Origin of the sequence: Micromonospora sp. NPDC051925, from assembly GCF_044548625.1 — a bacterium.
GTDB lineage: Bacteria > Actinomycetota > Actinomycetes > Mycobacteriales > Micromonosporaceae > Micromonospora.
On the sequence record NZ_JBIUCH010000009.1, the window covers coordinates 168,014 to 225,220 of the forward strand.

Sequence of the window (57,207 nt, forward strand, 5' to 3'; positions counted from 1 at the left end):
GCCGAGCAGGGTGATCGAACCGTGCTCGCTGCGGCGGGCGATGGCCCGGCACTGCATCGGCGAGAGGTCCTGCGCCTCGTCGACGACCACGTGCCCGAAGCCGGCCGGCCGCTCGATCAGCCCGGCCGCCTCGTCGATCAGCACCGTGTCGGCGGCGGTCCACCGGGTCGCCTTCGGCGTCCGGCCCAGCTTCGTGCCGTGCAGCAGGGCCTGTTCCTCGCCGGTGAGCAGGCCGTCGGCGGCGGTGGCGAGGATGTCCGGATCGCCGAGCACCGTATGCACCAGTTCCTCCGGGGTGAGCGCCGGCCAGGCCGCGTCGAGGAAGGCGGTCACCGGGCGGGCCCTGCCCATCCGGCGCAGCCAGGCGTCGCCCGGCGACTCGGCCCGGCGGGCCTCGGCCTGGCGTTGCAGCAACCCGACCACCCGGGCCCGGACCCGCTCCCGCCCGGTGTCGTACGGCAGGCCCTCCCGGCGGGTCTCCTCGATCACCCGGTGCAGCGGGTCCAGGCCGATCCGCCAGCGGAACGAGCCGTCCGACACCATGATCGGTTCGGTGGGCCCGGTGATCAGGGCGTCCGCCGCGCGCCGCAGCACCTCGGCCATCCGGGGGTCGTGCTTGAGGGCGGCGACCGCCGGGTCGTCGACGGCCCGCACCGGCACCCGGGCCACCAGGTCCTCCACGGTGGCCTGGGCGACCTCGACCTCGCCGAGGGCCGGCAGTACCGCCGCGATGTACGACAGGAACGCCCGGTTCGGGCCGACGATCAGCACTCCGGCCCGGCGCAACCGCTCCCGGTGCAGATAGAGCAGGTACGCGGCCCGGTGCAGCCCGACGGCCGTCTTGCCGGTGCCCGGCGCACCCTGGACGCAGATCGAGTCGGCCAGGTCGGCCCGGACCAGTTCGTCCTGCTCGGGCTGGATGGTGGCGACGATGTCCCGCATCGGCCCGACCCGAGGACGTTCGATCTCGGCGGTGAGGATCCGGCTGGTCGTCCCCAGCTCTTCGCCCCGGTCCAGGTGCTCGTCCTCGAAACTGGTCAGCGTCCCGGCACTGAACCCGAACCGCCGTCGTACGGCGACGCCCCGCGGGTCGCGGGCGCTGGCCCGGTAGAACGAGCGGGACACCGGGGCCCGCCAGTCCAGCACCAGCGGCTCGCCCCGCTCGTCGGTGACGTGCCGCCGGCCGACGTGGTATTTCCGCCCGGCGTGCTCCGGGTCGGCGGGGCCGAAGTCGAGGCGGCCGAAGAAGAGCGCGGTGGTCGGGTCGTCGGCCAGCTCGGCGACCCGCCGGGCCAGGTGCCGGCCGAGCTGCTCGGCGGTGTACGCGTCCCCGGCGACCTTGTCACCGGTGGCGAAGAGCGACTGGGCGCGTTCCCGCATCCGCCGCAGGGCGAGCCGGGAGGTTTCCAGGTGGGCCCGCTCGGCGGCGAGTTCGTCGTCCAGGGACTGTTCCGGGGCGTGCAGGGTCATCCACGTACTCCTCGACACGGGAAAAACGCTGCCGCTCGCGTTTCCGACCCGGGGTCGGCGCGGGGACGTCCGCTGCGGTGCTACACACCTCGGCCGTCGGGCGGGGGACATGGCAGCCTACCCCCACCGGTCAGGGCGGCAACCGAATTACCACCCTGTCGGGGTCGCCGGCCTGCTGGTCGTGGTGGCGGCCTGCTGGTCGTGGTGGCGTTCGTGCCGGTGGTCACCCGCCCGGTCCGCCGGTCCCGCGCCGCCGTCGGCAGCGGTGCGGGGTTGGCCACTTCACCGGCCTCCCGGTGAGCCGGTGCGGACCGGCGGGGATACCGTCGGGTCATGGCTGAGCGCGTCGCACGTCCCCGGGTCGGGCACATCCAGTTCCTCAACTGCCTGCCGATCTACTGGGGGCTGATGCGCTCCGGCGCGCTGCTCGACGTCGACCTGCACAAGGACTCGCCGGACCGGCTCAGCGCCGCGTTGATCGCCGGCGACCTGGACATCGGCCCGATCTCCCAGGTGGAATACCTGCGGCACGCCGACGAGCTGCTGCTCCTGCCGGACCTGGCGGTGGGCAGCGACGGGCCGGTGCTCTCGGTCAACGTGGTCTCCACGAAGCCGCTCGCCGAGCTGGACGGTGGGCGGGTCGCCCTCGGCTCCACCTCGCGTACCGGGGTGCTGCTGGCCCAGCTCCTGCTCGGCGACCGGTACGGCGTCCGCCCGGAGTACTTCCGCTGCCCGCCCGACCTGACCCAGATGTTGCTGGAGGCCGACGCCGGGGTGCTGATCGGTGACGTGGCGCTGCGCGCCCTCTACGAGGCGCCCCGTCGGGGGTTGGCGGTGACCGATCTCGGTCAGGCGTGGCGGGAATGGACCGGGTTGCCGATGGTCTTCGCGGTCTGGGCGGTCCGCCGCGACTTCGCCGCCGCCCACCCCGGCCTGGTCAAGGAGGTGCACGAGGCGTTCCTGCGCTCCCGTGACCTGTGCCTGGCCGAGTTGGACCAGGTGGCCGAGGCGGCGGCCCGTTGGGAGCCGTTCGACGCGGCCACCCTGGCCACCTACTTCCGTACCCTCGACTTCTCGCTGGGCGAGCGGCAGGTCGCCGGCCTGCGGGAGTTCGCCCGGCGGGCGGCGGCGATCGACGAGGCCCCCGCCCTGCCCGCAGGCGGCCCCGCGTTCTTCGCCGGCTGACCGGCCTGGAGCGGGTCGAGCAGCGTCAACCGGGTCAGGTGTCGTCGCGGAGCAGCGCCTTGGTGATCTTCTGGCAGTTCTTCATGCCGTAGTCGTAGCCCAGGTTGATCGGGTAGCGGACCATCACGCCCATCGTCCAGGTGTCGCCGATGGCCAGGCAGTTGATGTGCATCTCCTGCTCGCGGGTCCGGTCGATCCAGCCGTTCTTGATGGCGATCTTCTTCTGCTCGGCGGCCGGGAACGCCTTGCGGATGCCGAAGTCACCGGAGCCCCGGACCAGCTTCATCTCGTTGAGCAGCCACTTGGTCCATTTCGGGCCGGCGGCCCGGCCGTCGGCGATGCAGTTGCCGAGCCGGGCGGCGTCCCGGGGGGAGAGGTTGGTGCGGCTCCAGCCACCGTCGGCTGCCACGCTGCTGTCGGTGAGCTTGCAGATCGAGATCAGCCGCTTGATCGATGCGGACCGGCCGACGCCGTTGTAGAACTGTTCGGCCCGGGTGTTGTCGCTGTCCCGGATGATTTGGGTGGCGTCGGCGAGCTTGGCGTCGCTCGGGGTCTGCCCGGCGTCGGCGGCCCGCCGTAAGTAGTCGGCGACGATCCACGACTTGATCAGCGAGGCGGTGGTGCTGGTCTCGTCCATGTTCTTCGAGCCGATGATCTCGTTGGTGCGTCGGTCCAGCACGCTCCAGGAGTACCAGCCCTTGATGTTGAGGTTCAGGTCCTTGGCCTCGAAGGGCAGCGGTGCCAGCGACGGCGTGGGGGACGGCGTCGGGCTGGGACGGCTGCGGCGGTCGGCCGCCGAATCGGTGGACCGGGCCGCCGTGGACGGATCGCCCCACTGCGAGGCGGCGCTGGACTCCAGCGGCGAACCGGGAAGTAACCGCAGCGAGACCAGCACCAGGCCGATCAGGATCGCGGCGACGGCGATCAGCTTGGCCGGCTGGTTGCCGTGCTGGCCCCGGCGGTCGCCCCGCCGGTTGCCCGCCATCAGAGCTTCCCGACGGGCTGCTGCGGCACCTTGAGCGCGGCGCCGGGCTGGGGGGTGACCAGTTGGGTGGCGACGCTGGAGCAGACCTTCGCGCCGTACGGCAGCCCTTGTTTGACCGGGTAGCGCATCATCACGGCGAGGCTCCACTTGTCGGTGACGGCGAGGCAACTGACGTGCCAGTTGCCGTCGTAGCTGAGTGGGGTCCAGCCGTTCTTGATGCTCACCGGACCCTGCGACTTGATCTCGGCGGGCAGGCCGTCGACGATGCCCCACTTGCCGCCGCCGGAGCGGTCCTGCTGCTGGGTCACGCTGCCCCGGACCTGGGCCATCTCGTTGAGCACCCACTTGGTCCACTTGGGGCCGGCGGCCTTGCCGTCGGCGATGCAGTCACCGAGCCGGACGGCGTCCCGGGGGGACATCCGGGTGAAGCTCCACCAGCCCTCGTAATCGGGGACGTTGCCGCGTTTGGTGTCGGTGAGGCCGCAGATCTTGATCGCCCGCTTGAGGACCGGGCTGGGCTGGCCACCGGCCGGTGGCTTGTACGATCCACCTGCCGCCACATAGAGCCAGTTGGCCGCGTCGTCGTTGCTGTCCCGGATGGCCAGGCTCGCGTACTTCAGCTTCTCCTCCGGCGGTTCCTTGTCGCCGAGTTGGCGCAGGTAGTCGGAGACGATCCAGGCCTTGAACATCGACTCGGTGGAGCTGGTGGAGGTCATGTTCTTCGAGCCCGAGATCTTGCCGGTCTTGCGGTCCATCAGTGCCCAGCCGAAGAACTGGCCCTTGAAGTCCACCGAGACCGGACCGGCGGCCAGGGTGGGGTCCGGCGGCTCGGTGGGCGCGGGGGCGGGCACCTTCTCCGCAGCCGCGCCGCCGCCGATGCCACCGGCGTCGTCGTCGCCGGCCAGCTCCGCGTACGCGGTCGGCACCAGCAGGCCGGTGCCGAGCAGTATCGCCAGGACGGCGAGCACCATGATCACGCGAGATCGCATGAGTGGGTGAACTCCAGTTGTCAGGGCCGGGGGACCGGCTGTTCCGAATGTGTCGGCTCGATCGCCGAGGCCGGGGGATGGTGGCCTCTGGGTGCGGTGATCGTCGGTCAGCCGATCGGTGGTGACCGGGGAAGTCTACGTCCGGACAGCCGACGCGCCAGAACCCGACGCTCGGCAACCTGCCGGTAAGTCGAGATAAAGGCACGATATGCGGCACTTAGTGGCATTCATCTTTGATCAGTGACTCAAGTCATAGCTGACGACCTGTCCCGGTATCGACCGAGAGCGTCCAGCCGGTAACGGAAGGGGTTCGGCAAATCCTGTTACACCCTCTGGTGCGGCTTGCAACGAGCTGTAACACTTGACGAATGTATGGCAACGACTTCGCCCCGGAGGAGGACGCGCCCGGCGGTGGCCTGCTCGGTCAGGTCGAGGCCGCCGAGGCGGCGCTGCGCGAGGCGGCGGCCCGCACCCGGGGAAACGCTCCGGCACCCGGCGAGGACCCGGCGGCGTACTTCGCCGACGTGATCGACGCCGACCAGAAGATCGAACCGCGCGACTGGATGCCCGACGCCTACCGTCGGACGCTGGTCCGGCAGATCGCCCAGCACGCGCACTCGGAGATCATCGGCATGCAGCCGGAGGGGAACTGGATCAGCCGGGCCCCCTCGCTCAAGCGCAAGGCCATCCTGCTGGCCAAGGTGCAGGACGAGGCGGGCCACGGCCTCTATCTCTACGCCGCCGCCGAGACCCTGGGCGTCAGCCGGGACGAGCTGGTCGAGCTGCTGCTCGACGGCCGGCAGAAGTACAGCTCGATCTTCAACTACCCCACCCTCACCTGGGCCGACGTGGGCGCGATCGGCTGGCTGGTGGACGGCGCGGCGATCGTCAACCAGGTCCCGCTCTGCCGCTGCTCCTACGGGCCGTACGCGCGGGCGATGATCCGGGTCTGCAAGGAGGAGTCGTTCCACCAGCGGCAGGGCTACGAGATCCTGCACACCCTGTCGCACGGCACCCCGGCGCAGAAGGCGATGGCGCAGGACGCGATCGACCGCTGGTGGTACCCGTCGCTGGCGATGTTCGGCCCGCCGGACGGTGACTCCACCCACTCCGCGCAGTCGATGGCCTGGAAGATCAAGCGGTTCTCCAACGACGAGCTGCGCCAGCGCTTCGTCGACATGTGCGTGCAGCAGGCGGAAATCCTCGGCCTCACCATCCCCGATCCCGAACTGCGCTGGAACGACGAGCGGCAGGCGTACGACTTCACCCAGCCGGACTACGACGAGCTGATGCGGGTGATCAAGGGCGAAGGCCCGTGCAACCGGCAGCGGATGGAGCACCGCCGCCGCGCCCACGCCGACGGCGCGTGGGTCCGCGAGGCCGCCACGGCGTACGCGGCGAAGCGGGCGGCGGAGCAGCGGGAGAAGGTGGCCGCGTGAGCGAGCGCAGCGAAGTGCCCCAGGCCCCGGCGACCTCGCCGCTCTGGGAGGTCTTCGTCCGGGCCCGACGCGGGCTGTCGCACACCCATGTCGGCAGCCTGCACGCCCCCGACGCCGAACTGGCCCTGCACAACGCCCGTGACCTCTACACCCGTCGGCAGGAGGGGGTCTCGATCTGGGTGGTGCCGGCCGGTGCGATCACCGCGTCCAGCCCCGACGAGAAGGACGCCTTCTTCGACCCGGCCGCCGACAAGGTCTACCGCCATCCCACCTTCTACGAGGTGCCGGACGGGGTGGCCCACCTGTGAACGGCCCGTTCGACTTCACCCTCGCCCTCGGTGACGACGCGCTGGTCGCCGCCCAGCGGCTCGGCGAGTGGGCCACCCACGCGCCCGAGATGGAGGAGGACATCGCGCTGGCCAACATCGCCCTCGACCAGCTCGGCGCGGCCCGCCTGCTGCTGTCGTACGCCGGTGAGCTGGAGGGCGCGGGCCGGGACGAGGACGCGCTGGCGTTCCTGCGGGACGACCGGGAGTTCCGCAACTGTCTCCTGGTAGAGCTGCCCAACGGCGACTTCGCGATGACCATGGTCAAGCTGCTGCTGCTCTCGGCCTACCAGGTGCCGCTCTACACCGCGCTGGCCGGGTGCGCCGACGAGCGGCTCGCCGCGATCGGCGCGAAGGCCCGCAAGGAGTCCGCCTACCACCTCGACCACTCCGCGCTGTGGGTGAAGCGGCTCGGCGACGGCACCGAGGAGTCGCACCGCCGTGCCCAGGCCGCGGTGGACCAGCTCTGGCCGTACCACCACGAGCTGTTCACGGCGGACCCGGAGGCACCGGTCGACCCGGCCACCCTGCGGGCCGACTTCGACGCCGTCGTCGCGCCGGTGCTGGCCGAGGCCACCCTGACCCGGCCGGCGACCGGCTGGACGCCGGGCGGCGGCCGGGACGGCGTACACACCGAGCAGCTGTCGTTCCTGCTGGCCGAGATGCAGGTGCTGCACCGTGCCCACCCGGGGGCGCAGTGGTGAGCGGGGCGGGCCGGTGACCGACCCCAGGGCGGCCGTGGCGGCGGTGGTGGACCCGGAGATCCGGGTGATCACCATCGACGAGCTGGGCATCCTGCGGGCGGTCGACGAGGACCGGGCCACCGGTCGGGTGGTCGTCACCATCACCCCCACCTACACCGGCTGCCCGGCGATGGACGTGATCCGCGCCGACATCCGCCGGGCGCTCGCCGCCGCCGGCCATCCCCAGGCCGAGGTCCGTACCGTCTTCAGTCCCGCCTGGAGCACCGACTGGATCTCCGCCGAGGGCCGGGCGAAGCTCGCCGCCGCCGGCATCGCCCCGCCGGCCCCGGTCGGCTCGGCAGGCGTCGTGCCGTTGACGTTGGCGGTTCGTTGCCCGCTCTGCGGGTCACCGGAGACCGGGCAGGTCAGCCGGTTCGGCTCCACCGCGTGCAAGGCGCTCTGGCGCTGCCGTTCCTGCTCCGAACCCTTCGACCACCTGAAGGCGCTGTGACTGTCACCATCACCCGCCCGGTCCGTCGCCGGCCGGCCTTCCACCCGCTCCCGGTCACCGCCGTGGACCGGCTCACCGACGACGCCGTGGCGATCACCTTCGCGGTGCCCGAGGAACTGCGGGCCACCTTCGCCTTCTCCGCCGGCCAGCACCTGACCGTGCGTCTCCCCGCCACAGCCGCCCCGACCGCAGCCGCCGCGGGCGGGGACGTGCGGCGGTCGTACTCGATCTGCTCTACGCCCGACGACCTGGCCCGGCACGGACGGTTGCGGATCGGGGTGCGGGAGATCCCCGGCGGCGCGTTCTCCAGCTACGCCTGCGGGGCGCTGCGGCACGGCGACACCGTCGACGTGCTGCCCCCGCTGGGGCACTTCACCACCGCGTTCGCGCCGGACCGGGTGCGGCACTACGGCGCGGTGGTCGCCGGTTCCGGCATCACCCCGGTGCTCGCGCTGGTCGCGACCGCCCTGGCCGTCGAACCCGCCAGCACCTTCACCCTGGTGTACGGCAACCGCACGGCGAACACGGTGATGTTCGCCGAGGAGTTGGCCGACCTGAAGGACCGCTACCCGACCCGGCTGCACCTGGTGCACGTGCTGTCCCGGGAGCCGGGCGAGTCGCCGTTGCTCTCCGGCCGGATCGACGCCGACCGGCTGGGCCGGCTGCTCGACACCATCGTGCCGGGTGAGGCGATCGAGGAGTGGTTCCTCTGCGGCCCGTACCAGCTGGTGCTGGACGCGAAGGCGGTGCTGACCGGCCGGGGTCGGCCGGAGTCGGCGGTGCACACCGAGCTGTTCCACGTCGACGCCCCGCCGGAGCCGGTGCACCGGGCCGACGCTCCGTCCGGCGGGGCCGAGGTGACGATCGTGCTGGACGGCCGGTCGTCGCGGTTCACCATGGGCCGGGACGAGCGGGTGCTGGACGCGGCGCTGCGGGTGCGCGGCGAGCTGCCGTACGCCTGCAAGGGCGGGGTCTGCTCGACCTGCAAGGCGAAGGTGGTGTCGGGCGAGGTCACGATGGCCCGCAACTACGCCCTGGAGCCGGACGAGGTGGCCGCCGGTTACGTGCTGACCTGCCAGTCCAGCCCGACCACCGACACCCTGACCGTCGACTACGACGGATAGCCGGACGGGATGCGCGTCGGCTGCCGGTAGCCGGGGCGTGGTCACCTGCTGCGGGGTTCGGCGTCACGGGCGTTGCGGGGGCGCCGGCTCGGCGGTCGCGGCGGTAGGGGCTGGCCTGGCGGGAGTGTGGGTGTGGGTGCCGGCCGGCCGGGTGGGGGCGCGGGCGGGGTACACCATGTCCGTTCGGGTGCTGTCGAGCTGATGACGTAAACGGATCAGCGGATCAGCGGGCGGGTGGGTCAGACGCGGAGGTGGGCGGTCCAGTAGGTGAGGTCGGAGTGGTGCTCGGTGAGGGCCACCCGCTCGCCACAGGCCTCCTCGATCAACCTGACCGCCTCGTCCAGGTGCGGCGGATTGCCGTCCCAGTCCTCGTCACGGAACAGGTGCAGCCCGACCTCGCCCCGGTCGTCGCCGAGGGCCTGCGCCGCGTCGGGTGACACCAGCACCACGGTGTAGCGGGCGGCCTCCCGCTCGGCCTCGCTGGGCGGCTCCGGCTCGTCCCGCCTGCGCCGCCGGAACCGCTCGACCACCGACGGGATCGGACCGGGCGAGTCATCCGGGTCGTACGGCCGCAGCCAGGCGGGCGAGGGGCGGACGGTGTTCGAGGCGGTCACTTCGACACTCCTTCATCTTCAAGGCGCAAGGCTTGGCTTGGATAGCAATTTGCGATTATGGTTACGTCGCTGAGGGTGAGCTGTCAATAGCGATCGGTGGGGAGTCCTGGTGGCGAAGCAGAGCGCGCCGACCGTGGTGGGCCGTGGGTTGGGTGGCGAGTTGCGGCAGGTGCGGCGGGCCAGACGCCTGACCGGCTCGGGGGTGGCGACCCAACTCGGCTGGCAGCCGTCGAAGCTCTCCCGGATCGAGACCGGCCAGCAGGGCATCCGGCTGGAAGAGATCGCCGCGCTGCTGGCCATCTACGGTGTCGTCGGCGAGGAGCGCAAACGGTTGCTCGACATGGCCAGACGCGGCCGGGAGCCGGGCTGGTGGGAGACGCACTCGGCCGGCCTGACCCCGTGGTCGCGTACCTTCATCCGGTTCGAGGCCGAGGCGACCCGGATAGTGGGCTGGCAGCCGTTGCTGGTGCCGGGCCTGCTCCAGTTGCCGGAGTACACCAGCGCCCTGATGAAGGCGTGTGGGGTGGCACCGGCGGACGCCCAGGCGCGGGTCGCAGCCAGGCTGGGCCGGCAGGCGATCCTGGCCCGGGACGAGCCACCGGAGCTGCGTCTGATCATCGACGAGATGGTGCTACGTCGGCCGCTCGGCAGTCGTCGCCTGATGGCCCGGCAGCTCCACCATCTGATCGAGATGGCCGATCGGCCGAACCTGACCCTTCAGGTGGTCCCGCTTGCGTGCGGCGGACACTCCGGGTTGGACGGATCGTTCGTCCTGTTCGACTTCGACCGGCTCCCGCCGGTGGTGCACCTGGAGCACAAGATCTCCAGCATCTTCCTGGAGAAGCCCGATCAGGTGGACGTGTTCCGTCGGGAAGCGGATACGCTGGCGAGGTCGGCGTTGAGCCCGGCCGAATCGATGAAGTTGATAGCCCAGGTCGCAGTGGAGCATGAGCGGGAGTGAGCCGCAGATGGTGATCGCAGAGTTGTCGGAGGCCACCTGGCGCAAGTCGACCCGCAGCGGCTCCGACACCGACTGTGTCGAGGTGGCCGCGGTGGCGCACGTGGTGGGGGTGCGGGATTCCAAGGATCGGCCCGGTCCGGTGCTGGCCTTCGACCGGTCGGCCTGGTCCGCTTTCGTCGCTGACTTGTCGACACGTCCCTCATCGTGGTGACCTTGAGGTCCATGCCTGAGTTGTCCGGTGTGACCTGGCGTAAGTCGACCCGCAGCGGCTCGGATACCAACTGCGTCGAGGTGGCCGAGTCGGTTCGGGTGGTCGGCGTACGGGATTCGAAGGATCCGGCGGGGCCGGTGTTGGCGTTTGGCCGTCGGTCCTGGGCTGCCTTCGTCGCCGGTCTGCCGGAGTTGCGGCAGGGGTGAGTACCGAGACTTCGCTCTGGGTGTCCCTGGCCAGACGTACTCGCAATGAGTTGTCCGGAAGCTCCGGACACAGGTAGCCTGGCTATTGCCGGGGGCAGTAGCCCCCTGGAAGTGGACCCGGCAGCCTTCCGGACGGTGGGTGGGCCGGGTCTCGCGTTTCTCGGGCCGGTCAGACCCGGTGTGATTCGGTGACCATGGCCCGCACCGCCGTGCGCCAGTGCCCTCCTCTCGCCCAACACCAGGCGAGTGCGTCAGGGATGGCCAGTAGGCACTCCTCGTGCGCTTTCAGATGGTCGTAGCGGAGTTGTCCGGCGATTCCGGCTCTGCGAACCTCCTCAAAGAGCAGCCGCTGATCGGCCTTGAGCGTCGAGTCGTCCCGCTCGATCACCAGACGCGCTGCACTGGTTTTCGCGGCGTATTCGACCAGCCCGGCGAGGCAGGCATCCCGGGCAGCTTCGTGGTCCTGTGGCCGACTGCATCGAACACGGTGGCCTGAACCCCGATGGTGGTGATCGCGGTGACGATCTGCCGCCGCCGGTCATCTCTTTCCTTGTGGAAGTGGATCCGGCGCTGGTGGGGGAGGACGAGGTTCCGCACTGTCCTGCGGGCGCGAGTCAGGTCGGAAGGCGGCACGACGGTGGCGACCAGTAGGAAGCCGCGTTCCTTGGTCTCGTCCACGAAGATGTGACCCCTCAACCCGGGTTCTCCTCTGCCGTGGCTGTCACCCGTCGTTTCCTGTATTGACGATTTGTCGGATGAGTTCAAGGCGGTCCTGGAGGCCCAGGGCGGCCAGGTTGCCACCTCCGAGCCCGTCAAGAACAGCACGTACGTCGCACTCCTGTGGTCGGAGAACGGCATCGATGACGCGAGCCCGCGGCCCGCCGTCGCGGCAGTAGATCCAGACCGTCTGGCTCTGTCGCGGTTCGGTGTTCTGATCCGGGTCCAAGCGTTCTGGCGGGAAGTAGCCGAGCCCGGTCGCCTGGAGCGCTTCTGCGATCTCCGCCAGCACCCAACGCCCCAACTTGCGGTAGCCGAGCTCCTCTCGTAACTCTCCGAGGCTGGCTTCCGTTAGTCCTCCGTCCGCTCGGCATCGGGCGGCAGTGCCGGGTGTCTGCTCCATCTCCCTCAACAATCGTCTCCGCACAGTCCGGCCATCATGTTGTGCATCGGCATCATATGTTGTCAAGGAGGAACGCATAAGTTGTCATGATCTTGACAATATGAGAGCGCCTTGGTCGAACGGAGTGCACCCCTGCGCACCCCCACGGGCAGCAAACCGCGTCCGGCGTACGCTCGGTGGCGTGACGAGGAGCCGGGAGATCGACGACATCCTGCAGCGGGGCGCGGACGGCGGGCGGATCACGCCCGAGGAGGCGCTGCTGCTCTACACCGAGGCGCCCTTCCACGCGTTGGGCGAGGCGGCGGACGCGGTGCGCCGGCGGCGGTACCCGGACAACATCGTCACCTACCTGATCGACCGCAACATCAACTACACGAACGTCTGCGTGACGGCGTGCAAGTTCTGCGCGTTCTACCGGGCCCCCAAGCACTCCGAGGGGTGGACCCACCCGACCGAGGAGATCCTGCGCCGCTGCGGCGAGGCGGTCGAGCTGGGCGCCACCCAGGTCATGCTCCAGGGCGGCCACCACCCGGACTACGGGGTGGAGTACTACGAGGAGCTGTTCTCCTCGGTCAAGACGGCGTACCCGCAGCTGGCCATCCACTCCATCGGGCCGAGCGAGATCCTGCACATGGCGAAGGTCTCGCAGGTGAGCCTGGACGAGGCCATCGCCCGGATCAAGACCGCCGGGCTGGACTCGATCGCCGGGGCCGGTGCCGAGATGCTGCCGGACCGGCCGCGCAAGGCGATCGCCCCGCTGAAGGAGTCCGGCGCGCGTTGGCTGGAGGTCATGGAGCTGGCCCACCGGCAGGGCCTGGAGTCCACGGCGACGATGATGATGGGCACCGGCGAGACCAACGCCGAGCGGATCGAGCACCTGCGGATGATCCGCGACGTGCAGGACCGTACCGGGGGTTTCCGGGCGTTCATCCCGTGGACGTACCAGCCGGAGAACAACCACCTGAAGGGCCGCACCCAGGCCACCACCCTGGAGTACCTGCGGCTGGTGGCGGTGGCCCGGCTCTTCTTCGAGACCGTGCCGCACCTCCAGGCGTCCTGGCTGACCACCGGTAAGGACGTCGGCCAGCTCGCCCTGCACATGGGGGTGGACGACCTTGGTTCGATCATGCTGGAGGAGAACGTCATCTCCTCGGCCGGTGCCCGGCACCGCTCCAACCTGCACGAGCTGATCGGCATGATCCGTTCGGCCGACCGGATTCCGGCCCAGCGGGACACCCTCTACCGCCGGCTGGCCGTGCACCACACCCCGGCCGACGACCCCACCGACGACCGGGTGGTCTCGCACTTCTCCTCGATCGCCATGCCCGGCGGCGGGGCCGGCCGTACGCTGCCGCTGGTCGAGGCCCGCTGAACCACCGGCCATGACCGGCGGCGGCCCTTCCGGTCTCGCCGGTCGTCGCGGCCCGCTGGACAGCCCATCCCCGTGGGGGCCTGCGGCACGACGCTGGCGGTGGCTCGGCCTGCTCCGCCGTCACGCTGGGTGATGCTTCGGGTGGCAAGGGTGACTGGCTGAACGGGTTCGGGTGTCGGCCCGGGGGATATTCGTGGTCGCCGTTCGGCGGAGCCGGCAGGGGATCAGCCATCACAAGACGCGGCAATCCGGGCAGGGCGTACCCGTCGGATGGATGCCCAGGTCGCGGTGCTTCGGCGCGGGGGGTGGCGAGGCGCGGCGGCGCCCGCTAACGTCCGCCCGGCGTACCCGTCATCACCCTTTGGGGGAGACCTTTCATGGTCGGCGACGGGTAGCCCGCGAGCTGAGGTGCGTCCTCCATCGGCCCGGGAGGGCCGTCTATATAAAACGGGGGCGGGATGGTCATCCATCCCGCCCCCGCTCCTCATCCGTTCGGACCCGTGTGGGGCGAAATCGCACGTCACGGCTGGCGTACCGGCGGCGAACTCGGATAACGTCCGCTCGGCCGCAACATCAGCCCCACCCTTCCCAGAAGTCCCTAACCCCCCGGGGGATCGATGACACTGCTCCACCGTTCGGCCCTGGCCCGCGTCGGTGCCGTGGCCCTGCTCGCCGTCGGTGGCCTGGCCACCGTGGCCGCCCCGGCGAACGCCGCCGACCAGGCGAAACTCGACCTCGTCCCGCTGAGCTCCCAGCTGGCGCTCGGGGTCAAGGAGGCCAAGGCCAAGCCGTTCAAGTTCTCCGTCCAGAACCTCCGTGGTTCGGTCGACGCCAAGGACGTGAAGGTCACCGTCGAGACCGCGGGCCTCAGGGAGAACAAGGTCGGGGTGCTCGTGCCGGACGGCTGTGCCGTCACCGGCACCGCCTTCACCTGCTCGCTGTCCGACCTGGGTGGCACCACCGACGACATCGCCGGCGGCACCACCGAGGAGTTCGGCATCCCGCTGTTCGGCACCGACACGCGCGGCAAGGGGGGCGTGCTGAAGGTGACGGTGAGCGCGTCCAACGCCACCTCGGACTCGGTCGACCACGACATCATGGTCGTCAAGCCCGGCTACGACCTGACCACCTGGGTGCAGGACGTCTACGCCGACGTGGTGGTCGACGGGGACGAGGCCGGCGAGAGCGGACTGACCGGCGTCAAGCCGGGCGGGACCGCCCCGCTGGACTGGGCGGTCTACAACGGCGGCAGCCGCCGGGCCACCGGCATCTTCTACGGGATCGCCCTGCCGGACGGTGCCAGCTTCGTCGACCTGCCGGAAAGCTGCGTCACGCAGGACCTGGGTGGCGTCGTGGCGTACTGCGAGGACGACGGCGCGGTGCTGCGGCCGGGCGAGTTCTACACCGCCGACGTACGGGTGAAGGTCGGCGCGGGCGTCACCGAGAAGGTGCTCACCCCGGGCGTCGTCTTCGCCGCCGGGCTGAACGGGGCCGTCGGCGAGCCGGAGGAGGAGCCGCAGGTCGCCAGCAAGGCGCAGCGGAAGACCTTCACCGAGACCGACGACGGCGACAACACCTCGCTGTTCGACGTGTTCGTCGACCTGACCACCGGTCCGAGCCCGACGCCGAGCCCGAGCCCGAGCCCGACCGGGGAGCCCAGCCCGTCCACCAGCGCCAGCCCCACGGTCAGCGCCAGCCCGACGACCGGTGGCGGCACCGGCGGTGGCGACGACGACGGCGGTCTGCCGGTGACCGGCGCGCAGGTCACCCTGATCGGTGGCATCGGTGCCGCCGTGCTGCTCGCGGGCGGGGCGCTGCTGATGCTCGCCCGTCGGCGTCGGCTCGTGCTGGTGACCCCGGGCGACGAGAAGCCGCAGAGCTGAACGACGGCGGGCGGTCGCACGACCGAACGGTAGGACGTACGGCGGGCGGGGTGGGCGACCACCCCGCCCGCCGCATGTAGCGACACCCAGCGCCGGGCGGGTGGGGCCAGGCTGGCAGAGTGGAGGGGTGAGTCGCATCCCGCAGGGCCAGCGCGCCGGCCTGGACAAGTCTCCGCACGAGGTCGCTGCGATGTTCGACGGGGTGGCCGCCCGTTACGACCTGACGAACACGGTCCTCTCCTTCGGGCAGGACCGGTCGTGGCGGCGGGCCACCCGGGCGGCGCTCGGGCTGCTCCCCGGCGAGCGGGTGCTGGACGTGGGGGCCGGCACCGGTGTGTCGACGCAGGAACTGGCCCGCTCCGGGGCGTACGCGGTGGGCGCGGATCTGTCGCAGGGCATGTTGCAGGCCGGCCGGCGGGTCCGGCCGGAGGTGCCGCTGTTGGCGGGGGACGCGCTGCGGCTCCCCTTCGCCGACGCCTCCTTCGACGCGGTGACGATCTCGTTCGCGCTGCGGAACGTCAACGACACCGACGCGGCGCTGCGGGAACTGGCCCGGGTGACCCGGCCGGGCGGCAGGCTGGTGGTCTGCGAGTTCAGCACCCCGGTGCACCCGACCTTCCGCACGGTCTACCTGTCGTACCTGATGCGCTCGTTGCCGGCGGTGGCCCGGACGGTCTCCAGCAACCCCGACGCGTACGTCTATCTGGCCGAGTCGATCCGGGCCTGGCCGGACCAGGCGGCGCTGGCGGCGCGGATCGGCGCGGCCGGTTGGGGCCGGGTGGCGTGGCGCAACCTGACCGGTGGGGTGGTGGCCCTGCACCGGGCCGTTCGCGGGTGACCGTGAGTGAATGGCAGTTTTCGGTAATATCCACTTTCGGTCCACTTTGCCCCGTAGGCTCCCCGGTATGACGGGAGTAGCGCCGAGCGACCCACCGGCCCCCACCGACGACCAGGCGGCCGACCTCATCGCCCAGCTCAGGGAGCTGGCCGGCGCGGACCCCGGCGATGTCCGCCAGGTGGTGGCCGAGGTGCTGGGCGCACTCGACCGGGCAGCCGGCGGAGCGCTGCGTGACCAACTGCCGGCGGCGATCCGGGCCGACACCGGGCTGGACGCCGCCCGGAACTGAGGCCGAACCGACCCCCGACCCGCATGTTTCCACGAAGTTAGGTACCCCTCACCCGGCAGCGGGGTAACCACGGTCATAGACTCCAACCCGATCGGCTTGTGAAGCATTTCACGAGCGTGCGGGAGGAGGCGCAGATGACTTCGGTGGAGAACGACGCCGACGTGATCGTGGTGGGCGCTGGTCCCGGTGGATCGGCGACGGCGTACCACCTGGCGCGGCACGGCGTACGTGTGCTGCTGCTGGAGAAGACCGAGTTCCCCCGCGAGAAGGTGTGCGGGGACGGGCTCACCCCCCGGGCGACCCGGCAGCTCATCCGGATGGGCGTGGACACCTCGCCCGAGGCCGGCTGGCTGCACAACAAGGGCCTGCGGGTGATCGGCGGCGGGGTACGCCTCGAACTGGACTGGCCCGACCTGGCCACCTTCCCCAACTACGGGCTGGTCCGCACCCGGCTGGACTTCGACGACCTGCTCGCCCGGCGGGCGGTCTCCGCCGGCGCGGAGCTGCGTACCAACGTCAACGTGCTGGGCCCGGTGCTCGACGGCGACGACCGGGTGGTCGGGGTGACCGCCGAGGTCGGCCCGGACAAGGAGCCGGCCAGCTTCCGCGCCCCGCTGGTGGTCGCCGCGGACGGCGTGTCCGGCCGGTTCCCGCTCGCCCTCGGCCTGACCAAGCGGGAGGACCGGCCGATCGGGGTGGCGGTCCGCCGTTACTACCGTTCGCCGGCCAAGCACGACGACGACTACCTGGAGTCCTGGCTGGAGCTGCGCAGCAAGGACAGCGACGCGCTGCTGCCCGGCTACGGCTGGATCTTCGGCCTCGGCGACGGCCGGGTCAACGTCGGCCTCGGCGTGCTCAACTCCTCCTCCGCGTTCGGCAAGACGAACTACCGGCGGCTGCTCACCGACTGGCTGGCCAACACCCCGCCGGACTGGGGGATGACCGACGAGACGAACGCCGACGGGCCGATCCTCGGCGCGGCGCTGCCGATGGGCTTCAACCGGGTGCCGCACTACACCCGGGGAGTGCTGCTGGTCGGCGACTCCGGCGGCATGGTCAACCCGTTCAACGGCGAGGGCATCGCGTACGCGATGGAGTCCGGTGAGCTGGCCGCGGAGGTCGCCGTGCAGGCGCTGGCCCGGCCGGCGGGCCCGGAGCGGGAGCGGGCGCTGATGGCGTACCCGCAGGAGCTGAAGGCCCGGTTCGGCGGCTACTACCGGCTCGGCGGGATCTTCGTCAAGCTGATCGGCCGTCCCGAGGTGATGCGGATGGCGACCAGGCACGGCATGCCGCACCCGATGCTGATGCGCTTCGTGCTCAAGCTGTTGGCCAACCTGACCGACCCGCGCGGCGGGGACGCGATGGACCGGGTCATCAACGCGATGACGAAGGCGGCCCCGGCCGTGTGACGCGACCGGGCCAGGGCCAACGACGGTCCCGGCACGGGCAGAGATCGACCCCCGCTGACGGCAGTCACGAGGGATGTGAATAGTGTGAATTTCGTCAAGCACCTGGGGCAGGGGAAGGACGAGCAGGAGAAAAGATGTCGCTCTCGCCTTACGCACCGATCATCGGGCTGTTCGCCCTCGCCGCGGCGTTCTCGTTGTTCTCCGTGGCCGCCGCCCGCTTCGCCGGTCCCCGGCGCTACAACAAGGCCAAGCTCGAGGCATACGAGTGTGGGATCGAGCCCAGCCCGCAGCCGGTGGGCGGCGGACGGTTCCCGATCAAGTTCTACCTGACGGCGATGCTCTTCATCGTCTTCGACATCGAGATCATCTTCCTCTACCCCTGGGCGGTCTCCTTCGACGCCCTGCCGATCTTCGGCTTCGTGGAGATGGTCCTGTTCATCGTCGCGGTCTTCGTCGCGTACGCCTATGTGTGGCGGCGCGGCGGCCTGGACTGGGACTGAGGGAGGAACGTCAGATGGGCATCGAGGAGAAACTCCCCGCCGGCGTCCTGCTCACCTCCGTGGAGAAGCTGGTCAACTGGTCGCGGAAGTCGTCCGTCTGGGGCGCCACCTTCGGCCTGGCCTGCTGCGCCATCGAGATGATGGCGGCCGGCGGCCCGCACTACGACATGGGCCGCTGGGGCATGGAGGTCTTCCGGGCCTCCCCACGCCAGGCCGACCTGATGATCGTGGCCGGCCGGGTGAGCCAGAAGATGGCCCCGGTGCTGCGCCAGATCTACGACCAGATGGCCGAGCCCCGCTGGGTGCTCTCCATGGGCGTCTGCGCCAGCAGCGGCGGCATGTTCAACAACTACGCCATCGTGCAGGGCGTCGACCACATCGTCCCGGTCGACATGTACCTGCCGGGCTGCCCGCCCCGCCCCGAGATGCTCATCGACGCGATCCTCAAGCTCCGCGAGAAGATCATGTACGAGCCGCTGGGCCCGAACGGCCGCAAGATGCACCAGGCCCGCCTGGAGCGCGGTGACGTGCCCGTGGTGCCGTACGGGTCGATGCCGTCGTCGTACCGCAACGACAAGGCCCGCCGCGCCGAGTGGACGAAGGCGGTCCGCGAGGGGCGCGAGGAGCAGCTGCGGATCGAGAACTGGATGAACGCCCAGAACCACCTCCAGTCGCAGAGGGGCCCGAAGTGACCAGCGATCGCACCAACGGCGGCGGGGTGCCGGTACCGGTCACCCCGGCCGGCGCGACCAGCGGTGCCCCCGCCGAACTCCCGCCGTCCAGCCCGGCCGGGCGGGGCATGTTCGGCATGCAGGGCACCGGCGACGTCTCCGGCTACGGTGGCCTGGTCCGTCGGCGCACCCCGATCGAGGAGGCCCCCCGGCCGTACGGGGGCTACTTCGACGAGGTGCGCGACGCGCTGGAGGAGGCGTACCCGCACTTCGGCGACGCGATCGAGAAGGTCGTCGTCGACCGGGGCGAGCTGACCCTGCACGTCCGCCCGGAGCGGATCGCCGAGGTCTGCCAGGTGATGCGGGACGACCTGGCGCTGCGCTTCGAGCTGTGCTCCTCGGTGTCCGGTGTGGACTACCTGGGCGCCGACGAGCGCCGGCTGCACGTCGTCTACCTGCTCACCTCGATGACCTACCGGCGTCGGGTGCGGCTGGAGGCGGCCGTCTCCGTCGAGGACCCGCACCTGCCGAGCGTCACCGCCGTCTACCCGACGGCCGACTGGCAGGAGCGCGAGGCGTACGACATGTTCGGCGTCGTCTTCGACGGCCACCCCAACCTGACCCGGATCCTGATGCCGGACGACTGGGAGGGCCACCCGCAGCGCAAGGACTACCCGCTCGGCGGCGTCCCCGTCGAGTACAAGGGCGCGGAGATCCCGCCGCCGGACCGTAGGAGGTCGTACCAGTGACCACGTCCAACTACGCGACCGAGCGGGAGACCACCGAGGGTCGGGTCTTCACCGTCACCGGTGGGGACTGGGACCAGGTCGTCTCCGGCACCGACCCGATCAACGACGAGCGGATCGTCGTGAACATGGGTCCGCAGCACCCGTCGACGCACGGGGTGCTGCGGCTGATCCTGGAGCTGGAGGGCGAGACGGTCCGCGAGGCCCGCTCGGTCGTCGGCTACCTGCACACCGGCATCGAGAAGAACCTCGAATACCGCAACTGGGTGCAGGGCTCGACCTTCGTGACCCGGATGGACTACCTCGCCCCGATCTTCAACGAGACGGCGTACAGCCTCGCGGTGGAGAAGCTGCTCGGCATCACCGACGACATCACCGAGCGGGCCAACACCATCCGGGTCCTGATGATGGAGCTGAACCGGATCTCCTCGCACCTGGTCTGGCTGGCCACCACCGGCATGGAGCTGGGCGCGATCTCGATCATGCTGTACGGCTTCCGTGAGCGGGAGTACATCCTCGACATCTTCGAGACCATCACCGGCCTGCGGATGAACCACGCGTACGTCCGACCGGGCGGGGTCGCGCAGGACGTGCCGGACGCGGCGATCGCCAAGATCCGCGACTTCCTCAAGATGATGCCGAAGAAGCTCAAGGAGTACGAGGACCTGCTCTCCGGCCAGCCGATCTGGACCGAGCGTACCCAGGGCGTCGCGGTGCTCGACGTGACCGCCTGCCTCGCCCTCGGCGTCACCGGCCCGGTGCTGCGCTCCGCCGGTCTCGCCTGGGACCTGCGCAAGACCATGCCGTACTGCGGCTACGAGACGTACGAGTTCGACGTGCCGACCCACCCGGACGGCGACGTCTGGGGCCGCTACCTGGTCCGGCTCGCCGAGATCCGGGAGTCGCTCAAACTGGTCGAGCAGGCGCTGGACCGGTTGAAGCCGGGCCCGGTGATGGTGGCCGACCGCAAGATCGCCTGGCCGGCGCAGTTGGCCATCGGCGTGGACGGCATGGGCAACTCGTTGGAGCACGTCGCCAAGATCATGGGTCAGTCGATGGAGTCGCTGATCCACCACTTCAAGCTCGTCACCGAGGGCTTCCGGGTGCCGCCGGGCCAGGTGTACGTCGGCATCGAGTCGCCCCGGGGCGAGCTGGGCGTGCATGCGGTCTCCGACGGTGGCACCCGGCCCTACCGGGTGCACTACCGGGAGCCGAGCTTCGTCAACCTCCAGGCCCTTCCGGCGATGGCCGAGGGCGGCCTGATCGCCGACGTGATCGCCGGCGGCGCCTCGCTGGACCCCGTGATGGGTGGATGTGACCGGTGAGCGCGAGGAGTGAGCTTGCGAGCCCCAGTCGCCCGCGCGAGGAGAGAGCGGAGCGAGCCCCGCAGTCGAGGGCCGAGGGACGCCCAGTCGCGAACGGAAGGCGACTCTGATGACCGTTTTCACTGAAGAGACCCGGATCCGGGCGCGGGAGATCATCGCCCGGTACCCGGCCGACCGGTCCCGCTCGGCGCTGCTCCCGCTGCTGCACCTGGTGCAGGCCGAGGAGGGCTACGTCTCCCCGGCCGGGGTGGCGTTCTGCGCCGAGGTGCTGGGGCTGAACAAGGCCCAGGTCGGCGCGGTGGCCACCTTCTACACCATGTACAAGCGCCGGCCCACCGGTGACTACCTGGTCAGCGTCTGCACCAACACGATGTGCAACGTGCTCGGCGGCCAGGAGGTCTACGACACCCTGGTCGAGCACCTGGGTGTCGGGCACGACGAGACCACCGCCGACGGGAAGATCACCCTGGAGCACGCCGAGTGCCTGGCGGCCTGCGACTACGGCCCGGTGATGACCGTCAACTACGACTTCTTCGACGGCGTCGACCCGCAGGGCGCGGTCGGCGTGGTGGACGAGCTGCGCGCCGGGGGCCGGCCGATGCCGACCCGGGGTGCCCGGCTCTGCACGCTGAAGGAGATGGCGGTGCAGCTCGCCGGGTTCGCCGACGACCGCGACGGCGCGGTCGCCGACGGCGGACCGGGTGAGGCCACCCTGCGTGGCCTGCGCCTGGCCGAGCAGCACGGCATCTCGGCACCGGGCTTCGACCCGAAGACCCCGATCCGCAGCAAGGCCGAGGCCGACCGGGCCGCCGCCGAGGCGAAGGCGAAGGCCGAGGCCGCCAAGGCCGCCGCGCCGGCTGTCCCGGCAGCCAAGCCGGAGCAGGCCAGCGGCAGCACCGCGCCGGACGTCAGGGCGCCGGACGCCAAGTCGCCGCAGGTGCGTACCGCCGAGACCCGGCAGCCGGATGCGACGACCGCCGTGCCGGACGCCCCCGGCACGAAGGTCCCGACCGACGGTCCGCCGCCGGTACCTCGCGACGCGCAGGCGGCGCAGGCGGCCGGCGTGGCCGCGAACGCTCCCGCCGGTGACGGCAAGCCCGCCGGCGACGAGGCCGGGGCGCAGCAGCGCAACCTCAAGGAAGCCGAGGCGGGAACGGGCGCTGCCGGCGCGGGCTCCGCCGTTGCGAGCGAGACGGGGGCCCAGAAGTGAGCACTCCCCGGCCGGAGACCCTGGCCAAGCTGACCCCGGTGCTGACCAAGCGCTGGCTGTCCCCGGACGCCTGGCGGATCGGCACCTACGAGAAGCTCGACGGCTACGCCGCCCTGCGCAAGGCCCTCAAGGCCCACCCGGACGACCTGATCCAGCTGATCAAGGACTCCGGGCTGCGCGGTCGGGGTGGCGCGGGCTTCCCCACCGGCCTGAAGTGGGGCTTCATCCCACAGGGCGACGGCAAGCCGCACTACCTGGTGGTCAACGCCGACGAGGGCGAGCCGGGCACCTGCAAGGACCTGCCGCTGATGACCCACGACCCGCACGCGCTGGTCGAGGGCGTGATCATCGCCTCGTACGCGATCCGGGCGAACCGCGCCTACATCTACATCCGCGGCGAGGCCGTGCACGCCGCCCGGCGGCTGCGCAACGCGGTGGCCGAGGCGCAGGCCAAGGGCTACCTCGGGCGCAACATCCTCGGCACCGGGTTCGACCTGGAGCTGGTGGTGCACTCGGGTGCCGGGGCGTACATCTGCGGCGAGGAGACGGCGCTGCTGGACTCGCTGGAGGGGTTCCGGGGTCAGCCCCGGCTCCGCCCGCCGTTCCCGGCCACCCACGGCCTGTACGCCAGCCCGACGGTGGTGAACAACGTCGGCACCATCGCCAGCGTGCCGTACATCGTGCTGGGCGGCGCGGACTGGTGGAAGACCATGGGCACCGAGAAGTCGTCCGGCCCGATGATCTACTCGCTCTCCGGTCGGATCGTCAACCCGGGCCAGTTCGAGTGCGGGCTGGGCGTCACCCTGCGCGAGCTGATCGAGCTGGCGGGCGGCATGCAGCCCGGTCACCAGCTGCGGTTCTGGACCCCGGGCGGCTCGTCCACCCCGCTGCTCACCGCCGAGCACCTGGACGTGCCGCTGGACTTCGAGGGGGTGGCGGCGGCCGGTTCGATCCTGGGCACCACGGCCACCCAGATCTTCTCCGACCAGGACTGCCCGGTCTACGCGACCTACCGGTGGCTGGAGTTCTACCACCACGAGTCGTGCGGCAAGTGCACCCCGTGCCGCGAGGGCAACTACTGGATGGTCCGGGTCTACCGGCGCATCCTCGCCGGCCAGGGCACCCACGAGGACCTGGACACCCTGCTCGACACCTGCGACAACATCCTCGGCCGCTCGTTCTGCGGTCTGGGTGACGGTGCGACCAGCTCGGTGACCTCGTCGTTGCAGTACTTCAAGCAGGACTACCTCGACTACATCGAGGGGCGTACCGCGCCGAAGCTCTCCGACAAGCAGCTGGTTGGAGCCCACTGATGACTGACGTGGCGAAGGCCGCCGAGACCGTAACGCTCACCATCGACGGTGTCGAGGTCACCGCCCCCAAGGGGGCGCTGCTGATCCGGGTCGCCGAGCAGTTGGGCACCGAGATCCCCCGGTTCTGCGACCACCCGCTGCTGGCCCCGGCCGGCGCCTGCCGGCAGTGCCTGGTCGAGGTGGAGGGGCAGCGCAAGCCGGTCGCCTCCTGCACCCAGACCGTCGCCGAGGGCATGGTGGTCCGCACCCAGCTCAGCTCCCCGGTCGCCAAGAAGGCGCAGGAGGGGGTGATGGAGCTGCTGCTGCTCAACCACCCGCTCGACTGCCCGATGTGCGACAAGGGTGGTGAGTGCCCGCTGCAGAACCAGGCGATGTCCACCGGCCGCACCGACTCCCGCTTCCACGAGCACAAGCGGGAGTACGTCAAGCCGATGGAGATCAGCACCCAGGTGCTGCTCGACCGGGAGCGCTGCGTGCTCTGCCAGCGCTGTACCCGGTTCTCCGAGGAGATCGCCGGCGACAAGTTCATCGACCTGATGGGCCGCTCGTCCGCCGAAGAGATCAACATCTACCGGGACGACGCGTACGGCGCGGAGGGCGACGAGGGCGACGTCCCGTTCAACTCGTACTTCTCCGGCAACACCGTGCAGATCTGCCCGGTCGGGGCGCTCACCGGGGCGCAGTACCGGTTCCGGGCCCGCCCGTTCGACCTGGTCTCCAGCCCGAGCGTCTGCGAGCACTGCTCGGCCGGCTGCGCGCAGCGCACCGACTGGCGGCGGGGCAAGGTGCTGCGCCGGCTCGCCGGGGACGACCCGCAGGTCAACGAGGAGTGGAACTGCGACAAGGGGCGGTGGGGCTTCCAGTACACCCGCGCCTTCGACCGGCTCACCACCCCGCTGGTCCGCGACGAGAAGTCCGGCGAGCTGCGCGAGGCGTCCTGGAGCGAGGCGCTGACCCGGGCCGCCGACGGCCTGCGGGCCGCCCGCGACGAGGGTCGCGGCACGGCGGTGCTGACCGGCGGCCGGCTGACCGTCGAGGACGCCTACGCGTACGCGAAGTTCGCCCGGGTCGCCCTGAACACCAACGACATCGACTTCCGGGCCCGGCCGGTCTCCCGCGAGGAGGCCGACTTCCTGGCCAGCACCGTCGCCGGGGTCACCGACGTGACCTACGCCGACGTGGAGAAGGCGTCCACGGTGGTGCTGGTCGGGCTGGAGCCGGAGGAGGAGTGCCCGATCCTCTTCCTGCGGCTGCGCAAGGCGTACCTGAAGAAGAAGTTGACCGTCTACGCGATCGCCCCGTTCGCCACCCGGGGCCTGGAGAAGCTCGGGGCCAAGCTGGCCCGGGTGGTGCCGGGTGAGGAGGCGAGCGTGCTCGCCGAGCACGACACGGTGGCCGAGGCGCTGAGCGCCGAGGGCGCGATCCTCTTCGTCGGTGAGCGGCTGGCCGGGGTGCCCGGTGGTCTCTCCGCCGCCGCGGACATCGCCCGGCGTACCGGCGCGAAGCTGGCCTGGGTGCCGCGCCGCGCGGGTGACCGGGGTGCGGTCGACGCGGGCTGCCTGCCCAACCTGCTGCCCGGCGGGCGTCCGGTGACCGAGCCGTCGGCCCGCGCCGAGCTGGGCGAGGCGTGGGACATCCCGGCCGGGGTGATCCCCAGCCAGGCCGGTCGGGACACCGACCAGATCCTGGCCGCCGCCGCGAACGGCCAGCTCGGTGCCCTGGTGGTGGCCGGCGTGGACCCGGCCGACCTGGCCGACCCGAGGCTGGCCGAGCAGGCCCTCGACGCGGTGCCCTTCCTGGTCAGCCTGGAGCTGCGCAACTCGGCGGTGGCCCGCCGGGCGGACGTCGTCCTCCCGGTCGCCCCGGTGGTCGAGAAGGCCGGCAGCTTCCTGGACTGGGAGGGCCGGCTGCGCACCTTCGAGGCGGTGCTGCACACCGCCGCGATGACCGACGGCCGGGTGCTGGACGCGATCGCCGCGCAGCTCGACGTCCGGCTCGGCACCGGCGACGTGTCGAGCGTCCGCCGGGAGTTGGGCGCGCTGCCGCCGACCCGGGCCGACCGGCCGGTCTCGCCGTCGGTCGCCCCGGCGACCGTGCCCCAGCCGGGCGCGGGCGAGGCGGTGCTGGCCACCTGGCACCAGCTGGTCGACCTGGGCAGTCTCACCGACGGCGACGAGCACCTCGCCGGCACCGCCCGCCCGCCGGTGGTCCGGCTGGGCAAGGGCACCGCCGAGGCGCTCGGCGTGGCCGACGGTGACCCGGTGACGGTGGGCACCGACCGGGGTGCGGTCACCCTGCCGGCGGCCATCACCGAGATGCCGGACGGCGTCGTCTGGTTGCCGACCAACTCGCCCGGTTCGACCGTCCGGCGCAGCCTCGGCACCGCGTCCGGCACGGTGGTACGGATCTCCGGAGGTGCACAGTGAACACCCTCCTGGCGCAGGACCCGACGCTTGCCGACTTCGGCCGGGACCCGTGGTGGCTGGTCCTCATCAAGATCGTCTTTGCGTTCGTCTTCGGTCTGCTCGCCACCCTGCTCGGCGTCTGGTTCGAGCGGCGGGTCGTCGGCTACATGCAGGTCCGGCCCGGCCCCAACCAGGTCGGCCCGTTCGGCCTGCTCCAGACCCTCGCCGACGGCCTGAAGATGGCCTTCAAGGAGGACATCCTCCCGAAGGCCGCCGACAAGGTGGTCTACTTCTTCGCGCCGGTCATCTCGGTGGTCTGCGCGGTCACCGCGCTGTCGGTGATCCCGTTCGGCCCGATGGTGAGCATCTTCGGCCACCAGACGCCGTTGCAGGTCACCGACGTGCCGGTGGCGGTGCTGGTGCTGCTCGCCTGCTCGTCGCTGGCCGTCTACGGCATCGTGCTCGGCGGCTGGGCCTCCGGCTCGACGTACCCGCTGCTCGGTGGGTTGCGCTCCAGCGCCCAGATGATCTCGTACGAGGTCGCGATGGGGCTGAGCATCGTCGCGGTGTTCATGACCGCCGGCACCATGTCCACCAGCGGGATCGTCGCCGCCCAGGGGGACGCCACCCGGCTCACCATCGCGGGCACCGAGATCCCGGCCCCGGGCTGGTACGCGATCCTGCTGCTGCCCAGCTTCATCATCTTCTTCATCGCCACCGTCGGTGAGACCAACCGGGCACCGTTCGACCTGCCCGAGGCGGAGTCGGAGCTGGTCGCCGGCTTCATGACCGAGTACAGCTCGCTGAAGTTCGCGCTCTTCATGCTCTCCGAGTACGTCGCCATGGTGACCATGTCCGCGGTCACCACGACGCTCTTCCTCGGCGGCTGGCGGGCACCCTGGCCGATCACGCTGTGGGCGGGCGCCAACTCCGGTTGGTGGCCGATGCTCTGGTTCTTCGGCAAGGTGCTGATCCTGGTCTTCGTCTTCGTCTGGCTCCGGGGCACCCTGCCCCGGCTGCGTTACGACCAGTTCATGCGCTTCGGCTGGAAGGTGCTGCTCCCGATCAACCTGGTCTGGATCCTGGTCCTGGCCGGGCTGCGCTCCATCGAGGACTGGCAGTCGCGGGACCGGCTGCTCGTCACCGCCATCGGCGCGGGCGTCCTGCTGCTCGTGACGCTGCTCTGGCCGAGCCGCAAGCCGACCCCGAAGCCGAACCCGCAGGAACAGGCCGACAGCCGGCCGTACGGCAGCTTCCCGCTGCCCCCGCTGGATCTACAGGTACCACCGAGCCCGCGCACCAAGCGCGTGGTCGCCGAGCGGGAGCCGGCCAACATCGCCACCGGCTCCGACTCCAGGGAGGTGTGACGTGGGCACGATCACCGGAACGTTCAAGGGTTTCGGAGTCACCTTCTCGCACATGTTCAGGAAGGTCGTCACCACCGACTATCCGTTCAAGCCGCCGGTCTCGGCGCCGCGCTACCACGGGCGGCACATCCTCAACCGGCACCCGGACGGCCTGGAGAAGTGCATCGGCTGCGAGCTGTGCGCCTGGGCCTGCCCGGCGGACGCGATCTACGTCGAGGGTGGCGACAACACCGACGAGCAGCGCTTCTCGCCGGGTGAGCGGTACGCCAGCACCTACCAGATCAACTACGCCCGGTGCATCTTCTGCGGGCTCTGCATCGAGGCCTGCCCGACCCGTTCGCTGACCATGAGCAACGAGTACGAGCTGGCCCGGGACAACCGGCAGGATCTGATCTTCACCAAGGAGCAGTTGCTCGCGCCGCTGCTCGAAGGCATGGAGCAGCCGCCGCACCCGATGCGGCTCGGTGACAGCGAGAAGGACTACTACGTCGGCGCGCTGACCAACCCGGGCACCTCGGCCGGTGCCGAGCAGTCCCCGATGGGCCCCGGGCGGTACCGGCTGGACGAGCACCCCGGGGTGACGTTCCCGGGTGCCGAGCAGGCGGCCCAGCGGGCCGGCGCGGCCGACGGTTCGGCAGCAGGCAAGGGAGCGGGAGCATGATCTCGTCCACGGTGCTCGCCGCGGCGGGCCAGGTTTCCGGGGGTGAGGAGGTCACCTTCTGGGTCCTCGCCCCGTTGGCGCTGATCGGCGCGCTCGGCATGGTCTGGGCCCGCAACGCCGTGCACTCGGCGCTCTTCCTGGTGCTCACCATGCTCTGCCTGGGCGTGTTCTACGTCCTGCAGGCCGGCCCGTTCATCGGCATGGTGCAGATCATCGTCTACACCGGCGCGATCATGATGCTGTTCCTCTTCGTGCTGATGCTGGTCGGCCGGGACGCGTCCGACTCGCTGATCGAGACGCTGCGTGGCCAGCGGGTCGCCGCGGTGGTGCTCGGGCTCGGCTTCGCCGGGCTGGTCGGCACCGGCCTGTACCGGGCGTTGAACGGGGTCACCGCAGTCGGCCTGGAGCAGGCCAACGCGGAGGGCAACGTGCAGGGCATCGCCCGGCTGCTCTTCACCAAGTACGTCTTCGCCTTCGAGCTGACCTCCGCGCTGCTGATCACGGCGGCGGTCGGCGCGATGGTGCTGGCGCACGTCGAGCGGCGCAAGGAAGACAAGATGGACCAGGTCGCCACCATGAAGGCCCGGTTCCGCCCCGGCAACTACCCCGGCCCGAAGCCCGGCCCGGGTGTCTTCGCCACCTCCTCCTCGGTGGCCACCCCGGCCCGCCTGCCCGACGGCCGGCTGACCGACCGCAGCACCCCGGCGATCCTGCCGCAGCGGGAGCTGACCGCCGAGGAAACCACCCTGAAGGGGACGGAACGGTGAGCGCGAGGAGTGCAGCGCAGCGGAGCCCCGCAGTCGCGAACGACAAGGTGGCTTCGGTGAGCGCGAGGAGTGCAGCGAAGCGGAGCCCCGCAGTCGCGAACGAGAAGGTGGTTCAGCGATGACCCCCGACTACTACCTGATCCTGGCTGTGGTGCTCTTCACCATCGGTGCGGTCGGCGTGCTCGTACGGCGCAACGCGATCGTGCTGTTCATGTGCGTCGAGCTGATGCTCAACGCGGCCAACCTGACGCTGGTCACCTTCAGCCGGATCAACGGTGACCTCAACGGACAGATCATGGCGTTCTTCGTGATGGTGGTGGCGGCGGCCGAGGTCGTGGTCGGGCTCGCGATCATCATGTCGATCTTCCGGACCCGGCGCTCGGCGAGCGTCGACGACGCCAACCTGCTGAAGTACTGAGGGGCCCTGCGGTGGATGAGATTCTGACGTACGCCCAGGCAGAGCCGGCGGGCACCGTCGCCTACGCGCCGGCTGACGGCCTGCTGAGCAGCGTCTGGCTGCTGGTGGCGATCCCCCTGGTCAGCGCGGCGATCCTGCTGCTGCTCGGCCGGCGGGCCGACCGCTGGGGGCACTGGCTGGGCGTGGCCGCGATCGGTGCCGCGTTCGTGCTGGGGCTCACCTCCTTCTTCCAGCTGCGCGGGCTGGAGAACAAGTCCGTCGAGCTGAGCCTCTGGGACTTCATCACGGTCGGCGACCTGAGGGTGGACTTCGGTCTGCTCTTCGACCCGCTGGCCGCGGTCTTCGTCCTGCTGATCACCGGGGTGGGCTTCCTGATCCACCTCTACGCGGTCGAGTACATGGCGCACGACGAGGGCCGGCGACGGTTCTTCGCGTACTTCAACCTCTTCGTCGCCGCGATGCTGCTGCTGGTGCTCGGCAACAACTACGTGATGCTCTACTTCGGCTGGGAGGGCGTCGGTCTGGCGTCGTACCTGCTGATCTCCTTCTGGTACGGACGGCCGAGCGCGGCCACCGCCGGCAAGAAGGCGTTCCTGATGAACCGGGTCGGCGACGCCGGCCTGGCGATCGGCATCTTCATCCTGTTCGCCACCCTCGGCACCACCCAGTACGACGAGGTCTTCAACGGCGTCGGCGGGCTGGCCAGCGGCACGGTGCTGGTGCTGGGCCTGCTGCTGCTGCTCGGGGCGGCCGGCAAGTCCGGTCAGTTCCCGCTCCAGGCGTGGCTGCCGGACGCGATGGAGGGCCCGACCCCGGTGTCGGCGCTGATCCACGCCGCCACCATGGTCACCGCGGGCGTCTACCTGATCGCCCGGTCCAACCCGATCTTCTCGGCCAACGAGACCCTCCAGCTGGTGGTGGTCAGCGTCGGCGCGCTGACCCTGCTGATGGGCTGCATCATCGGCGCGGCGAAGGACGACATCAAGCGGGTGCTGGCCTGGTCGACCGTCAGCCAGATCGGCTACATGTTCCTCGGCGTCGGCCTCGGCGGCGCGGCGTACGCGCTGGCCATCGTGCACCTGCTGGCGCACGGCTTCTTCAAGGCCAACATGTTCCTCGGTGCCGGCTCGGTCATGCACGGCATGAACGACCAGGTGGACATCCGGCGCTTCGGTGGGCTGTCGAAGTACATGAAGGTCACCTGGATCACCTTCATGATGGGCTGGCTCGCCATCATCGGCATGTTCCCGTTCTCCGGCTTCTTCTCCAAGGAGCCGATCATCGTGGCCGCGTTCGAGCGGGAGGGCTGGACGGCCTGGCTGTTCGGCGGGGCGGCACTGCTCGGCGCGGGGTTGACCGCGTTCTACATGACCCGGTTGTTCGTGTTGACCTTCCACGGCCCGAAGCGGTGGACCGAGGACATCGAGCACCCGCACGAGTCGCCGAAGCTGATGACCATCCCGCTGATCCTGCTGGCGGTCGGCTCGGTCGGCGCCGGTTTCCTGCTCTCCACCTCGGTGCCGGACTGGCTGACCGCCACCGCCGGCCTCGGTGGCGAGGAGGCGGAGCACGCCGCCGTCCTGCCGCACTGGCTGCTCACCGCGCTGTCGCTGGTGGTGACGGTGCTCGGTGCCGGACTGGCCTGGGCGCTGTTCCGCAACGGCACGGCCACCGCGCCGCAGCCGGCCGGGGTGCTGGTCACCGCCGCCCGGCGCAACCTCTACACGGACGCCTTCAACGAGGTGGTCTTCGAGAAGCCGGGCATCTTCCTCACCCGGGCGCTGGTCTTCCTCGACAACCGGGGCGTCGACGGGCTGGTCAACGGCCTGGCCGCCGGGGTCGGCGGCGGCTCGGGTCGACTCCGGCGGTTGCAGACCGGATTCGTCCGGTCGTACGCGACCTCGATCCTGACCGGCGCGCTGCTCGTGGTGGCGGCGTTCCTGGCAGTGCAGGCGGGGTGGCTGGCGTGATCGACCTCAGTGCGACCGCCCCCGCCGGCGGACCACGCATCCACGACGGAGGTAAGGCCGCATAATGTCCAACTTCCCGTTCCTCTCGGTGCTGACCGTGGCGCCGCTGGTCGGTGCCCTGGTCGTGGCCTTCCTGCCGCGCCGCCGGCCTGACCTGGCCAAGCAGGTGGCGTTCGGCTGGTCGCTGCTGGTGCTGGCGCTCTCGGTGGTCATGTGGGTCACCTTCCAGGCCGACGGTGACCGGCTCCAGTTCCGCGAGTCGTACCCGTGGATTCCCACCTGGGACGTCAACTTCACCTTCGCCGTCGACGGCATCGCGCTGGTCATGCTGATGCTGATCGCGGTGCTGGTGCCGCTGGTGATCCTGGCGTCGTGGCACGACGCCGACGCGTCGAAGCGGTCGGTGCCGGTCTACTTCGCCCTGCTGCTCGTCCTCGAGAGCACGATGATCGGCGTCTTCGCCGCCGCCGACGTCTTCCTGTTCTACGTGTTCTTCGAGGTCATGCTGGTGCCGATGTACTTCCTGATCGGCAGCTACGGCGGCCACCAGCGGCAGTACGCGGCGGTGAAGTTCTTCCTCTACTCGCTGGTCGGCGGCCTGTTCATGCTGGCCGCGGTGATCGGCCTGTGGGTGGTCGGCGGGAAGACCTTCGACTGGCAGACGCTGACCCAGGTGGACATCTCCACCGGCACCGAGCGCTGGCTGTTCCTCGGCTTCTTCCTCGCCTTCGCGATCAAGGCGCCGTTCTTCCCGTTCCACACCTGGCTACCGGACGCCGGTCAAGCCGCCCCGGCGGGGGCCGCCGCGCTGCTGGTCGGGGTGCTGGACAAGGTCGGCACCTTCGGCATCCTGCGCTACTGCCTGCCGCTGTTCCCCGAGGCGTCGAAGTGGTTCGCCCCGTGGGCGCTGGCGCTGGGGTTGATCGGCATCCTCTACGCCGCCTTGCTGGCCGTCGGTCAGTCCGACCTGAAGCGGCTGGTGTCGTACACCTCGATCGCGCACTTCGGGTTCATCGGGGTCGGCATCTTCGCCTTCACCACCCAGGCGGGCACCGGCGCGGTGCTCTACATGCTCAACCACGGGCTCGCCACCGGCCTGCTCTTCCTGGTCGTGGGGATGCTCATCGCCCGCCGGGGCTCGTCGCGGATCTCCGACTTCGGCGGCGCGGGCAAGCTGGTCCCGCTGCTGGCCGGGGTGCTCTTCTTCGCCGGTCTGGCCTCGCTGGCACTGCCCGGCACCGCGCCGTTCGTCTCCGAGTTCCTGGTGCTGATCGGTACCTTCACGGTGAACAAGCCGGTCGCGGTGATCGCCACCCTGGGCATCATCCTGGCCGCCGCGTACGTGCTGTGGATGGTGCAGCGCACCACCCAGGGCACGCTCAACCCGGAGCTGACCGAGGTCAAGGCCATGCACCGGGATCTCACCCTGCGTGAGAAGGCCGTGGTCGCCCCGCTGATCGCCCTGATCGTGCTGCTCGGCTTCTATCCCAAGCCGATCACCGATGTGATCAACCCCGCCGTCCAGGCGACCATGCAGGACGTCGGCAAGACCGATCCCGCTCCTGAGGTCGGCAGCGTCCAGGAGGCTGCGAAGTGAGCGCGAGGAGTGCCCGAGCGCAGCGAGTGAGCCCCGCAGTCGCGAACGAAAGGCGGCATCTGCAGTGACCGAACTCAAGTTGCCGTCGATCGACTACGCGGCGATCGCCCCGATCCTGATCATGCTGGGGGTCGCCCTGCTGGGCGTCCTGGTGGAGGCCTTCGTGCCGCGCCGCCGCCGGCACCTGGTGCAGCTGACGCTGGCCCTGCTGGCGGTGCTCGCCGCGTTGGTGATGGTGGTCCTCAACGCCGACGACCGGCTGGTCACCGCAGGCGGAGCGCTCGCCGTGGACGGCCCCACCCTCTTCCTCCAGGGCACCATCCTGGTGCTCGCCGCGATGGCGCTGCTGCTGATCGGCGAGCGTTCGGTGGAGCGCGGCGGGGCGTTCGTCGCCCAGGCCGCGGTGACCGCCGAGTCGGCCGACGACCGGCAGCAGGCCGAGGGGCGCAACGGGGCGACCGAGGTCTACCCGCTGACCACCTTCGCGATCGCCGGCATGCTGATCTTCGTGGCGGCGAACGACCTGCTGACCATGTTCATCGCGTTGGAGGTCTTCTCCCTGCCGCTCTACCTGCTCTGCGCGCTGGCCCGTCGCCGGCGGCTGCTGAGCCAGGAGGCGGCGATGAAGTACTTCCTGCTCGGGGCGTACGCCTCGGCGTTCTTCCTGTTCGGGGTGGCCCTGGTGTACGGCTTCACCGCCGGCATCCCGGGCCGGTCCGCCGGGGTCGACTTCGCCACCGTGCACGCCGCGGTGAGCGAGTCCCCGTCCAGCGAGGTGCTGCTCTTCGCCGGCATGGCGCTGATCGCCATCGGCCTGCTGTTCAAGGCCGCCGCCGCCCCGTTCCACGTCTGGACCCCGGACGTCTACCAGGGCGCACCGACCCCGGTCACCGGCTTCATGGCGGCCTGCACGAAGGTGGCCGCGTTCGGTGCCCTGCTGCGGGTCTTCCACGTGGCGTTCGACCAGGCCGCCTGGGACTTCACCCCGGTCCTCGGGGTGGTGGCGGTGCTCACCATGCTGGTCGGCGCGGTGCTGGCGGTCACCCAGACCGACATCAAGCGGCTGCTGGCGTACTCGTCGATCGCCAACGCCGGGTACCTGCTGGTCGGGGTGCTCGCCCCGACCGGTGCGGGCGTCTCCGGCACGATGTTCTACCTGGCCGCGTACGGCTTCTCGGTGCTCGCCGCGTTCGCCGTGGTGACCCTGGTCCGGGACGCCGACGGGGAGGCCACCCACCTGTCCCGCTGGGCCGGGCTGGGTCGCCGCTCGCCGTTCTACGCCGGGGTCTTCACCTTCATCCTGCTGGCCTTCGCCGGTATTCCGCTGACCAGCGGCTTCATGAGCAAGTTCGCGGTCTTCGGTCCGGCGTTGGAGAGCGGGCACGCCTGGCTGGTGGTGGCCGGTGTGCTGACCAGCATGGTGCTGGCCTTCCCGTACCTGCGGGTGGTGGTGATGATGTGGCTCTCCGAGCCCGGCGAGTCCACCCCGACCGTCGCGGTGCCGGGTGGGCTGACCGCCACCGCGCTGATGATCGGGGTGGCCGCCACGCTGATCCTCGGCGTGGTTCCGGCACCCCTGCTCGACCTGGCGACGGACGCCGCAGCATTCGTCAGGTGATCCGTTCTTCCGGGCCGTGGGGCCGGTGCGCTGGGGCGTGCCGGCCCCACCGCCGTATCCCCCGTCCGGAGCAGGTCGAACGGGTGTGGCATGGTTGATGGTGTGGTGATTCCGGCGGGGGAGCGTTCAGGTGCCGTCGGCTCCGGTGTTCGTCGGGGCCGGGCGGGCACGAGTCAGATCGGCGCGCTCGGCGTGCACTTGGCCGATCCACGGGTCGAGGCGTCCGTGCTGGGCCTGCTCGACGACGTCGAGGTGGAGCTGCGGGCCAGCGTGTCCAGCGCCGATCCGCTCGTCACCGAGGCCGCCCGGCACCTGGTCGAGGCGGGTGGCAAGCGGTTCCGTCCGCTGCTGGTGGCCCTGGGTGCGCAGTTCGGTGACCCGGCGGGCCCGCAGGTGGTGCCGGCCGCCGTGGTGATGGAGCTCACCCACCTGGCCACCCTCTACCACGACGACGTGATGGACGAGGCGGCCGTGCGGCGGGGCGCTCCGAGCGCCAACTCCCGCTGGACCAACTCGGTGGCCATCCTGGTCGGCGACTACCTCTTCGCGCGGGCCGCCGACATCGCCGCCGACCTGGGTCCGGTGGCGGTCCGACTCCAGGCGCGCACCTTCGCCCGGCTGGTGCACGGTCAGATCGCCGAGACGGTCGGTCCCCGCACGGAAGATCCGGTCGACCACTACCTGCGGGTGATCGCCGACAAGACGGGTTCGTTGATCGCCACCTCGGCCCGCTTCGGCGGCATGTTCGGTGGGGCGTCCGAGGCGTACACCGACGCCCTGGCCGGTTACGGCGAGACCATCGGGGTGGCCTTCCAGCTCTCCGACGACCTGCTCGACATCGCCTCCGAGTCGACACAGTCGGGCAAGACACCCGGCACCGACCTGCGGGAGGGGGTGCCGACCCTGCCGGTGCTCTACGCGCTGGCCGGCGACGACTCCGACGCGGCCTCGGTACGGCTGCGGGAGATCCTGGCCACCGGCCCGCTGGTCGACGACGCGCTGCACGCCGAGGCGCTCGGCCTGCTCCGCGAGTCCCCCGCGCTCAAGCGGGCCCGGGAGACCGTCCGCAGCTACGCCGAGGACGCCCGCGCGCAGTTGGCCCCGCTTCCGCAGATCCCGGCCCGCCGGGCGCTCGAATCCCTCTGCGACTACATCGCCGACCGCACCAGCTGACCCGGTGGGTCGCCGGCCGCCCGGCGTGGGTCAGGGAGCAGCGGACCGGGTGAGCAGCCGGCTGCCGGTGAGCATGAGGACGGCGGCGAGGACCATGGCGACCGCGGCGGTCAACCACATCACCTGGTAGCCGCTGGTGCCGGCGAGCGCGCCGAGGCCGAGCGGGCCGAGGCAGCCGCCGGCGTACACCCCGGTCTGGGTGATCGAGGTGGCGGCGGCCGGGGCCTGCGGGTGCAGCCGGACCACCGCGAAGTTCATCAGTCCCGGCCAGGCCCAGCCCAGCCCGAAGCCGAGCACCACCCCGACGGTCAGCGGCACCGGGCCGGCCACCGCCAGCAGCCCCAGCCCGACCGCCCCGACCACCAGCATCGCGGCGACCGCCGCGACGTGGCCGGTGTCGCGGCGGTCGGCGAGCCAGCCGACGCCGATCCGGGCGGCCACGCAGACCGCGCCGCCCAGGGTGAGCACCAGACCGGCCGGGCCGGGGGCGAGCCCCCGGTGCACCGACGAGTCCACCACGAAGGTGCCCAGCGCGTTGGCGGCTCCCGCCGCGAGGGTGGCCGCCGCCCCGACCACCACCAGCGCCGCGGTGGCCCCGCCGCCGCGTGCCGCCGCGCGCTCCCGCGCCGGTCCGGCCGCCCCCGGTGGTACGGCCGGCAGCGCGGCCAGCGCGGCACCGGCGGCGGCCACGAACGCCCAGCGCCACCCGGCGGTGAGGGCGATCGCCGGCACCGCCGCCCCGGCCAGCAGCGTGGAGGCCGGGATGGCGGCCTGCTTCACCCCGAACGACAGGCCCTGCCGTCGGGCGGGCACGTGCCGGGCCAGCGCGGTGTTGCTGGCCAGTTGGCCCAACGCGTTCGCCGTGGCGCTCAGCGCGAGCAGGCCGACCAGCACCGGGTACGACCGGGCCAGCCCGGCGATGGCGAGCAGGCACCCGGCGGCGAGCAGGATGGCGGCGCGGGCCACCACGGCCGGGCCGACCCGTTCCACGAGCCGGCCGGAGGGCATCGAGGCGAGTGCGCTGACGCCGAAGTAGACGGACACTGCCAGTCCCAGCCCGGCGGGAGAGAAGCCCAGGTCGTCACCCATCTGCACGGCGAGCCCGCCGACCAGGAAGACCGGCAGGACGCTGGCGATGGTGGTCGCGACGGCACCGGCGCCAGCCCGCAGGGGGCGTACGGTCGGCCGGCTCGGCGAGGGGCTGAGCGCGGTGTCGGTCATCGTGGGACCAACCTACGCGAGTCGACTTCCTGACAACCCTCGGCGTGTCGCCGGCGGACCCGCCGTATACCGCCTGATCTGGCATCCTCCACCCGAACGGGCGTTCCGTCCGGGGCTGGTTTTTCATATGGTGTAAGTCCCCGGCTGCGGAGGTGGTTGTGCGTGACCCCCTGGCGGAACCTTCGGACCTGATCCGAAGCGTTTCCCGCGCGCTACGCGTGCTCGAGTCGGTCGGTCGTGCCCCGAAGGGCCTGACCGTCAAGCAGATCGCCCGTCGGTGCGAGCTGACGGTCGCCACCACCTACCACCTGGTCCGCACCCTGGCCTACGAGGGTTACGTGATCCGTCGGGAGGACGGCACCTACATCGTTGGCCTGGAGATCGCCGACCGGTACCGGGAACTGGTGACCGCCTTCCGTGGACCGGCCGCCGTCGGGGAGTCGCTGCGGCGGGCCGCCGTCGACACCGGGTGGAGCCACTACCTGGGCCGGTTCGTCGGCGGCCAGGTGGCGGTCACCGCCGTCGCCGAGGGGGCCCGCTCGCCGTACCTGGAGGATCTGGTCCCCGGCTTCGACGAGGGCGCGCACGCCACCGCCCTGGGCAAGGCGCTGCTGGCCACCCTCACCGCCGAGCAGCGCCTGCGCTACCTGCGCGACTACGGCATGCGGCCGTTCACCACCGCCACCCTGACCAGCCCCGACGCGTTCGAGGCGGACCTGGCCGCCGGTGACCGGCGGGGCATGCAGTTGGAGCTGGGCCAGTTCCGGCAGGGGGTGGCCTGCGCCGCGGTCCTGGTCAACCCGGACAAGGACATGGAACGGCGGGTGGTGCTGGCCTGCTCGTTGCCGGCCAGCGAGATGATGACCTCGGCCCGGGTGGTGCGGGCCAAGCTGCTCACCGTCGCCCGCGCCGTGGCCGACGGCATCGCCGCCGACGCCTGACCCGCCCCGGCGGAGGGAGGGCCCCCTCCCGGACCGCAACGGGAGAGGGCCCTCGCGGTCGGCCCGGCGGGTGGGCCGACCCAGGTGGGTACGTCAGCTGCCGATCGGGCCGCCGTCGAGCCGCCAGGTGACCACCACGCCCGGCTTGGCGTAGTCGCCGTCCGGCCAGGTCGACGCCGGCTTCTCCACCGACGCACCGGTGATCTCGCCCGGGTGTTGCACGGCCACGAAGACCGACCGGTTGTCGCCGGTGATGAACGGCCCGCACGTCTCCGCGCCCAGCGGCACGGTGAGGAACTGCTTCAGGTGCCCCCGCTCCGGCCCTTCGACGGCGGTGGCGAAGAGGCCGTCGTTGCTGCCCAGCGCGTTGCCGTCGGTGGAGATCCAGAGGTTGCCGGTGGCGTCGAAGGCGACGTTGTCCGGGCAGGAGATCGGCGAGACCTTGGTCTTGTCGTACCCGGCGAAGTAGGTCGACGGGTCGGTCGGGTCACCGGCGACGATCGGCAGCGACCAGGCGAAGGACTCCGCCGTGTTGTCGCCCCGGTCCTCGACCAGCTCCAGGATCTGCCCGTGCTTGTTGAGGTTGCGCGGGTTGATCTCGTCGGCCGCCGCCTTGCCGGCCTTGCCCCGGTCGGTGTTGTTGGTCAGCGCCACGTACACCTTGCCGGTGAGCAGGCTCGGCTCGACGTCCTCCGGCCGGTCCATCTTGGTCGCGCCGACCTTGTCCCCGGCGAGCCGGGTGAAGGTGAGCACGTCGGCGGCGGTCATTCCGTCGACGTACGAGCGGTTGCCGCTGACCAGCTTGATCCACCGGCCGGAGCCGTTGAACGCGCCGTCGGCGGGCAGCTTGCCCGAGCCGTCGATCTCGGCGGCGCTGGTCTGGGCGAACTGCGCCACGTAGAGGGTGCCCGACTCCAGCAGGGTCAGGTTGTTCTTGCGGGCCACCCAGGAGTCGCCCGACATGAACTTCTTGTCCGAGACGAACTTGTAGAGGTAGTCGAAGCGCTCGTCGTCACCCATGTACGCGACCACCCGCCCGTCGCGGGCCACGATCACGTTGGCGCCCTCGTGCTTGAACCGGCCGAGCGCGGTGTGCTTGCGTGGGCGGCTCTCCGGGTCGAACGGGTCGATCTCCACGATCCACCCGAACCGGTGCGCCTCGTTGGGGTGCTTCGCCAGGTCGAACCGCTCGTCGGCCCGCTCCCACTTGCGGCTGCCGCTGGGGTAGCGGGCGGAGGTGGTGATGCCGTACCGGTCGAACTTCGGCTTCAGCTCGGCGGGCGCGGCGTCGGCCCCGACGAAGTACTGGTTGAAGTTCTCCTCGCCGGAGAGCACCGTGCCCCACGGGGTGACCCCACCGGCGCAGTTGTTCAGCGTGCCGACCACCGTCCGGCCCTTCGGGTCGGCGGCGGTCCGCAGCCAGGCCGAGCCGGCGGCCGGGCCGGTCAGCTCGAACTTCGTGCTCAGCGCGGTGACCCGCCGGTTGTACGGCCGCCGGCCCTGACCCACCGGCCGCCACTGCCCGGTGCCGTCCACCCGCTCCAACTCCACCACCGACATGCCGTGCGCGGCCATCGCGGTGCGCAGCTGCTCGACGGTGAGGTTGTCCAGGCCGGTGAAGCCGGGGAACATCAGGTCCTCGTTGGTGTACTCGTGGTTGACCACGAGCAGCGCCCGCTTGCCCCGCCGGTCCAGCGGCAGCACCCCGACGAAGTCGTTGTTGTAGCCGAACTGCTTGGACTGGGCGGCGGCGGTCTGCCCGCGCAGGTCGAACCGGGGCGCACCGGGCAGCACCGGGTCGCCCCAGCGGATGACCACGCTGTGGTCGTACCCGTTGGGGACGACCAGGGTGTCGAGCTGGTTCGGCGGGATCGGCTTGAAGGTCAGCGCCCCGCTGCCGACGCCGCGTTGCGGCGCGGTCGGGTTGCCGACCTCCGGCACCACCGGGGTGGCGGGCGCGGCGGCGGCGGGGGCGGCCCCGGCCAGCGCCCCGGCGGCGGTGCCGCCGAAGCCGAGCACCAGGGCGCCCACGGCGCCCGCCCGGACCACGCCCCGGCGGGACACCTCGGCCTCGACCAGGTCGCCGAAGTAGGTGTTGTCGGAGCTGTTGGGTACGGGGTGGTCGCAGGCATTGCCGCAGCGGTACAGACAGGTCATCGCATCGCGGCTGCCGTGCCGGGTGGCACCGAGCAGTGGGAGCAGCCGAGGACGGTCGCTCATGGAAGGAGCCTCCTGGAAGCAGGTCGGTGGCACGCCGTTCTCACCTGCCCGACGTGCGTACCGGGCGGACGCTGCCAGGACGGGGTGAGCGGGCACCGGACGCGGTGTGAACCGGATGTGAACAGCAGTGACCGGTGAACCGATCGCGGGCACGGCGCGTATCCACGGGCGGACAACTTCGCCGCACTCGCCGCGGAGAGCGAGGGGATCACCATCAGCGACCACGACGCCCAACTGCTGCGCGCCCTGCACGACGAACATGCCGACGCGCTCTACACGCACGCGTTGCGGTTGGTCAACGGGGACCGGACCCGGGCCGAGGACCTGGTGCAGGAGACCCTGCTGCGCGCCTGGCGTCACCCCGAGTCGCTGGACCCGCGACGCGGCTCGGTCCGCGCCTGGCTCTTCACGACAGCCCGGAACCTGGCGATCGACGCTTGGCGGCGACGCTCGACCCGGGTCGGCGAGGTGTTCACCGACGACCTGCCCGAGCCGCCCGAGACGGTTGACGAAGCGGAGCGCGCGGTGGAGGCATGGACCATCGCGGAGGCGCTGAACCGACTCAGCCCCACCCACCGGGAGGTGCTGGTCGAGTGCTTCTACCAGGGCCGTTCGGTGGCCGAGGCGGCGGCCCGCCTGGGGGTGCCGCCGGGAACGGTCAAGTCCCGCACCCACTACGCGCTGCGTTCACTACGGTTGGCCCTGGCCGAGATGGGGGTGACCGGATGACCCGCTGCGAGTTCGCGCACGACGACGGCGCGTACGTGCTGGGTGCGCTCGCTCCCGCCGACCGGGCCGCCTACGAGCGGCACCTGGCCGGTTGCGCGCCGTGCCGGCAGGCGGTGGCCGAGGTCGCCGTGCTGCCGGGCCTGCTGGGTCGGCTCGACCCGACCACGCTGGAGGAGTTCCTCCCGCCACCGCCGGAGATCAGTCGGGCGCCCGAGCTGATCGCGACCGCCCGGGACCGCCGTCGCCGCGACCGGACCCGCAACCGCCGACGGTACGCCGTGACCGCGCTCGTCGCCGCCGTGTTCGCCCTGGTACTGGGCTTCGGCGGGGCATCCGCCCTGCGCCCGGCCCCGACGCCCGCGCCGACCACCCAGGCGGTACGGATGGTGTCGATGGCACCGGTGTCGGCCAAGACCCCGGCGGTGCACGCGGAGATCGGACTGAGCGGCACCAAGTGGGGCACCGAGGTCGTCATGCACTGCGGGTACGACGCGACGGTCGACTACGGCAAGGCGTACACGTTCCGGCTGGTGGCGCACGGCCCGGACGACGCGACGGAGCAGATCGCCTCCTGGCTGGCCGCCCCCGGCGACGATGTGAACCTGCGCGGCGCGACCCGGTTCACCGACTCCGAACTGGTCCGCCTCGAACTCGTCCGCGCCGACGGGACGCTCGTCCTCAGCTACGACGTCCGCTGACCCCGGGGCCGCCGCCGGCCGCCCATCCGGCCACCGCGCTGGTGGCCCGCCCGGCTCGGCCGTCGGGGTGGCCCGCCCGGCTCGGCCGTCGGGGTGGCCCGCCCGGCTCGGCCGCCGGGCGTGCGACCTGGCCGGGTCGGGCGTGCTCAGTGGGCGGCGGCGGGGAGCGGTGTGGCCGCGCGGGCGGCAGCCCGGGTACGTCGGCCGTGCCGCACCGCGTCCAGGGTGAAGATCAGCAGGGCCAGCCAGACCAGGGTGAAACCGGCCAGCCGGGCCGGAGGCATCGGCTCGTGGAAGATCAGCACACCGCAGCCGAGCTGGAGGATCGGGGCCACGTACTGGAGCATGCCGAGCGCGGTCAGCGGCAACCGGTTGGCCGCGCCTGCGAAGAGCAGCAGCGGGATCGCGGTCGCCGCCCCGGCCGCCACCAACAGCGCGGTGTGCCCGACCGAGACCTGCCCGAACGTCGACCCGCCCCGGCTCGCCAGCCAGCCCAGGTAGGTCAGGGCGGGCAGCGCCAGCACCGTCGACTCGACGAACAACCCCTCCACCGCCGGCAGCCCGAGCCGCTTCTTGGCCAGGCCGTACCCGGCGAAGCTGACCGCCAGGGTCAACGCCAGGTAGGGCAGCCGGCCGTAGTCGACGGTGAGCACGGCGACCGCCGCCGTACCCACCCCGAGCGCCGTCCACTGCGCCGGGCGCAGCCGCTCCCGCAGCACGAACACCCCGAGCAGCACCGACACCAGCGGATTGATGAAGTAGCCGAGCGCGGTCTCCACCACCCGGCCGGAGTTCACCCCGTAGATGTAGGTGCCCCAGTTCACCGCGATCAGCGCCGCCGCGACGCCGATCCCGGCCAGCGTCCGGGGGCGGCGGGCCAACGACCGCAGGAAGCCGACGTTGCGCAGGGCGGCGAGCAGCAGCGCGACGAAGAGCACCGACCAGATGATCCGGTGGGCCAGGATCTCCACCGGCCCCGCCGGGCGGAGCAGCTTCAGGTAGATCGGGAAGAAGCCCCAGATCAGGTACGCGCCGATGCCGTAGAGGTAGCCGAGCCGGAGCGGGGTCACCTGCTCACCGTAAGGGGAAGACGGGCTCGGGTTCCTTTCCGGTGAGCGGGGTCACCGGTCGTTCATCCACTCCATCCACCGCTCCGGTGGCACCGGGGTGAAACCCACCTTCGCGTACACCCCGTGGGCGTCGTAGGTCGCCAGTGCGACCCGGCGTACGCCGAACGTGGCGAGGTGGTCACGGATCGCGCCGGCCAGCCAGGTGCCCAGCCCGCGTCCCCGGACCTCGGGCGCGACGTAGACGTCGCAGAGCCAGCCGAAGGTGGCCCGGTCGGTGATCACCCGGGCGACCGCGACCTGCGCGCCGTCTTCCGGTCGGTAGACGCCGTACGGGATCGACCCGGCGAAGGCTCGGGCCGTCGTCTCCCGACTGCGTCCGAGCGCCCAGTAGGCGTCGGTGGAGAGCCAGTGATGCACCCGGTCCCGGTCGATCCGGTCCTGATCGGTGCTGAGCTGGTAGCCGTCGGTGCGGGTCAACGAGAACACGCCGCCACGCTAGCCCCACCGGGGGCCGGTTCCGCCAGCCAATTCCCGTCCGGTGGCCACGCCCGTTCGCCCAGGCCCTGGCCACCGCCCCGGGTGCGTCGTACCGGGGCGGTGGCCGGGAGCCCGGTCAGTCGCGGTCGAGGATGGCGCCGAGGATCCAGGTCACGATGCCGACGAGGAGCGCGCCGAGCACCGCCTCCGGCCAGAACCCGTCCACGTGGAAGGGCAGGTCCGCCTGGTCGGCGATCCAGCTGGTGAGCAGGAACAGCAGGCCGTTGACGACCAGCGCGATCAGCCCGAGGGTGAGCAGGTAGAAGCCGCAGCCGACGGTCTTGATGATCGGCTGGAGCACCGCGTTGACCACGCCGAAGATCACCGAGACCAGTACCAGGGTGATGATCGCCTCGCCGGCCGAGTCGGTGCTCAGCGTGATGCCCGGGATGAGCAGTGTCGCCAGCCAGAAGGCCACCGCCGTAGAGCCCAACCGGATCAGAAGACCCTTCAGAAAATCCATGGCCGGGATCGTGCCACGCGTGGTCCACCCGGGGAACCCACCGTGGCCTTCCGGTCAGCGCCGGCCTGGGCGGCCGACCAGCTGCGACTCGATCGGGGTGGGCGAGAGCAGCGCCCACCGCAGCGCCCGCCGGTTGACCACCGCGACCATGTCGTCCCGGATCCGGGTCAGCCACTCCGCCGAACCACCAAGCCCCAGCGCCGTGCCCGCCAGGGCGGCCTCCTGCGGGTCGAGGGGTTGCAGCACCGCGAGGTCGGCCCGACCCAGGGTGTCGACGTCCGCCGGGGTCAGCTCGTCCCGGACCACCAGGGTGGACACCCAGCCCGCCCCGGGCGTCGGCCCGCCGGCCGCCGTACCGGCGTCGTTCACCACCAGCAGCGGTCGCAGCGGCGAGCCGGCGACGCCCACCGCCCGACCGGTCGGGACCACCAGGATCCCGCCCTGCTGCCCGCCGACCCCCCGGACGAACGGTTCCCAGGCGCGCGGCCGACCGGTCTGCACGACCACCCCCGCGCCCAGCGCCACCGCCCGCAGCACCAGCAGTTGTGCCGCCGCCAGCCCACCGACCAGCACCAGCCGGGTTCCCTCGGCGCGGAACAGCCGGACCGTCACCGCGCCACCGTGCCGATTGGCCCCCACCATCAGCCCGGCGGCGTCCAGGGTCAGCTCCGGTGGCTCCGTCCCGGGCGTGGTCGCCTCCGCCACCCCGGGCACCGCCAGCGGCAACGTGGCGGCCAGGCCGGGCAGGTGCGCCCCGTCGAGCCGGCGCAGCTCACCACCGGCGTCGACGGCGATCCGGCACAACCCCTCGGCGGCGAGTTCCAGCTCGGCCGGCGTCGCGGCGGCCAGCCGTACCGTCAGCTCGGCCGGCGTCGGTGTGGCGTCGCCACCGGTACGCGGGCCGGCACAGAGCGACACGCTGGTGGCGGTTGCCGGCAGGGCCAGCAGCCGGGCCACCAACCGGCGGCCCGGATCGACCCGGGCGTCCGGCCAGCGGACCAACCGGAAGGTCGCCTGGCACAGGTTGCCGGTGCGCAGCATCGACCAGGTCTCCCGCACCTCTCGGCCGCCGTCGTGGTGGGCGAGCTCGCACAGCACCCGCAGCGCGGCGTGCTCGCCGAGCGGCCGGGCCGGCACCGGCCCGACCCGGCGGACGATCCGACGCACCGTGCCGGCGAGCGCCCGGCGCAGGTCGGCGTCGGACCAGCCGGGCACGCGCAGCACCCGGACCGCGAGCAGGGCCTGCTCCTGCCCCGGCAGTCGCCCCTCGGTCAACTGACGGTACGACGTGCCCGCCGTGCCGCCGGCCACTCCCGCTGCCGGCGCGGGCACGGCGTGCAGCAGCAACTGCACCCGTACGGGCGGCTGCTCCGGCCCGGCCGGCGGCAGCAGCGTGCCGGGTGCGGGCAGTGGGTGTGACCGGTCGCCCAGCAGGTCACCCGGGTCACCGAGGTCGAGCAGGACGGTCAGCCCGAGGGCGTCGTCGACCACCCCCGCCGGCCCCTCGGCCAGCTCCACCGGGCCCAGCACGGCGTCGGGGAGCACCAGGTCCAGCAGGGCCGCCGGGGCGGCGTCGGCGGGCAGCCCGCGTCGTCGGGTGACGTACCCGGCGGCGGTGCCCCACCAGTCGAAGAGCCACCGCCCGCGCCAGCGCCCCCACCCGAGGCCGGTCAGGACGACCGCCCCGACCGCGGCGAGCATGGCCGGTCCGGGCCCGCGACCGTACGCGGCCACCGGCAACGCCATCGCGACCTGCATGGCGACCAACTGGCCGGGGCGTACGGCGGAGCCCGAGCGGGCCTGCGCCGGGACTCCGGGGGCCCACGGCGGCTGACGCCGGGCCGGCCGATCGGTCGTGCTCGCCGTCACCGCACCTCCTCCGTTGCGTCGTTCCGCCGGCCGCCGACCATGGTGGCCGACGTGCCCTGCCGGTGGCGGTCCCGGTGCTGAGCCGGTGGTCGGTCCCGTTCGGGGCCGGTCCGCCAGGTGGATCGGCCCCGAACGGTGCCTGGCGGGTGACGTCCAGCCACATCGGACCGGAACGCGACGACAGCATGACCCATGGTATTGGCCTGGTCGCTCTGGTGGGGACCGTGGTCGCCCGCGACGGGGCCGCGGTTGTCCACAGGGGATGTCGACGGGGTGGCACAACCGCGATCGTGCGACTACCGTCAGCGACGAGTTTCGCCGACCACGTTCGCCCGAGGCCCGGTGCCGGTCCGGTGGACGAGGACGGGCATCCGGAGTGGACTGTCCGAGTGGTCGGCCCCGACCGAGGAGACGAGGTGACGTCCGGGTGTCCCAGACCCAGGCAGAGGCCGCGGTGATGCAGCACACCGCCGCGAAGTTCGAGCAGGTGGACCAGTCGTTGCAGGCCATGCTGACCGGCCTGATGGCCGAGCTGGAGGTGTTGCAGCAGGCCTGGCGGGGTGCCGGTGGGCGCTCGTTCGAGCAGGTCAAGCAGCAGTGGGGGAAGGACCAGGCCGCCCTGCAACGGGCCCTGCGGGAAACCGCGACGGCCATCCGCACCGCAGGCCGGGAGTACGACGCCTCGGACACCGAGTCCGCCAGCCGGGTCGCCGGCACCAATCGCGGCATCCAACTGCCGCTCTGACCAGATCCGGGGAAGGAACATCCGATGGACCATGGTGTGCTGGTCGTCAACTTCGCCGCGCTGCACCAGGCCGGCGCGGACATCCAGAAGGCGTTGAACACCCTCGACTCACAGCTCGGCCAGCTGGAGCGGGACGCCGCCCCGCTGGTCGCCGGCTGGGACGGCGAGGCCCGGCAGGCGTACGAGCAGCGGCAGGCCCGGTGGCGCTCCGCCTCGCAGGACCTCCAGGCGATGCTGCGCGACATCAGGCTCGCGGTGGACGACTCCGCCGCCGACTACCTCGACACCGAGAAGCGGAACGTCGGCCTGTTCCAGTGAGCCGGCCGCCCGACGGCAGCGCCTGACGTCCCACCGGTCGGGCGCTGCCGTCAGGCGGGTCCGGCCGGGTGCCAGCGGCGGCGGGTGCCGCGGGGAAGCACCACGGCCAGCAGCACCGCCATGGCCACCGCCCCGCCGGTGACCGCGGCGACCAGCAGCGCCCGGTCCCGGGCCACCGTCCGTCGGTGCCGCTGGGCCAGCAGCGCCGGGTCGGCCCGCTCCGCCGGCAGGGCCATCGTCGACCGGGCGGCCGGCAGGGGACCGGTGCCGGTCTCCACCACCGCCCGGTACGGGTTGAGCACCCCGGCCCCGTAGCCACCCTGTTGCCCACCCGGTGCCGGATCGGCGGTGTGCACGATCCGGCTGGTCACCTCCGCGGCGCTGAGTTCCGGTCGGTACTGCCGCAGCAACGCCGCGGTGCCCGCCACGAACGGGGCGGCGTAACTGGTCCCCTCGGCGCGCTGATGGCCCTGCCCCGGCGCGGCCATCAGCACGTCGCTGCCCGGGGCGACCAGGTCGACGTACGGGCCGATCTGCGAGAACGGGGCGCGGGTACCCGCCGGGGTGACCGCCCCGACGCCGAGCACCCCGTCGTACGCCGCGGGGTAGGGCAGTGGGTTGCCGCCGTCGTGCAGGTTGCCGGCGGCGGCCACCACGATCACGTCCCGCCGGACCGCGTAGTCGATCGCGTCCCGCACGGCCGGGGCGTCGGCGTACAGGACGACCGAGAGGTTGAGCACGTCGGCGTCGTGGTCCACCGCCCAGCGGACGGCTCGGGCGAAATCGGCGGCGCTGACCGTACGCCCCGACTCCCGCCCCTCGACGACCTGCTGTTCGCTCACCCGTACCGGCAGGATCCGGGCTTCGGGCGCGAGCCCCCGGAAGGCCACGCCGGCGCCCTCCCCGGCGGCGATGATGCTGGCCACTCCGGTGCCGTGACCGGCGCAGTCGCGGGTGCCGTCGCCGCCGGGGTCGAGGAAGTCCGCGCCGTCGAGCACCCGGCCCCGCAGCTGGGGATGCCGCCGGTCGACACCCGAGTCGATCACCGCCACGGTGACGCCGGCACCGGTGGCCAGCGGGGCGAGCCGTTCCGGGGCGTACCGTCGCTGGGGCCAGGGGACGGCGGCGACCGGCCGGGCCGGCGCGGGCGGCGTGGCGCAGGCCGGACCGGCGCGGGCCGGGGTGACCGACGACACGACGAACGCCGGCAGGGCGGCGAGCAGGGCCGTGGCCAGGATCGTGAGGGCTCGTCGGCTGCCGGTTCGGGACATCGACCGCCTCCGTATCGTGTCGACTCCGCAACGGGATGCTATCGCCTGGGTATGTTGCCCGGTGGGCCGCCGGTGGCCAGCCCATTGTGATCCTGTTTTCACCTTGTAGGTTGTACGCGACGCCTGTGGCCTGATCCGGGGAGGAGAGGTGGCCGTGACCGACTGGGAGCCGGCTACCGAGGCCGAGGCGGCGATGCGTGACGCGCTGCGCGCCAGCGACCAGGAACTCTACTTCCGGATACTGGCCGGGTCGGACCTCTTCCTCCCGGTTTCCGGCCAGGCCCTCGCCGGTGCGGCGTCGACGGGCTGGGGCACCTGGACCACCGGCGGCCGGACCCACGTGCTGGCCTTCACCTCGGCCGCCGCGATGCACACCTGTCTCGGCGCGTCCGCCGGTCCGTTCCGGCGCAGTCGCTACGCCGAGCTGGCCGTCGAGTGGCCCAACCACGAGTGGTGGTTGGCGGTGAACCCCGGTCTGCCTATCGAGGGATATCTGCCCGCATGGTTCGTCTCCCAGCTCTCCCGGGGTGACGTCCGGTTGCCCGGTCGCACCACGGGGGTGCGGTCCCGGCCGGAACGCGAACAGACCCCGGGCCGGACCTGGGCCGACGGGACGTCCGACGTCGAGCCGACCGCCGACCTCTCCGCCGGCCCCACCGCCTGGACGCCGTCCCGGCCGGTCCCGCCGTCCACCGCCGTCCCGCCCGCCGGGGGTGTCACCCGGCCGTCAGGGGGTACGTCGCTGACCGACGAGCGGGGTCGCCCGGTTGCCCCACCCGGTGGCGGTCCGCTCGACGCCACTACGGGGCCGTCCGACGACGGTCGGTCCGGCGGCACCGGCTCCCCCGACCTCGCCGCAGCCTCCGGCCAGGCCAACGCCGGCTGGCCGACGGTCCCCCGCCGCCGGCTACTGGGCGAGGAGTCCACCGGCCCGGCCAACGGGCGTAGTTCGTTCTTCGAACCGTCCACCACCCGGGGTGCCTCCCGGTCCCCACGGGACAATCCCCTGCGTTCCAGCGAGCGGGCCAACCCAGCGGCCCGACCCGGCCTGGGCGGTCAGCCCTTCCCCCGGCGACGCCAGGCACCCACCCAGCCGGTCGAGGACGAGGCCACCCGGGCGTTCCGGGTCGGCGGCCCGACCGACCAGCCGATCCGGCCCGTCCCCGGCAACGGTACGGCGACCGCCGACCGGCGTCCGGACCCGCTGGCCGAGGAGCCGACCCGGGCGTTCCGAATGGACCCGCTGGCCGAGGAGCCGACCCGGGCGTTCCGAACGGACCCGTCGGCCGACGAGGCGACCCGGGCGTTCCGGGTGGACCCGCTGGCCGAGGAGCCGACCCGGGCGTTCCGGGTGGGGCCGTCGGCTGCGGAGGCCACTCAGGCGCTGCCCCGCCGGCAGCGGACGCCGGACGGGTCGTCCGACGCGCGGCAGACCCGGCCGTCGACCGGCTCGTTCGCCGGTGCGGCAGGCTCGCCCGGCGCGGTGCTGGGCGAGGCGGAGGAGCTGTCGCCGTCCGTCGCCGAGCCGGTCTCCGGGCCGCCGACATCGCGCCGGGGGTTCACGCCCATCGTGATAGAGGGGGTGATCCTGGAGTCCCGCGACCTGCCCGTCGTCCCCGCGCCGGCCCCGACACCGCCGGTCGTTCCCGCGCCGGCTCCCGCGCCGCCGGTCGTCCCGGTGCCGACGGCGAGCGGTCCGGATGGCGAGGACACGGTCAACCTGAACGGGAAGGTCGGCCCGTTCGGCCCACCGGCTCGGCCGGCCGCATCCGGGCCGGGCTTCCCGACCCCCGCCACGGAGGTGTCGGTCCCGTCCCGCCCCGCCCCTGACGACCTGTGGACTCCGGCCGCCGAGCGGACCGCGTCGGCAGCCCGACCGGACGTGTCGGCCGTTTCGTCGGCCGCCCCGGCAACCCCCTCGACCGCCGGGCCGGGCGCGGCACCCACCGCCCTGGGTGCGCCGGCCGCCGGGCCGGGTGCGGCGACCGCCCCGTCAGGCGCGGCGGCGACCGACAGTGCCGTACTGCCGGCTGCCGACGGTCGGGCCGCCGACGGTCCGCGTGCCGACGGTTCGCCCGCGGTCGTCTCGGCCGCCGCCGGTCCGACCCGGACGGCGGTCGTCGCGCCGGGTTCGGGGACCGGCGGCCAAGCGGCTCCGGCCGCTGCCGGGCCGCCCTCGTCGATCGCCGCACCGGTCCCCCCGGTGGTACGCGCTGCCGACCTGATCTCCGACCCCGACGACCTGTGGAGGCCCGCCGCCGAGCGGGTTGCGTCGGTCTCCCCGGCGGGGTCCGGCCCGGCTGCCGCCCCGCCCTCCGGCGCGGGCGCGACGTCCTCGCCGGAGGCCGTCCCGCCCGTCGTCGCCCCGGAGGACCCGGCTGCCGCCACCGTCGACGAGCTGTTCCAGCCCGCCAACGAGGTCGAGGAGAACCTGCTGGACGCCGCCGGCACCGGCAGCACCGACGGTTTCCTCTCCACCCTGCTGCTGGCCCGGGTGCTGCTGCCGGTCAACCCCGACTCGGTGTCCGGCAGCCGACCCGGCGAGCCCGGTTTCGAGTGGCGCACCGGTACCACGGACGGCGAGACGTACGTGGTGGTCTACACCTCACCGGAGCGGCTGGCCGAGCACGATGTGCTGTCGGTCGAGACGATCGAGGTCCGGTTCGTCCAGCTGATCCGGTGCTGGCCGGACCCGAGCTGGGCGTTCACCGTGAATCCGGGCACCCCGGTCGGGGCCAAGCTACCCGGTGAGCAGATCGTCGCCCTGGCCAGCTGGGCGGCCGAGGTCGGGCTCGGCGACGAGGCGGACCTCGAGCCGGTGGCCGCCGCCGAGGCGCCGGCCGAGCGCACCCGGTACGCCCCGCCGGTCACCGATCCGTCCCGTCCGGTGGTGATGCAGAAGGCGATCGCCCCGAGCCAACTCGCCTACTACCTCGAACGCGGCTACGACCGGGTCTCCGGCTTCGTGCACCGGGCCGGCGAGCTGGCTCACCTGACCACCCCGGCCGAGCTGTACGACGCCCTGGGCCTGGGCTACCCGGACTCCCCGTTCGCGCGGGACGCCGAGGCGACCTATGTGCTGCGCTGGCCGGCGTACCGGCCGAGTCTCTACCGCATCCCGTACGGCGGGCAGAACGAGGCGGCGATGCGGGCCATGGAGGGCTGGGTCATCGAACGCGCGCCGTTCCGGGGCAACGGGTTCGCCCCGGGGGAGAGCAGCGACGTGGTGGCCGAGTTCAAGGTGGACAGCGCCCGGTTGCCGCACGGCGCGCAGCTCTGGCGGATCGGCGCGGAGGGCACCGAACGGGTGATCGCCATCCTGGACACCGACGCGCTGGTCTGGCGACGGGTGGGGGAGCCGTGATGCGGGACGGTTATGTGGCCCGCTGGCAGGGCAGGGAGTACCAGGTCAGCCCGGACGGTGACCACGTGCGGATCTACCAGCCGGAGCCCGCCGACGGCTTCGAGGAGGTACGCCCCGGCCGGTACGTGCGGGTCGTCCCGGCCGGCGAGGTCGAGGAGCTGGCGTACGTGCGGACCACCTGCACCTGGCAGGGGCAACCGTTCATCGTGCTCGGCGAGCACGACGGTTGGCTGCGGGTCGAGTACACCGGCGGTCGCTGGCCGGTGGCGCGGGCGATGGGGCTGGAGGTCTTCGACTTCGGTGTCTACCAGGGTTGGGCGCCGGCCGCCGAGGTCGCCGACCTGCGCGAGCAGCGAGCCTGACCCCGCCAGCCGCCAGCCGCCAGCCGCCAGCCGCCAGCCGCCAGCCGCCAGCCGGGTGGGGTCAGGACTTCGTCCAGCGCAGGATCTCGCCGAGTACCACGTCGCCGGCCTCCACGTGGGGGAAGTGCCCCACGCCGTCGAGCAGCCGCCACTCGTAGGGGGCGCTGACGTACCGGCCGGAGCCCTGCGCGGTGCGCGGCAGTGAGGCGACGTCGACGGCCCCGTGCAGTTGCAGGGTGGGTGTGACCAGCGGCTTCTGCATCAGCCGGACGAACCGGTAGCCGTGCAGCCGCAGCACCGAGCGGAAGGCCCACCGGTAGCCCTCCAGGGCGCAGAAGGCAGCCTGCGGAATCAGCATCGCCTCCCGGCAGCGCTGCGCGTAGGCGGCGAAGTCGGGGCCGGCCACCCACCGGGGTCCGCCCCATTGGCGCAGCATCTCCGGCACCTGGGCGGCGTCGTCCCGGGTGAGCACGTGCTCGTACCGGGGGAGCTGGAACTTCAGCGCCGGGGTGGCGGCGGCGAACTGACCGCGCGGGTCGGCGAAGAGGGCCGCGCGCAGCCGCAGGGGGTGCGGTGCGCCGAGCACCACCAGTCGGCGTACCAGGGTGGGGTGGAACGAGGCGGCCGTCCAGCCGATCAGCCCGCCCGAGCCGGCGCCGACCACGGTGGCGGAGCGTTCCCCGAGGGCGCGGATCAGGCCGGCTACGTCGGCGGCGAGGGTGTAGCCGTCGTACCCCCGGGGAGGCTTGTCGCTGGCGCCGTAGCCGCGCAGGTCCACCGCGACGGCCCGGAAGCCGGCGTCGGCGACGGCCGGGAGCATCGCGTGCCAGGCCCACCAGTGTTCGGGGAAGCCGTGCAGGAAGAGCACCATCGGGCCGGTGCCCGCCTCGACGACGTGGAACCGGCTGCCGTTCGCGCCGACGAACCGGTGCGTCCAGGGCCCTTCGGTGAGGACGCAGGACTCGTCGACGGGTCCGCCATGCTGCTCGGTCATGGGGCACAGCCTAGGACCCCGGCACCGGTCGATCGCCGCGCCGACCGCCCGAGGTGGCCGAACCGGCTGAGCGGGCTCAACGGGGGACGTCCGGATCGGTGGCGCGGGGACGCCGGGAGAGCCGACGACGGGCTGATCGGAGTCAGCGGACCAGGCTGATCGTGACGATGCCGACCGGTGTGCCGGGGCCGCAGGAGGCGGTCGGATCGGCGGGACCGACGGTGACCAGCACGGTGACGCCGGTGGCGAAGGTGCCCATGCCGGGGCCGTGCAGCGCGTACTCCCGACCGTCGTCGGTGACCAGGCCGTAGCACGGGCCGTCGCCGCCCCGGCTGATCCGGCCGGCGAGCAGGTTCGGTCGGCGCTGGTCGGTGGGGTGTCGTGGTGGCGCGCTCGGTCGCCGCAGGGTGGGCGGCGTGGTGCTGGAGAGCGGTACGGGGCGGTCGGCGGGCGGCGTGGTCGGAGTCCGGTCGTCGGACATGGGGCCTCCGTTCCCGGCGTGGCCGGCGAGGGGTACCAGGGCCAGCGTGACACGTCGTCGGTGAGCCGGCACCACTCGATGCGGGGCCGGGTAGGTCGTCTGCGCCGGGGCGGGCCGGTTGTCCGCGCCGGCCGACGAGCCGGCCCGGAACGGGCCGATGCCCGGGCAGGAGTCCTGCCCGGGCATCGGGTGTCGCGGTGGTGCGCTGATCAGCGGATCAGGAGAAGCGGACCTTCACCGAGGTGCCGTTCTGCTCCACAACCTTGATCTTGGTGCCGGTGGCCGGAACCTTCACGCCGTGGTTCGGCAGCTCCGGGTACCAGTACTGCTTGGTGTCGTCGAACAGCGGCTGCGCGGCCTGACCGCGAACGTACTGCGGCACGCTGTTGATGTGCAGCGTGAACGAGTCCGCCTTCTTCAGGCTGAACGTCGCGTCGTACATCTGGACCCGGGCCCGCCAGGCGGCACCGGTCAGGTTGTAGATCGGCTCCGGGTGCGAGTCGATGATCATGTTCCGACCCTCACCCGGGTGGGCGAAGGTGTCGTTGTCGGTGTACCGGAGGTTCCAGTACGAGATCAGCAGACCCTCCTGGTACGCGTAGTGGTCCACGTAGTCCGGGCGGGTGTTCGCGTAACCGAAGTAGTACGGGCCGGTCTTGAGGTACTGGTCGTACGACACGTACGACCGGTTGCCGGCGATGTAGTAGTTGTCGAACTTGCGGGTGTAGGTCTCGGCCGCCACGCTGAACCCGTTCAGGGTCCAGCCGGCGGCGCCGGCCTCGGCACCGTCGCTGAGCACGGTCTGCCCGTCGGCGGTGATGGTGATCGCGTCACCGTAGAAGCCGCCCTCGGAGACGCCACCGTCGGTCTGGTAGCGCAGCCGGAACTGCGCGACCTTGCCGGCCACCGAGGTCAGCGGGATGCTGACGTCGACCCACTGGCCACCGCTGGAGCCGTCCAGGGCGAAGCGCCCGGGAGAGATCTCCTTGAGGGCCTTGCCGTTGGCGGTACCCGGCAGGGTGGCCCAGGTCTGGCCACCGTCGGTGCTGGTCTCGAAGAAGAGGTAGTCGTAGTCCTCTTCGATCGCGTAACGACCCTTCATGGTGAGCGCGGCGCTGGTCTTCCCGGTGAGGTCGACCGTCCGCGTCATCGTGGTGTTCAGGTCGTCGTCGTTGCCGGAGAAGAACTGCTTGGTCCCCTCGAACGGCTTGCCGTTCTGGTAGGTGTACTCCCGCTGGGGCAGCACCACCACGGCACCCTGCGCCTTGTCGGAGTTGTACTCCTGCGGGCCCAGCTCGAGGGTCTTCTTCTGGCCGGCCACCACGACCTCGTAGTCGAGCCAGCCGAGCTGGAGCTTGTTCCAGGCACCGAGGTCGCCGCCCCGGTCACCGATGCCGGCGTCGTTCTTGGCGCCGAGCCGGCTCTGGGCCATCAGGGTCCAGTGCTCGTTGTTGTTGTCCCCACCACTGGTGACGTTGTAGTCGTCCGGCAGACCGAGGTCGTGACCGTACTCGTGGTAGAAGACGCTCCGGCCACCGTTCTCCGGCTGGATCGTGTAGTCGCCGATCCAGACGCCGGTGTTGCCGATCTGGGTGCCGCCACCCGGGAAGGTCGACGGACCGGTGTTGCCCTGGTCCGTGGCGAAGGCGTACCACCGGTGGCTCCAGATGGCGTCCTCACCCTGGATCGGGTCACCGTCGGCCTGGTCGCCGCCGGAGTGGACGATCTGGAAGTGGTCGATGTAACCGTCCGGCTCGTTGAAGTTGCCGTCGCCGTCGTAGTCGTACCGGTCCCACTCGTCCATCGACTTGACGTCGGCGGCGATCTGGGCGTCGGTGCGACCGGCGGCCTTCTGGTCGGCGACCCACTGGTTGGCGGCGTCCCGGACCAGGTTCCAGGTGTTGGTGCAGACGTTCGAGGCGCAGGGGTAGCCGTTGGAACGGCCGTACCGGGCCTCGTTGTACTTGACCTTGACCCAGTCGGTGACCTCGCCGTCGACGCTGTAGCGACCCGAGGACTGGGCCTCGTAGTACTGCTTCAGCGACTCGTCGCCCTGCCCGGTGCCGAAGTACATCTTGCGGAAGTAGTCGGCGTTGTAGTCGGCCTGCCAGACGGTGGAGTTGTCCACCGCCCGGTTGGGGGCCGGGATCTCGTTGTGCAGCGGACCGTCGAACCGGGTCGGACCGGCGGTGGCCGGGTCGGTGTCCTTGTCCGGGTAGCTCGGGTGCCGCTCGTTGCCGAACTCCGCGAGGATGACGAAGATCTTGTCGGTCTTCTCGCGGCCGAGTTCGACGTACTGGTCCTGCGTCTGGGCGACGCCCGTGGCCGTCGTCCGGGCGTTCTGCCCCGCAGCCTGGGTCTTGCCGACCTTGACGACCGTGCTGCCGTTGATCTTCTGCGCCTTGACCTTGCCGGAGAGGACCTCGCTGAGGCCCTCCTGGCGCAGTGCCCGCCGCTTGGTTTCGAGCGGGTTGGGCAGATCGTGGTCCGCCTGGGCGGGCTCCGCGACCGACGGGGCGGCCGTCGGGAGCTTCGGCGTCGGCGCGGCGCTGGCGGACGTACCCGTCACCAGACCTGTCGCCGTCAGCGAGAGCCCGAGCAGACCCACTGCGACTTTGCGCACGTGGTACCTCCGGTGTGAGGGAACCGGCCCAACGGGGGTACGGGCCGGCGTAAGACGTCCCACTAGTGGGACCCATGGTGAACATAGACACTGCTGGGACGGGTGGGAAGATGTCGGCATCGATTTGTTGCAAGATTTTGATGAGATCGCTTTTCACCGTCACACACCGGATGTTCACCAACGGTCATGAGCAGCGGGGACGTCACGCCAAGGAATCGCAGTGATGCATTTCGATTGGATTGCCGCGATGCGTGAAACAGTGGGCCGGTGGCTTCTCCGCCACCGGCCCACTGTTCACCAATCGGTCAGTTGCTGACCTTTACACCGCATCACCGGGATACCCCCGACGCCGGACTCAGTTCCCCGCCGGGGTGATCCGGACGATGGCGTACGAGTTGTCACTCGCGGCCGAAAGGATCTTGATCGAGACGCCCTGCCGGACCCCGGCGTCGGCCGGGTTGCCGGTCCCGAGCACGATCGCCCCGCCGCCCAGGGTTCCGCCGTAGTACTGGGTGGCCGGCGTGCCGTCCGGGTTCACCACCCGGGTGGTGTACTGCGCGTTCCCCTTCGACGGGACGACCACCGAGGCGTCGTTGTCCCGAGCGTACGCCGCGCCGTCACGCATCTCGATGCCCGGGTACCAGCCCTTGGCGTCGGTGAAGGTGGACACCGGGGCCTGCCGGCCGAAGTTGGTGCAGTACGCGCTGTACGGCTCGTCCGCCGCCTCCAGGCACTCCGTGAACGGGTACGTCGGCTTCAGCGAGAACGCCGCGTTGGCCGACTGCGGCCGGCTCGGCAGGTTGTCCAGCACCGACGGGTCCTTGACCGCCGCCTCACCCGTGCGCCGGTACGGGTCGAAGTGCGAGTCCACGATCAGCAGACCGCCCTTGGCCCCGTAGCTGGGCAGTGCGGTCATCTGCCCGGTGACGTGGTTGACGTCGCCCAGCATCGTGTCCCGGTACCAGACCAGCATCCCCGGCGCGTTGTACGAGATCCGGTCGACCTTCCACGCCTCGTGCGAGTAGATCGTGTCGTAGGCGTACTTCAGGCCCTTGTCGAAGCCGTCGAAGTTGCGCCACTCGGCCAGGTAGTACTGCGCCTTCGACTGGGTGCCCGGGTCGATGTGCCAACCCGCGCCCGTGGTGTCGGTGAACGTCCCGCCGCTCAGGGTCCAGCCGTTCGTGCCGCCCTCCACGTCGTCGCTGAAGGTGGTGGCGCCGCCGCCGGTGACCGAGAGGTCGTCGGCGAACCAGCCCCGCTCCACGAACGCCTCGTCGGTGGCGTAGCGCAGCCGCACCTGCACGGTCGTCCCGGCGTACGGCGACAGGTCGATCCAGTCGTGCCGCCAGCCGCCGGTGCTGCCGGTCAGGCCGTACTTCTTGTTGCCGAAGTCGACCATCCGGCCGTTCGGGTCGGCGTAACCGTCGTCCGTGGAGACCAGCGCGCCACTGGCGTCGTACACCTTCTTCTCGGTCCAGGTGGTGCCGCCGTCGGTGGAGACCTCGACGAAGCCGAAGTCCCAGTCCTCCTCGATGACGAAGTTGTTCCACATCCAGAACTTCGCGTCGGTGGCGTTCGGGACGGCGATCTGCCGACCGAGCTTGACGTCCGCCCAGTTCTGGTCGGACCCGCTGTACCACATGCCGGTGCCGCTGTGCGGCTGGGCCAGGGTGACCACCTTGTTCGGCAGGTCGATCTTGATGCCGTCCTGGGTGCCCACCGGGGTACGGGAGGTCTGCCCGAGCCGCGCCGTCCGGGCCGGTGCCCCCGGGGTGAGGGTCAGCGGGTCGGCCCAGCCGAGCACCCACTTGTCCCAGATGCCCATGTGGGTGGGCAACGCCTGGAAGATCTCACCACTGTGCGAGCCGGACGCCATCAGGTCCCAGAAGTCGACGTCCGAGTCGGCGTTGCCCGAGGTGTCGTAGAGGTCCGGCAGGCCCAGGTC

The 57,207-nt window shown here is 71.5% G+C and carries 53 protein-coding genes and 1 pseudogene (2 of these 54 only partly in view); 36 read left to right on the forward strand and 18 right to left on the reverse strand.

Going from position 1 to position 57,207, the window contains the following annotated elements; all coding sequences use genetic code 11:
* Positions 1-1,470, reverse strand: the 5' portion of a protein-coding gene (locus ACIG87_RS14555) for a HelD family protein (RefSeq protein ID WP_396850989.1). 582 nt of this gene lie to the left of the window's left edge; 1,470 of the gene's 2,052 nt are visible here — the first part of the coding sequence; it begins with the start codon at positions 1,468-1,470; the stop codon falls past the left edge of the window.
* Positions 1,471-1,803: 333 nt separating this feature from the next.
* Here ACIG87_RS14555 and ACIG87_RS14560 point away from each other — a divergent pair, with 333 nt between their 5' ends.
* The gene (locus ACIG87_RS14560; protein WP_396850990.1) at positions 1,804-2,655 is read left to right on the forward strand and encodes a menaquinone biosynthetic enzyme MqnA/MqnD family protein; all 852 of its coding nucleotides are present in this window, start codon (positions 1,804-1,806) and stop codon (positions 2,653-2,655) included.
* A 34-nt stretch (positions 2,656-2,689) separates the two neighbouring features.
* On the opposite strand, the gene ACIG87_RS14565 is transcribed toward ACIG87_RS14560, so the two are convergent.
* Positions 2,690-3,640 (reverse strand): hypothetical protein, encoded by a 951-nt coding sequence (locus tag ACIG87_RS14565; RefSeq protein WP_396850991.1) that lies wholly within the window; start codon positions 3,638-3,640, stop codon positions 2,690-2,692.
* The gene (locus ACIG87_RS14570; RefSeq protein ID WP_396850992.1) at positions 3,640-4,629 is read right to left on the reverse strand and encodes a hypothetical protein; all 990 of its coding nucleotides are present in this window, start codon (positions 4,627-4,629) and stop codon (positions 3,640-3,642) included. The genes ACIG87_RS14565 and ACIG87_RS14570 overlap by 1 nt, the downstream gene beginning before the upstream one ends.
* A 368-nt stretch (positions 4,630-4,997) precedes the next feature.
* Here ACIG87_RS14570 and paaA point away from each other — a divergent pair, with 368 nt between their 5' ends.
* Genes paaA through paaE form a run of 5 tightly spaced genes read left to right on the forward strand, consistent with a single transcriptional unit; the run spans position 4,998 to position 8,712 of the window.
* Positions 4,998-6,068: a 1,2-phenylacetyl-CoA epoxidase subunit PaaA gene (gene paaA / locus ACIG87_RS14575; RefSeq protein WP_396850993.1), complete on the forward strand. Its 1,071-nt coding sequence runs from the start codon at positions 4,998-5,000 to the stop codon at positions 6,066-6,068.
* A complete protein-coding gene (paaB, locus tag ACIG87_RS14580) occupies positions 6,065-6,376 on the forward strand; it encodes a 1,2-phenylacetyl-CoA epoxidase subunit PaaB (RefSeq protein ID WP_396850994.1) in 312 nt (103 codons plus the stop codon). Before paaA ends, paaB begins: the two co-directional genes overlap by 4 nt.
* Positions 6,373-7,098: a 1,2-phenylacetyl-CoA epoxidase subunit PaaC gene (paaC, locus tag ACIG87_RS14585; RefSeq protein WP_396850995.1), complete on the forward strand. Its 726-nt coding sequence runs from the start codon at positions 6,373-6,375 to the stop codon at positions 7,096-7,098. Before paaB ends, paaC begins: the two co-directional genes overlap by 4 nt.
* A 13-nt stretch (positions 7,099-7,111) precedes the next feature.
* Positions 7,112-7,588: a 1,2-phenylacetyl-CoA epoxidase subunit PaaD gene (gene paaD, locus ACIG87_RS14590; RefSeq protein ID WP_396850996.1), complete on the forward strand. Its 477-nt coding sequence runs from the start codon at positions 7,112-7,114 to the stop codon at positions 7,586-7,588.
* Positions 7,585-8,712, forward strand: a complete 1,128-nt coding sequence (gene paaE / locus ACIG87_RS14595) for a 1,2-phenylacetyl-CoA epoxidase subunit PaaE (protein ID WP_396850997.1) — start codon at positions 7,585-7,587, stop codon at positions 8,710-8,712. Before paaD ends, paaE begins: the two co-directional genes overlap by 4 nt.
* A gap of 239 nt (positions 8,713-8,951) precedes the next feature.
* Here paaE and ACIG87_RS14600 read toward each other — a convergent pair whose 3' ends face one another.
* Positions 8,952-9,326, reverse strand: coding sequence for a hypothetical protein (locus ACIG87_RS14600; RefSeq protein ID WP_396850998.1), 375 nt, complete (start codon positions 9,324-9,326; stop codon positions 8,952-8,954).
* A 109-nt stretch (positions 9,327-9,435) separates the two neighbouring features.
* On the opposite strand from ACIG87_RS14600, the gene ACIG87_RS14605 reads away from it, so the two are divergent.
* Genes ACIG87_RS14605 through ACIG87_RS14615 form a run of 3 tightly spaced genes read left to right on the forward strand, consistent with a single transcriptional unit; the run spans position 9,436 to position 10,704 of the window.
* Positions 9,436-10,287 (forward strand): helix-turn-helix domain-containing protein, encoded by an 852-nt coding sequence (locus tag ACIG87_RS14605; RefSeq protein ID WP_396850999.1) that lies wholly within the window; start codon positions 9,436-9,438, stop codon positions 10,285-10,287.
* On the forward strand, positions 10,274-10,498 hold the full coding sequence (locus ACIG87_RS14610) for a DUF397 domain-containing protein (RefSeq protein WP_396851000.1): 225 nt from the start codon (positions 10,274-10,276) through the stop codon (positions 10,496-10,498). The genes ACIG87_RS14605 and ACIG87_RS14610 overlap by 14 nt, the downstream gene beginning before the upstream one ends.
* Positions 10,499-10,509: 11 nt before the next feature.
* Positions 10,510-10,704, forward strand: coding sequence for a DUF397 domain-containing protein (locus tag ACIG87_RS14615; protein WP_396851001.1), 195 nt, complete (start codon positions 10,510-10,512; stop codon positions 10,702-10,704).
* A gap of 169 nt (positions 10,705-10,873) precedes the next feature.
* Here the strand turns inward: ACIG87_RS14615 and ACIG87_RS14620 are convergent, their stop codons facing one another.
* The 3 genes from ACIG87_RS14620 to ACIG87_RS14630 are packed head-to-tail and all read right to left on the reverse strand — an operon-like array spanning position 10,874 to position 11,824.
* Entirely contained in the window at positions 10,874-11,092 is a 219-nt protein-coding gene (locus ACIG87_RS14620; RefSeq protein WP_396851002.1) for a hypothetical protein, read from the reverse strand.
* Positions 11,089-11,382, reverse strand: coding sequence for a hypothetical protein (locus ACIG87_RS14625; protein WP_396851003.1), 294 nt, complete (start codon positions 11,380-11,382; stop codon positions 11,089-11,091). The genes ACIG87_RS14620 and ACIG87_RS14625 overlap by 4 nt, the downstream gene beginning before the upstream one ends.
* A gap of 43 nt (positions 11,383-11,425) precedes the next feature.
* Positions 11,426-11,824 (reverse strand): hypothetical protein, encoded by a 399-nt coding sequence (locus ACIG87_RS14630; RefSeq protein WP_396851004.1) that lies wholly within the window; start codon positions 11,822-11,824, stop codon positions 11,426-11,428.
* Between the two features lie 181 nt (positions 11,825-12,005).
* On the opposite strand from ACIG87_RS14630, the gene mqnC reads away from it, so the two are divergent.
* From mqnC to ACIG87_RS14730, 20 genes and pseudogenes are all read left to right on the forward strand, one after another.
* Positions 12,006-13,196 carry a cyclic dehypoxanthinyl futalosine synthase gene (gene mqnC / locus ACIG87_RS14635; RefSeq protein ID WP_396851005.1) on the forward strand — a complete coding sequence of 397 codons (1,191 nt, stop codon included), beginning with the start codon at positions 12,006-12,008 and terminating at the stop codon, positions 13,194-13,196.
* 617 nt (positions 13,197-13,813) lie between these two features.
* Entirely contained in the window at positions 13,814-15,079 is a 1,266-nt protein-coding gene (locus ACIG87_RS14640) for an LPXTG cell wall anchor domain-containing protein (RefSeq protein WP_396851006.1), read from the forward strand.
* Positions 15,080-15,206: 127 nt separating this feature from the next.
* Positions 15,207-15,917 (forward strand): demethylmenaquinone methyltransferase, encoded by a 711-nt coding sequence (locus ACIG87_RS14645; protein ID WP_396851007.1) that lies wholly within the window; start codon positions 15,207-15,209, stop codon positions 15,915-15,917.
* Positions 15,918-15,984: 67 nt separating this feature from the next.
* Positions 15,985-16,206 carry a hypothetical protein gene (locus ACIG87_RS14650; RefSeq protein ID WP_396851008.1) on the forward strand — a complete coding sequence of 74 codons (222 nt, stop codon included), beginning with the start codon at positions 15,985-15,987 and terminating at the stop codon, positions 16,204-16,206.
* 134 nt (positions 16,207-16,340) lie between these two features.
* Complete coding sequence (locus ACIG87_RS14655) at positions 16,341-17,615, forward strand: geranylgeranyl reductase family protein (RefSeq protein ID WP_396851009.1); 1,275 nt, start codon at positions 16,341-16,343, stop codon at positions 17,613-17,615.
* A 134-nt stretch (positions 17,616-17,749) separates the two neighbouring features.
* Complete coding sequence (locus ACIG87_RS14660; RefSeq protein ID WP_067300536.1) at positions 17,750-18,115, forward strand: NADH-quinone oxidoreductase subunit A; 366 nt, start codon at positions 17,750-17,752, stop codon at positions 18,113-18,115.
* A 14-nt stretch (positions 18,116-18,129) separates the two neighbouring features.
* Positions 18,130-18,807: a NuoB/complex I 20 kDa subunit family protein gene (locus tag ACIG87_RS14665; protein WP_396851010.1), complete on the forward strand. Its 678-nt coding sequence runs from the start codon at positions 18,130-18,132 to the stop codon at positions 18,805-18,807.
* Positions 18,804-19,535: an NADH-quinone oxidoreductase subunit C gene (locus tag ACIG87_RS14670; protein WP_396851011.1), complete on the forward strand. Its 732-nt coding sequence runs from the start codon at positions 18,804-18,806 to the stop codon at positions 19,533-19,535. The genes ACIG87_RS14665 and ACIG87_RS14670 overlap by 4 nt, the downstream gene beginning before the upstream one ends.
* Positions 19,532-20,857 carry an NADH-quinone oxidoreductase subunit D gene (locus tag ACIG87_RS14675; RefSeq protein WP_396851012.1) on the forward strand — a complete coding sequence of 442 codons (1,326 nt, stop codon included), beginning with the start codon at positions 19,532-19,534 and terminating at the stop codon, positions 20,855-20,857. Before ACIG87_RS14670 ends, ACIG87_RS14675 begins: the two co-directional genes overlap by 4 nt.
* 97 nt (positions 20,858-20,954) lie before the next feature.
* A pseudogene (gene nuoE / locus ACIG87_RS14680) lies at positions 20,955-22,067 on the forward strand (NADH-quinone oxidoreductase subunit NuoE); the annotation flags it as partial.
* On the forward strand, positions 22,064-23,380 hold the full coding sequence (nuoF, locus tag ACIG87_RS14685) for an NADH-quinone oxidoreductase subunit NuoF (RefSeq protein ID WP_396851013.1): 1,317 nt from the start codon (positions 22,064-22,066) through the stop codon (positions 23,378-23,380). The pseudogene nuoE and the gene nuoF, both read left to right, overlap by 4 nt.
* Positions 23,380-25,806 carry an NADH-quinone oxidoreductase subunit G gene (locus ACIG87_RS14690; protein ID WP_396851014.1) on the forward strand — a complete coding sequence of 809 codons (2,427 nt, stop codon included), beginning with the start codon at positions 23,380-23,382 and terminating at the stop codon, positions 25,804-25,806. The genes nuoF and ACIG87_RS14690 overlap by 1 nt, the downstream gene beginning before the upstream one ends.
* A complete protein-coding gene (nuoH, locus tag ACIG87_RS14695; protein WP_396851015.1) occupies positions 25,803-27,152 on the forward strand; it encodes an NADH-quinone oxidoreductase subunit NuoH in 1,350 nt (449 codons plus the stop codon). Before ACIG87_RS14690 ends, nuoH begins: the two co-directional genes overlap by 4 nt.
* Before the next feature lies 1 nt (position 27,153).
* Positions 27,154-27,813 carry an NADH-quinone oxidoreductase subunit NuoI gene (gene nuoI / locus ACIG87_RS14700; protein WP_396851016.1) on the forward strand — a complete coding sequence of 220 codons (660 nt, stop codon included), beginning with the start codon at positions 27,154-27,156 and terminating at the stop codon, positions 27,811-27,813.
* Positions 27,810-28,580 carry an NADH-quinone oxidoreductase subunit J gene (locus ACIG87_RS14705; RefSeq protein WP_396851017.1) on the forward strand — a complete coding sequence of 257 codons (771 nt, stop codon included), beginning with the start codon at positions 27,810-27,812 and terminating at the stop codon, positions 28,578-28,580. The genes nuoI and ACIG87_RS14705 overlap by 4 nt, the downstream gene beginning before the upstream one ends.
* 118 nt (positions 28,581-28,698) lie before the next feature.
* Positions 28,699-28,998, forward strand: coding sequence for an NADH-quinone oxidoreductase subunit NuoK (gene nuoK / locus ACIG87_RS14710; protein WP_396851018.1), 300 nt, complete (start codon positions 28,699-28,701; stop codon positions 28,996-28,998).
* An 11-nt stretch (positions 28,999-29,009) separates the two neighbouring features.
* Positions 29,010-30,968 carry an NADH-quinone oxidoreductase subunit L gene (gene nuoL / locus ACIG87_RS14715; RefSeq protein WP_396851019.1) on the forward strand — a complete coding sequence of 653 codons (1,959 nt, stop codon included), beginning with the start codon at positions 29,010-29,012 and terminating at the stop codon, positions 30,966-30,968.
* A gap of 64 nt (positions 30,969-31,032) precedes the next feature.
* Entirely contained in the window at positions 31,033-32,565 is a 1,533-nt protein-coding gene (locus ACIG87_RS14720; protein WP_396851020.1) for an NADH-quinone oxidoreductase subunit M, read from the forward strand.
* A gap of 64 nt (positions 32,566-32,629) precedes the next feature.
* Entirely contained in the window at positions 32,630-34,183 is a 1,554-nt protein-coding gene (gene nuoN, locus ACIG87_RS14725) for an NADH-quinone oxidoreductase subunit NuoN (RefSeq protein ID WP_396851021.1), read from the forward strand.
* A 90-nt stretch (positions 34,184-34,273) separates the two neighbouring features.
* Entirely contained in the window at positions 34,274-35,356 is a 1,083-nt protein-coding gene (locus tag ACIG87_RS14730; protein WP_396851022.1) for a polyprenyl synthetase family protein, read from the forward strand.
* A 30-nt stretch (positions 35,357-35,386) separates the two neighbouring features.
* Here the strand turns inward: ACIG87_RS14730 and ACIG87_RS14735 are convergent, their stop codons facing one another.
* Positions 35,387-36,577 carry an MFS transporter gene (locus ACIG87_RS14735; protein WP_396851023.1) on the reverse strand — a complete coding sequence of 397 codons (1,191 nt, stop codon included), beginning with the start codon at positions 36,575-36,577 and terminating at the stop codon, positions 35,387-35,389.
* Between the two features lie 158 nt (positions 36,578-36,735).
* On the opposite strand from ACIG87_RS14735, the gene ACIG87_RS14740 reads away from it, so the two are divergent.
* The gene (locus ACIG87_RS14740; RefSeq protein WP_396851024.1) at positions 36,736-37,518 is read left to right on the forward strand and encodes an IclR family transcriptional regulator; all 783 of its coding nucleotides are present in this window, start codon (positions 36,736-36,738) and stop codon (positions 37,516-37,518) included.
* Between the two features lie 93 nt (positions 37,519-37,611).
* Here ACIG87_RS14740 and ACIG87_RS14745 read toward each other — a convergent pair whose 3' ends face one another.
* A complete protein-coding gene (locus ACIG87_RS14745; RefSeq protein WP_396851025.1) occupies positions 37,612-39,738 on the reverse strand; it encodes a PhoX family protein in 2,127 nt (708 codons plus the stop codon).
* A gap of 234 nt (positions 39,739-39,972) precedes the next feature.
* Here ACIG87_RS14745 and ACIG87_RS14750 point away from each other — a divergent pair, with 234 nt between their 5' ends.
* Positions 39,973-40,467 carry a sigma-70 family RNA polymerase sigma factor gene (locus ACIG87_RS14750; protein ID WP_396851102.1) on the forward strand — a complete coding sequence of 165 codons (495 nt, stop codon included), beginning with the start codon at positions 39,973-39,975 and terminating at the stop codon, positions 40,465-40,467.
* Positions 40,464-41,165, forward strand: coding sequence for a zf-HC2 domain-containing protein (locus ACIG87_RS14755; RefSeq protein WP_396851026.1), 702 nt, complete (start codon positions 40,464-40,466; stop codon positions 41,163-41,165). Before ACIG87_RS14750 ends, ACIG87_RS14755 begins: the two co-directional genes overlap by 4 nt.
* Positions 41,166-41,311: 146 nt before the next feature.
* On the opposite strand, the gene rarD is transcribed toward ACIG87_RS14755, so the two are convergent.
* From rarD to eccE, 4 genes are all read right to left on the reverse strand, one after another.
* Positions 41,312-42,235, reverse strand: coding sequence for an EamA family transporter RarD (rarD, locus tag ACIG87_RS14760; RefSeq protein WP_396851027.1), 924 nt, complete (start codon positions 42,233-42,235; stop codon positions 41,312-41,314).
* Positions 42,236-42,286: 51 nt separating this feature from the next.
* Positions 42,287-42,721: a GNAT family N-acetyltransferase gene (locus ACIG87_RS14765; protein ID WP_396851028.1), complete on the reverse strand. Its 435-nt coding sequence runs from the start codon at positions 42,719-42,721 to the stop codon at positions 42,287-42,289.
* 127 nt (positions 42,722-42,848) lie between these two features.
* Complete coding sequence (locus tag ACIG87_RS14770) at positions 42,849-43,235, reverse strand: phage holin family protein (RefSeq protein ID WP_396851029.1); 387 nt, start codon at positions 43,233-43,235, stop codon at positions 42,849-42,851.
* Positions 43,236-43,289: 54 nt separating this feature from the next.
* A complete protein-coding gene (gene eccE / locus ACIG87_RS14775) occupies positions 43,290-45,104 on the reverse strand; it encodes a type VII secretion protein EccE (protein WP_396851030.1) in 1,815 nt (604 codons plus the stop codon).
* 427 nt (positions 45,105-45,531) lie between these two features.
* On the opposite strand from eccE, the gene ACIG87_RS14780 reads away from it, so the two are divergent.
* Positions 45,532-45,849 (forward strand): WXG100 family type VII secretion target, encoded by a 318-nt coding sequence (locus tag ACIG87_RS14780; protein ID WP_396851031.1) that lies wholly within the window; start codon positions 45,532-45,534, stop codon positions 45,847-45,849.
* Positions 45,850-45,873: 24 nt separating this feature from the next.
* Complete coding sequence (locus ACIG87_RS14785; RefSeq protein WP_396851032.1) at positions 45,874-46,167, forward strand: WXG100 family type VII secretion target; 294 nt, start codon at positions 45,874-45,876, stop codon at positions 46,165-46,167.
* 50 nt (positions 46,168-46,217) lie between these two features.
* On the opposite strand, the gene mycP is transcribed toward ACIG87_RS14785, so the two are convergent.
* A complete protein-coding gene (mycP, locus tag ACIG87_RS14790; protein WP_396851033.1) occupies positions 46,218-47,438 on the reverse strand; it encodes a type VII secretion-associated serine protease mycosin in 1,221 nt (406 codons plus the stop codon).
* Between the two features lie 154 nt (positions 47,439-47,592).
* Between mycP and ACIG87_RS14795 the strand changes: the two genes are divergently transcribed.
* Both ACIG87_RS14795 and ACIG87_RS14800 read left to right on the forward strand, forming a co-directional pair.
* Complete coding sequence (locus ACIG87_RS14795) at positions 47,593-50,802, forward strand: SseB family protein (protein WP_396851034.1); 3,210 nt, start codon at positions 47,593-47,595, stop codon at positions 50,800-50,802.
* Positions 50,799-51,164, forward strand: a complete 366-nt coding sequence (locus ACIG87_RS14800) for a hypothetical protein (protein WP_396851035.1) — start codon at positions 50,799-50,801, stop codon at positions 51,162-51,164. The genes ACIG87_RS14795 and ACIG87_RS14800 overlap by 4 nt, the downstream gene beginning before the upstream one ends.
* Positions 51,165-51,225: 61 nt before the next feature.
* On the opposite strand, the gene ACIG87_RS14805 is transcribed toward ACIG87_RS14800, so the two are convergent.
* From ACIG87_RS14805 to ACIG87_RS14820, 4 genes are all read right to left on the reverse strand, one after another.
* Positions 51,226-52,158 carry an alpha/beta fold hydrolase gene (locus ACIG87_RS14805; RefSeq protein ID WP_396851036.1) on the reverse strand — a complete coding sequence of 311 codons (933 nt, stop codon included), beginning with the start codon at positions 52,156-52,158 and terminating at the stop codon, positions 51,226-51,228.
* A gap of 142 nt (positions 52,159-52,300) precedes the next feature.
* Positions 52,301-52,639, reverse strand: a complete 339-nt coding sequence (locus ACIG87_RS14810; RefSeq protein ID WP_396851037.1) for a hypothetical protein — start codon at positions 52,637-52,639, stop codon at positions 52,301-52,303.
* 217 nt (positions 52,640-52,856) lie between these two features.
* Entirely contained in the window at positions 52,857-55,247 is a 2,391-nt protein-coding gene (locus tag ACIG87_RS14815) for an immune inhibitor A domain-containing protein (RefSeq protein WP_396851103.1), read from the reverse strand.
* 370 nt (positions 55,248-55,617) lie between these two features.
* Positions 55,618-57,207, reverse strand: the 3' portion of a protein-coding gene (locus ACIG87_RS14820; RefSeq protein ID WP_396851038.1) for an immune inhibitor A domain-containing protein. 1,206 nt of this gene lie beyond the right edge of the window; only the last 1,590 of its 2,796 coding nucleotides appear in the window; its start codon lies off the right edge, out of view — the gene reads right to left on this strand; it ends in the stop codon at positions 55,618-55,620.

Bases quoted from the DNA above. Each gene is read 5' to 3' on its own strand.
- ACIG87_RS14560 (WP_396850990.1), top strand. From the start codon at position 1,804: ATGGCTGAGCGCGTCGCACGTCCCCGGGTCGGGCACATCCAGTTCCTC.
- ACIG87_RS14565 (WP_396850991.1), bottom strand. From the start codon at position 3,640: ATGGCGGGCAACCGGCGGGGCGACCGCCGGGGCCAGCACGGCAACCAG.
- ACIG87_RS14570 (WP_396850992.1), bottom strand. From the start codon at position 4,629: ATGCGATCTCGCGTGATCATGGTGCTCGCCGTCCTGGCGATACTGCTC.
- paaA (WP_396850993.1), top strand. From the start codon at position 4,998: ATGTATGGCAACGACTTCGCCCCGGAGGAGGACGCGCCCGGCGGTGGC.
- ACIG87_RS14610 (WP_396851000.1), top strand. From the start codon at position 10,274: ATGAGCGGGAGTGAGCCGCAGATGGTGATCGCAGAGTTGTCGGAGGCC.
- ACIG87_RS14615 (WP_396851001.1), top strand. From the start codon at position 10,510: ATGCCTGAGTTGTCCGGTGTGACCTGGCGTAAGTCGACCCGCAGCGGC.
- ACIG87_RS14630 (WP_396851004.1), bottom strand. From the start codon at position 11,824: ATGGAGCAGACACCCGGCACTGCCGCCCGATGCCGAGCGGACGGAGGA.
- ACIG87_RS14640 (WP_396851006.1), top strand. From the start codon at position 13,814: ATGACACTGCTCCACCGTTCGGCCCTGGCCCGCGTCGGTGCCGTGGCC.
- ACIG87_RS14650 (WP_396851008.1), top strand. From the start codon at position 15,985: ATGACGGGAGTAGCGCCGAGCGACCCACCGGCCCCCACCGACGACCAG.
- ACIG87_RS14655 (WP_396851009.1), top strand. From the start codon at position 16,341: ATGACTTCGGTGGAGAACGACGCCGACGTGATCGTGGTGGGCGCTGGT.
- ACIG87_RS14660 (WP_067300536.1), top strand. From the start codon at position 17,750: ATGTCGCTCTCGCCTTACGCACCGATCATCGGGCTGTTCGCCCTCGCC.
- ACIG87_RS14665 (WP_396851010.1), top strand. From the start codon at position 18,130: ATGGGCATCGAGGAGAAACTCCCCGCCGGCGTCCTGCTCACCTCCGTG.
- ACIG87_RS14690 (WP_396851014.1), top strand. From the start codon at position 23,380: ATGACTGACGTGGCGAAGGCCGCCGAGACCGTAACGCTCACCATCGAC.
- ACIG87_RS14705 (WP_396851017.1), top strand. From the start codon at position 27,810: ATGATCTCGTCCACGGTGCTCGCCGCGGCGGGCCAGGTTTCCGGGGGT.
- nuoK (WP_396851018.1), top strand. From the start codon at position 28,699: ATGACCCCCGACTACTACCTGATCCTGGCTGTGGTGCTCTTCACCATC.
- ACIG87_RS14720 (WP_396851020.1), top strand. From the start codon at position 31,033: ATGTCCAACTTCCCGTTCCTCTCGGTGCTGACCGTGGCGCCGCTGGTC.
- ACIG87_RS14730 (WP_396851022.1), top strand. From the start codon at position 34,274: ATGGTTGATGGTGTGGTGATTCCGGCGGGGGAGCGTTCAGGTGCCGTC.
- ACIG87_RS14735 (WP_396851023.1), bottom strand. From the start codon at position 36,577: ATGACCGACACCGCGCTCAGCCCCTCGCCGAGCCGGCCGACCGTACGC.
- ACIG87_RS14745 (WP_396851025.1), bottom strand. From the start codon at position 39,738: ATGAGCGACCGTCCTCGGCTGCTCCCACTGCTCGGTGCCACCCGGCAC.
- ACIG87_RS14755 (WP_396851026.1), top strand. From the start codon at position 40,464: ATGACCCGCTGCGAGTTCGCGCACGACGACGGCGCGTACGTGCTGGGT.
- ACIG87_RS14770 (WP_396851029.1), bottom strand. From the start codon at position 43,235: ATGGATTTTCTGAAGGGTCTTCTGATCCGGTTGGGCTCTACGGCGGTG.
- ACIG87_RS14785 (WP_396851032.1), top strand. From the start codon at position 45,874: ATGGACCATGGTGTGCTGGTCGTCAACTTCGCCGCGCTGCACCAGGCC.
- mycP (WP_396851033.1), bottom strand. From the start codon at position 47,438: ATGTCCCGAACCGGCAGCCGACGAGCCCTCACGATCCTGGCCACGGCC.
- ACIG87_RS14805 (WP_396851036.1), bottom strand. From the start codon at position 52,158: ATGACCGAGCAGCATGGCGGACCCGTCGACGAGTCCTGCGTCCTCACC.
- ACIG87_RS14810 (WP_396851037.1), bottom strand. From the start codon at position 52,639: ATGTCCGACGACCGGACTCCGACCACGCCGCCCGCCGACCGCCCCGTA.